Raw genomic sequence first — 42,839 nt, forward strand, 5'->3', positions numbered from 1 at the left:
GGCGAAGAGGTCGATACGGTTCCAGCCATAGAACGAAACGGCGAACCCGCCCCATTTCAGCACACGGTGCATCTGGTTGAAGGCCGGCCGGAGCCAGCGCGCATTGTCGTCGTTGCGAACTTTCCGCCCGTCCCTGCCCGTGTAGTTCACCAGATAAGGCGGGTCGGTCAGGATGAAATCCACCGCATTGCGAGGAAGCGCGCGCATAAGCTGCACGCTGTCACCGTTGCGGATGGTGTTGCGGAAATCGGTTGCCGTGGTGGTTTTGCCGGTCATGGTCTTTGCCCTTTGTTCCGCGAGGAACAGCCCCCGCTGTTCCTCTGCCTCGCGGCGAGCAGCGGGGTAGCAACGGCAAGGACGGCCGGGCCGGAGGGGGATCGCCCAATCTGCACGGAGCACAGCGCAGGAAGATTGGGGATACCGGCCCGGACGGCGCCTCAGGCGCATATCCTTGCCGGCGCGAGGGCGGAGCCATTAGCCTCTTGGGATCGACGGTTTGTTCATAATCGGGACTACCGAACAGCCGAAACTGCCTTACTCCGGAAAACCTCTACCTGCACCTCGTCCCGGCTGGATAGAAGTGTCAAAATATAGGCTGTTATACAGATCAAGTTTCGAAATAAAAAACTGGCTTTCTCCAACCCACCGATCTCACCGTTGCAGCCAAGGAACTTAGCGCGGAAGGGGCCTATTTCCGCATCCATCACTTCTCACAGCAGCTTACTTCGCCCTTCCCGCCGATGGCCGCAGCGGGTGCGAAGACCACCCGCATCAAGATCGGCACCACCGTCATCGGCACACACTATAGAGCCTGTCCTTCGTGGTCGAAAACGCGGTGACGAACAATTTCAGCTGGACGTAAGCCTAGAACCATCTGAGCAAATGATCAAAAATTAGCGGCATTTCGGCAAACAACCAACGACGAATAGATCTCATCATATACGTCACGTTTTACCGTTGATTGCAAAATTTGGTCAGTCCTCCTGGAATATCTACCCTCTATTAATTGCATACATGTTCGGCGGCCCATAAACGCTTTGACCCTGTTCGCACCCTCATCTCGGTTATTAGAATCCTGGCTTCAAACTCAATGGTTGGCATGTATTAATCTAGCGATATCTGAGACTTCGGACAAATGTCGCATGTGCCATGGAAAGACCTCGAGGCTGGCAGAATACTTCTAAAAAATCTTCAAATGGACTAATCGTGATGTCCAATAGGGCACATTAGATAAATCCCCCTATCTTGACCACTTTGTAAAGCCGAGGCAGCCTGCATGTGCTGCTCTTTTGGGGAGAACAGCAATCGGGGGAGCTATGACTGCTTTCAAAGCAATCTATGTGACCGGCGCGCCCGCGTCCGGGAAAAGCTCGACGATGGCGATGCTGAAGGAGCGGATTCCTGAGCTGAATGTATGGGAATATGGCGCTCGACTCACGAGTTTCCTTCAGGAGCGTGGTGCGGCACTTACTAACCAGGACGAACTTCGTTCTCTGTCAGCTGGGATGGCCACACCAGCTGACATCAACGCGCTGGACGATCAGTTGCTAGCGTGGATGAGACACAACCGCCAGACTGGTCATAGCGTCGTCGACAGTCATTCGGTAACGAAGGAAGAGTATGGATTCCGGGTCACAGCCTTCTCAGCCGAACGCTTCCGACAGCTGGCACCAGACGAAATCTGGCTATTCTACGTAGAACCCGAGATCACCAGCGAGCGGATAGCCAGGAACGCGGCGGGACGTCCAATGATTTCCCTGGAAGAGGCCCGGATTCACAACGCCTCACAGGCTTCGGTCGCCTGCACGTACGGGATTGTGTCCGGATGCCCAGTCTATATGTTCGATACTAACGTTGATCAAGAGAAACTCGTCGATCGGCTTGCCCGGCGCCTAAAAAATAGAAATCATGCTGAGCAAGAGGAGTTCCGTAATGCGGCAGGTTGACCTAAGAGAGGCGGTCAATGCCGTGTCCGATGTCGTGCAAAATCGGCCGCGTCCGCTCCGCGAATTTGATCAAATTCATATGAAAACAGGCGACATGGTCTTACAGAGTGAGATTGTGGCGGATTGGGCCAACGGGAAGCGCCTTGCGTTCATCGGTGATGGCGACGCAGTCAGCGTATGCGTCGCCTATCTGAAAGCACGTGGAGTACTTGATTTCGGCCCGACAAAGATCACGGTCTACGATTTTGACGAGCGGACGGTGCAGGCCGTCAAACGGTTTGCTGATCGCGAGCGACTCGAGAATCTTGATGCGGTACTCTACAACTGTCTGGATGTATTCCCCGACAGCACCAAATACGATTGCTTCTATACCAACCCCCCATGGGGTGCATCGAACAAAGGCGAGAGTGTCAACGTGTTCGTCCAGCGCGGTATCGAAGCTATACGATACGACGGCGATGGCATGATCGTCATTGCAGATGACGATGAGCTGCCTTGGCCCAAGGAAGTACTTGGTAATGTCCAGGCCTACGCATCCAGCAGAGGCTTCTATGTCTCGAAAATGCAGCGGAAGCTGCACGGCTATCATCTCGATGATGCTCCAGACCTGAAGTCCTGCAATCTCTATGTGAGCGCTCTTCCTGGTAATGTGACTAAAGCGGTGCCGAGCGAGGCGGTAATCGATCGGGAGCGGCTACAGCACTTCTATGGTCAGTCAAAAGGGCCTCGGGTGCGTTATGTACGTGAATGCAAGAAGCCTGACTATGGCATGGCGCCGCAGGAAGAATATAAATTTGATCTACTGGAGAAACCGGAGTGAACGAGATCATCCATCCCGGCGCCGGCCTTCTTTTCATGAAGGTGGGAACGCACGCGCAAGAGAGCTTGGCAGATATCATTGCCCGGAAACGCAAAGAAATCGACAAGGTCGGTCACACCATGTGGGGTTACGGCGGAAACACTTGCCACCCGACCTCCATGGTGCAGCCATTCGCGCGTACCTATGCAGCGCGGCGTGAGCCGATCCATCTCGTCATGGAAGAAATGGTTTCTAACCATTTTGCTGAACCGCTCTGTGCGGCGGAGTCTTCTTCCGACGGGATAAATTGGCAGACGATCCCCGAGGCAATCGAAGTGCGCGGTTCGCGCTATGCACTGGTGATTCGCGATCTCCGAGCGGTTTCATTGACGTTGCCGCTGCAGCAGACGATGGTGCCGGTCGGACCAAGTACCGGGCGCCTCGGCGCTCGCTATGTCAATGGTCGCGTCGACAAGGCCTGCCTAACCGTAATGGATAAAGCCGAGCTGCTGAACGACGTGACCAAATGCGAACGTCCGATTCATCTCGTGGCTACGATGGCCGATCCTTACGCGGTATTTCTACGGAATTTTCGCCCTAAGACCGGTGACTAACATCGCACCGCTTCGCCTGCGAAGATCGTTAGTATAGCTGTCCAATCCGGCGACAATATCTTTGGCTGTTACTATAGAGGTCGCACAGGCGAAGCATGCTGTAAGAGCTTTGTCTGCCGTAGCTTCCGCACAGATGCGTCTCCGAACATCCATATGCGGGATCGTGTCGAGGATGTAAGCGAACAACTGCTCCACGCAGGCAAGCTTTCCTTCGGCGTCGACAAGGCCAATCTCGGCCATGGCAATGATCGCTCGCTTGTCGCCAGTGATGAGAAGAGGACAGCCGCGCTTCAGCAAAATGGCCACCAATTGACTCTCACCCATGTCGAATTCGAGCGCCTTATTCGCAGCCAACTCCTCCAACTCAGCCGCCATTTCAATCTCGTCAGCCGTGGGCTCTAGCAGTTGTACATGCGCCAACAACTCTTCAAGCGCGTCGACAGCGGCTTCCGGATCTGTGAGGTGACAGTTTCTGCTTAACCGTGAGCGAAGCGTAAAGCGGGCGATGCTAAGTAGAGAGGGTGCAACATCGTCAATGGTGGTGAGTGCCACCAGTTCTCCGTGACACCTGTAAGCGCACGATTTGAGGATTACGTCGTTGTCAAGCAGGACGCGTTCAGACATCGGTACCCATTACTTTACGGAGGTATTCGGCGCTATCCTGCCCAATTTCTCCCCATTCCAGTTGGGTTATGGCTTGGGCGTTGATATCGCGCCAAATCGGCCCTCCCTGCCGCTGATATATGAACTTTAAGGCCGACATAGCTTGCGGCCAGGCCCCTGTCCGATGAGCGAGACATAGGGCGAGCATTGCAGGATCAATACCTTGTTGTGGCCCGACCCGCAGCACGGCAGCTGCAAGCGTAGGCGCGTTGAAGTCGGTGGTGCTAGCGGTAATATAGGGATCTGGTTGACCTGTCAGGAGTGAAAGCGCGAACGTATCAGCTTCCTTTTCCTGGTCATCCGGATGCGTGACGGTCGCAGGATCCTTGAGATCGACGAGTGCCGGAGCGCCGATGAGGTGGTTCAGGATGATGTGACCAAGCTCATGGGCGAGGGTGAAGGCGATCGGCGCGGGATAGCGAGCATCGCGTCCAAGAAGAATAGCGTAGCGTTCGTCTACCTTCACCACCATGGCATGCATGGATTTTGCTTCGAGCGGAAACACGCGCAGATGGATGACTGGAATGCCGACACCCCAGCAGAGCGCGAGTAGTCCCCCTAGATCGACATATTGCTGACCGGCAAGAATCGCTTCCCGAATAACGAAGGCGTCAAGTCCATCAAGACTGCCATTTCGCGGAGTGGCGCGTACGAGCAGTCGCCCGATGGTCATTCCGAAACTGGTTAGTGCTGCCTGATGCGCCTCGTCCTCGGCGGAGAGATTCTTGAACTTTGCTTCGTCATTCCAAACAAATTCTACGCGTTCTCCCAAAAGCCCTCTAGGAGAAACGCCTAATCGACGTGCCAAAGCAAACCGCAGTTCGGCTCGGCCAGAGGCGTCATTAGCTAATTCGTCGCTCCACCAAGACGGCCATGCCGCCTGGATAACCTGATCACTCAGACCAGCTGCGCGCAGGCCGCGTCTCAATTTGGCGGTGTCAGGATCCAAGCTATCTCCCAATACGTTGAATTATATCCCGCCTAGCACAGTGAACTGGCGTTGTCCAAGCACGTCAAAGAAGCAGCGCCTCGGCCTTTCTGCGAACGGTGCGCGTTGTTGAACCTCGCACGCGAGAGACTAGTTCCAGCCATTCATCCGTACTCCCGTTGAACGAGGCGATATTTGCAATTGCCTTAGAGTCGAGCTCACGGGGATCGGACAAGCGAACCCAGTAGCCACCAGTCAGCCACGCAACGACATTCGCCTCATAAGCGGGTGACTGGTTTGGTTCAGCAACTTGCCTGAGCAGCGCGGTCACCTGGGATGCGCCTATGGGCGCGCCTACTCCACTCACGTTTCGAAAGGCGCCAGGATCGAACGGAACGCCCCGGATAAGTCTCAACGGCGTATCCGAGTAGCACATCAGAGCATAATGCCTCTTTTTCGCCCCTTTCGCACTTTCGCCTCGGCTCGTGACAAGAGCCGATTTTGGCAATAGACGCTCAATCCCATTCTCATCGACATATCGGCGCCACACCACAGTACGGCTTGGAGCCATATCGACCGCCTTAGGCTTGGACTTCATGGTAGAGAAAACGATCGGGATCGGCATGCCCATGAGCGCCAGCTTGCGAATTGCGGTCGCGGGGGCATTACCTACCCCCCAGAGGAACAGTCCCTGTCCGGCCTGCCGCTCCCGCTCTTTACGGTCGATGATAGCGTCGAGAGACTGCCCTGCTTCGGATTGCATCCGCGACCAGCAGACATAAGCTTCCAAAGCAGAATTGGCGCTCTTCAGCGGCCGGGGCGAAATCGGTCTAATGAACGACATTGACTTCCTGAAAGTTCCATTGGAGGGCGAACAAAGTCCGCGTATGCCAAAAAATAAGCCTTGTCACGATGGATTATCGTGGAAATAATCTATCGCTGGATGTCGACAAATTGTCCCATTTTATCCCATGAGCCAACCCCCCGGCAGCGATCCGTTTACTGACTTAGTCGGTGATGGCGTCTGACGCGCACGGATCGACGGCGGCCCACACGGATAGCAAGACGCTGGCACCTTTGCGGTTAGCGGTCTTTGTGTGTAGGGTCACTACGACCGCAGCGCACTCCCTTCGTTGTTTCTAGTCGATGCGTCCAGCAGTACGATACAGCTTCACACGGCGTGTTCTGGCTACGCTTGTCTCATGAACTTTCTATGAGGCATATTCTCAGGTCATGAAGAAGCGTTATCCATTTGCCGACCTGACCTCCTGCGATCTCGTCATTGATGCCACTTACGAGAGCAATCGCACAGTAAAAAATGTCGCCGGCGAGCCATTAGCTCCGTTGACAGGGACTGGCAATCAGGGAGGTTTCCGGTATTGCGGCCCGAATAAAGCCCCGAAGCTAGTTGTGCTTTACAGCACCCTGGCCGAGCCGAATTGGCCGGACGCCTTGGATGAAGAGAATGGCGTGTTTGTTTACTACGGCGACAATCGGAAACCCGGTTACGAACTTCACGATCGGAAGGCAGGCCGCGGCGGCAATCAAATCCTTCGGCAGTCCTTCGAGCTGGCGCACGCTGGTCGCGAGGGTCGAATCAAGGTTCCGCCTTTTTTGGTATTCGCCAAAGGCGAGGGACGCGACGCGGTTTTCAAGGGCCTCGCCGTTCCTGGCGCAGCCCACCTTGACCCCTCCAATGATCTCGTCGCCGTTTGGAAGAGCGTCGATGGTCAACGCTTCCAAAACTACCGGGCCGTCTTTACCATCCTGAAATTAGACGTCGTCCCACGGGCCTGGATCACTGAACTTCAGAGGGGGGAAGCGCTCGGAGCGTCATGCCCGGCTGTATGGCGACAATGGATCGCGACGGGAAAAGCAACAGCGCTACGCGCCGAACGGGTGACACGCGTTCGATCAAAAGCGCAGCAACTCGGCGATCAGCGCCAACGCGAGATCGCTGAGGCAGTTCACGCTCACTTCAGCACTCGCCCACACGCGTTCGAGCATTTTGCGGCGGACATCACTCGCCTAATGGATCCAAACGTCGTCAGCATCGACGTGACTCGTGCCAGCCGAGACGGCGGACGTGACGCCGTAGGCAAATATCGTATCGGACAGTCGCAAAACTGCGTGACCGTAGACTTTGCTATGGAAGCGAAGTGCTACAGGCCGTCGTCTGGATTGGGAGTTGATGTGATGTCACGTTTGATTTCGCGACTACGCCACAGGCAATTCGGGATGTTAATAACGACGAGCTATCTTGGCGATCAGCCGTATAAAGAAATCGTCGAAGACGAGCATCCGATTGTTATATGTTCTGGTGGGGACTTAGCCGAACTCCTTATTTCTAAACGCGGCTTATCTTCGGCAGATGCAGTTAGAACTTGGTTAGACCAGACCTATCCAGCAACGTCATTGCCCACTGATCTACAGATATTATAGGCCTGCCACGTTCAGGGGGGATGATATGGTCGCTAATCCGCCCTTCTAGAAAGATGGCGCTGCCGCGTCTTTCACACTCCGCCTTCCCCACTCGAGCCAGCGTCATACGCAAGTAATTGTGCGACGCACCTGTATCCGGGACTCCCCATAACTACGATTCCGTACGCTGGCACACGCGCGGGCACGACGCTCCATATTACCGTTTTCCATTGAAATAACAGTCATCTGTCCGGATCGTGTGTCTGTTTTCCTTGCCATACGGTCGGAAGAGAGCAACGATGACGGACAGACCCAGCCAGTCCATTGCCCCAGCATATCGGCCGCCAGAGCCCGAGTTGCGGCTCATCCTGAGCCCCAATGCCCCCGACCCGCGCCTGTTGGCCCTGGTCCGCCTCATCGCCCGTCGTGCGGCACGGGACTGGTTCCGGTTGCAGCAACAGGAGCAGCGTCGCCGCTCCGGACCGTAAGGGATGTTCCGTCATGAAGGTCGCGCTCTACGCCCGCTATTCCTCCGACAACCAGCGCGACGCCTCGATCGCCGACCAGCTTCGCGTCTGCCGTACCCACGTGGAAAAACAGGGCTGGACCGTCGTAGAGGAATATACCGACCACGCCATCTCGGGCGCATCCTTGATGCGACCTGGCATCCAGGCGCTGATCGCCGATGCGCAGCGTGGACGGTTCCAGATCGTGCTGGCCGAGGCGATGGACCGCCTGTCCCGCGACCAGGAGGACATCGCCGGCGTCTTCAAGCGCATGAACTATGCCGGTGTGCGGATCGTCACTCTTTCCGAGGGCGAGGTGTCTCATCTGCATGTCGGCCTCAAGGGCACGATGAACGCCCTGTTTCTGAAAGACCTGGCCGAGAAGACGCATCGCGGCCTGCGAGGCCGGGTCGAACAGGGCAAGTCCGGCGGCGGCAATGCCTACGGCTATGATGTCGTGCGCAGGCTCGACGCCAATGGGGAGCCGATCCGGGGCGACCGCACCATCAATCCAGCGGAAGCCAACGTAGTCCGTCGCATCTTCCGCGACTTCGCGGCCGGACTGGGACCGCGCGCGATCGCCTTCCGCCTCAACGACGAGGGCATCCCGGCACCAGGCAGCGGGGCCTGGGGCTTCTCCACCATCAATGGCAACCGGCTACGCGGCACCGGCATCCTCAATAATGAGATGTACTTGGGCAGGCTGGTGTGGAACCGGCAGCGCTTCATCAAGGATCCCGATACCGGCAAACGCCAGGCCCGCCCCAATCCGGACTCCGAATGGGTCATCCAGGAGGTGCCGGAGCTACGGATCGTCGATCAGGAATTGTGGGACGCGGTCAAGGCACGGCAGGCCAGCGTCAGCGCCAGCCGCGATACGCGTGACACGTCATCGCCCGATCATTTCCGCGAGAAACGCCGCCCTCGCTACCTGTTCTCCGGCCTGAGCAAATGCGGCTGCTGTGGTGGCGGCTATTCCATGATCTCCGGCACTTTGCTCGGCTGCTCGACAGCCCGCAACAAAGGCACCTGCGACAACCGGACCAACATGCGCCGCGAGGAGCTGGAGCGGCGCGTGCTCGATGCCCTGCGCCACCATCTCATGAATCCCGACCTGTTCGCCGAGTTCTGCACGGCGTTCACCACCGAGATGAACCGGCTGCGCATAGAGGCGTCGGCCGACATCGGCGCAGCGGAATCCGAACTGAAGCGGGTCGAGCGCGACATCCAGCGGCTGATGGATCTCTATCTTTCCGAAGCGATCTCGATCGAGACGGTCAAGGAGCGCGGATCGAAGCTCGAAGCCCGCAAGACCGAACTCAAGGAGTTCCTCGCCACCGCCGAGGCGCCCCCTCCCCTACTCCATCCACAGATGGCGGAGTTCTATCACCAGCAGCTCGCGCGGCTGCACGATATGCTGCATTCCGAGCTGGACGAAAAGCGTCAGGAGGCGGCCGAGGTGATCCGCTCGCTGATCGAGGCGATCATCCTGACGCCATCCGACAAGGGGCTACAGATCGACGTCCGGGGCGATCTCGCCGGCATCCTGACGGTTGCGTCAGGCACCGGACAAACGAAAACCCCAGGCCGTTTCCGGGCTGGGGTTCGTGATGCGTTCGCATCGCAATTTCAGATGGTTGCGGGGAACCGCACACTACGATCCCGGCGAAATATGGCGAATGATCATTCGCAAGTTCAGATGGTTGCGGGGGCACGGTCTGGCCGATACCAACATGCATTAGAAGTGGCCATTTGAACCTCGACTTTAGATCAAACACACAATGCATATGTGTCGGTTCGCATACTGCCCAACCTACAAAATTGAGCGAATTATCGTGTGGGCAATGCACTTTATTCTTTTGCAATAGATAATACGGTTCTTTTCGGCATTGGCGGCAGTGTGTGTTCCATACGCACTGCCATTCAACATTTCCTGTGAGGATATCCAGCGACACCATGAACTGGGAAACACTCTCGGGTCGCCATTACCCATGCGTTTCGCAAGGCAGTTGATCGTCCTAATATTTATTGTTGCACGATAATATCTGATCGTGATACAGGAACATTTATTGGCATCACGGAGTGCGATTGATGACAGTTCTGCCGTTTGCGAGACCCGAAGATGATGAGCCGCTTCCTTCCCCGCCGGTGCAGGAAGCAGAGCGGCGGCTTGCGAGCTATGCACGGTCGCTCAGGGCCTTGTTCTTCGGCTCACTGGCTGTAAGCGGCACACTGGTCGCAGTTGGTTCTGCGGCGCTTGCGCTCCGGAGCGGGGCGTATGTCGTGGCTGGCATCGTCAATCACCGCCTGACATTTATGGGCATGATCGGCGCGCCCGCTGCTGGCATGACAAGTCAGGATTTCATTCCCGCGAGCCAGCTCTCGATGTGGGCGACCAGTCTTGGAGCATGCCTCCTGGTCTTGCGCTTTCTTCCGGGACTTCTTGTTCTGACGTTCCTGTACCGCCTGTTCAATCTCTATGCCAAGGGCGAGGTCTTCACCTTCGCCACGACGAGAGAAATACGCAATATTTCCTGCTCCGTTCTCGCATATTCGTGTATCAGCCTCGTCACACATCCTCTCATGTATCTTCTTGGCCTGTTCCCTGAAATTTTCTCATGGGACATGCAGCAGATAGACGCTCTTGTTCTTGGCATTATTCTCCTTGCGGTAACGTATGTGATGAAAATCGGAAATAGAATTCAAGAAGAGCAGAAGGATTATATCTGATGCCGATCATCCTTCACCTCGACCTTATGCTCGTAAAACGAAAGGTGAGGTCCAACGCACTCGCTCGGGCTGTCGGTATCACAGAAGCGAACCTTTCCTCCATCAAGTCCGGCAAGATCAAGGGGATCAAGTTCTCGACCCTTGAAGCGATCTGCAAGCACCTTCAATGCCAACCGGGCGATATTCTGGAATATGTGCCGGATGAGGAAACCGACTTCGAACTTCGCCACGCGAGTTAATCTACCTCCTCCCTGAACCTGCCTGGTCGGGTCGATATGACGCGCTGTCGCGCGAACGCCCGAGATACGAAGGTATAATTCCGATATGGAAACGAAATGCAGGAGCGCCAGCCGAGCGTCGCGCCTCCAGGCTTTCCGTGTGCTCTGGTCATGCCGTGTGCTGACTTGTGGCGCTATCGTCACGCTGAGCATGAGTGGTTGCGCCGTAGGACCGAATTACAAAGTTCCCACGCGCTCACTGCCGAACCGTTATACGGAATCGACCCTGCCCGAGAGGACAGTATCGGCTCCGGTCGCCCACGGAGCCTCCCAGCATCTCAATATAGGGCAGGATATCCCGGGTGACTGGTGGGCGCTCTATCGTTCCGAGCCTCTGACCCGTCTTGTCGCGCTGGCGATCCGAAATAACCCCAACCTTGAATCTGCCCGGCAGGCGCTTCGCAACGCGCAAGAACTGACACTCGCGCAATATAGCGGCCTGCTGCCGGCTGTCGGCGGCACCTTTGGCAGGACACGCGGAAACTTCCCGTTCGCGCCAAGTGGCCAGCCGAATACCAGCATGAGCTACGGCTATTATGATGCTCATCTGGGATTGAGCTATAATTTCGACGTCTGGGGCAAGACGAGACGACTGATTGAGCAACAGGAGGCCCAGTCCGATTACCAGCGTGCCTATTTCGAGGCCGTACTGCTGACGCTGACCGGGAACGTGGTCGCGACCGCGATCAACGAAGCGTCCCTGCGCAGTCAGATTGAGGTGCAGAAGCGGCTGATCGTCATTGAGCGCGATTACCTGACGATGTTGCGGCAGCAATTCACCCTTGGCGGCGCAAATGGCACGGAAGTTGCCCTTCAGGAAGCGCAGCTGGCGCAGCAGGAGGCGGAACTGCCGCAACTGGAAAACAGCCTGGCACAGGCGCGGAACGCTATGGCGGCCTATCTCGGGGCGCTCCCGGCGGATACCGCGCTGCCGCCTTTCGATCTCTCCAATCTTACCTTGCCCACTGAGGTTCCGATCGCGCTCCCATCTGATCTTCTCAAGAATCGTCCGGACATCCGGCAGGCAGACGGCAATCTTCACGCTGCAACGGCGGCGGTCGGCGTGGCAATCGCGAACCGGTTGCCACAGTTCACGCTGACGGGTGACCTCGGCTCCCAAGCGGCCCGTGCCGGGCAATTAATGACCCCCGGCAACGGACTGGCAACGCTGGCAACGCAGGTCACCATGCCGATCTTCGAGGGCGGCAATCTGCTTCACCAGCAGCGCGCGGCCGTCGCCACGATGCGGGACTATGCCGCCCAATGGCAGAGCACGGTGGTGGGCGCGTTCCAGGACGTCGCGAATGCGCTGATGCAAATCCAGAATGACAGCCGCCAGCTCTCCGCGAACCTGCTCACTGAGCAGGCTGCTGCACGGGCGCTTGATCTGGCACGGAAACAGTACCGGTTGGGCGGCGTGTCCTATCTCACCGTCCTTAGCAGCGAAATCATTTACCAGCAGGCGGCGATTACCCTCGTGCAGGCAAGGGCCGCACGGTTGAGCGACACCAGCGCCCTGCTCGTCGCCCTCGGTGGGGGATGGTGGAACCGTCAGGACGTTCCACCACCCCCTCCTGGAGTCTTCGAGTCCCTGATGCCCTGGAGCAAGTCATGATCCAAACCTCCCGCTTCCGCTCCATCGCGTTTGCGATGCTCGTCGCCGCCATCAACGGATGTTACGCCGCACGGGCGCAGGACGCGGCGCAATCGGTCTCGACAGCCACGGTCACGATCGGGCACTGGCAGCCGCAAATCGAGGCTGTCGGCAATCTGAGAGCGCGCTGGGGAACGGATTTGTCCTTCCAGACCGCCGGTATCGTCTCCGAGATCATGTTTCATTCGGGGGAGGATGTTCAGAAAGGCACCGTGCTGGCGCGGCTGCAACTGAACGACGAGCCCGGTCTATTAGACCAGTACCGCGCGCAGGCCGCGCTGGACGAGATCAATTTCAACCGTGACACGAAGCAGTTTCAGGTTAGCGCCGTTAGCAAGGCGATCGTTGACAGGGACCGACTGACGATGGAGGCGGACCGGGCGCATGTGCGTTCCGAAGAGGGCATCATCGCAACGAAGGAATTGCGTGCGCCTTTTGCGGGCCGTCTTGGTGTCCGCCGCATCGATCCCGGACGATATCTGGTGCCGGGGACGGCCGTTGTTACGTTGCAATCCCTGGACCCGATTTATGTCGATTTCTATGTGCCCCAGAATCTGTCGCCGCATATTGCGAACGGAAATACCGTGTCGGTACAGGTCGATGCGTGGCCCGGTCGGGCGTTCGCAGGTGTGGTGACGGCCATTACTCCGCAGGTGGATGCACAGAGCCGCACAGTTCTCGTGCGGGCCCAGCTCGCCAATCCTGACCACGCCCTGGTGCCAGGCGCGTTTGCACGGGTCACGACCAGCTATGACACAGCGAAGGCCACCGTCGTCGTCCCGCGCGTGGCCGTTCAGTACGCCACATCGGGGAACAGCATCTGGCTGGCCGTCCGCGACGCCAAAAGTAACGCCTTGCACGCGCATCAGCAGGGGATCAGGACCGGGCAGAGCCGGGGTGATCTGGTCGAAGTGGTCTCGGGGCTCAAGAGCGGCGAGAAGATCGTCACGTCTGGACAGATGAAGCTCTACGAGGGTGCGCTGATCCAAGAAAACAATGCGATCGAACCTGATTCGAGCGCCACACCCGCCCCGCCTGAGGAGTGAGCGCTCCATGTCTATGACCGATCTCTTCATTCGCCGGCCGGTCCTGTCGATCGTCCTCTGTATCATTATCCTCGTCGCAGGATTGAGGACCGTCTTCGGCTTGCCCGTCCAGAGCTTCCCGAGCACGGTGAGCGCCACTATTCAGGTCGTGACGATCTATTACGGAGCGGATGCGGGCACGGTCGCGGGATTCATCACGACACCGATCGAGAGCGCAGTGGCGGCGACGGACGGCGTGGATTACGTCTCCTCCACGAGCGAGACGAGCGTCAGCACCGTCACGCTGCATCTCAAGCTTAACGAGGATCCGAAACCCGCCATCGCGCAGGTACAGGCGTATGTCTCCGCCATCGCCAACAAGTTTCCGGCGGGAACGCAGCAGCCTGTCATCACGATGTCGAACAATGAAGGGTCCGCGATGTATATCGCGGTTTCCAGCAAGTCGCTGCGTCTTGAACAGGTGGCCGATTACACGGCGCGGGTGGTGCTGCCGCAACTCCAGTCCGTCCCTGGCGTGCTTCAGGCGACGGATATGACGCAGGCCAATATGGCACTGCGCGTCTGGTTCGATGCCAGGCGTCTTGCGGGATATGGCCTGACAGCGAACGACGTGGCGACCGCGTTGGCCCAGAATGACTATGTGACCGGTATCGGACAGACGCTCGGCGGCATGATGTCGGTTGATCTCGCCGTCACCAGCAGCCTGCATACCGAGGAACAGTTCAGGCAGCTTGTCGTTGCGCAGCGGGGTTCTGCGCTCATAAGGCTGGGTGATGTCGCGAAGGTCGAGTACGGCCCAGAGATGACGGAAGTGCGCATCACGAACCCACTCGGGAGCGGCGCGTTCATCCGCGTTACCCTCGCCCCCGGGGCAAACCTGATTGCAACCTGCGACCGGCTGCATGACGTGCTCTCCCACATCTCCGCGCGCCTTCCCCCGAACATCCGGACCAGGGTGATTTTCGACCTCTCGGATTTTGTGCGGGCATCCCTGCACGAGGTAATCCTGACGCTGCTGGAGGCAATCGCCATCGTGACCGGGGTGATCTTCCTTTTCCTCGGCTCGTTCCGGTCGGTTCTCATCCCGCTCGTCACCATCCCGCTCTCGCTCGTCGGAACCGTCGCGCTTATGGGGTTCATGGGCTTCTCGATCAATTCCCTGACCCTGCTCGCTCTTGTGCTGGCCACTGGACTGGTGGTGGATGACGCGATCATCGTCGTGGAGAACGTCAACCGACATCTGGCCATTGGCGAGAAACCCATGGAAGCCGCGTTGAAAGCGGCCCGGGAACTGGGGCGGCCTATTATCGCAATGACGATCGTCCTCGTCGCAGCCTATGTGCCGATCGGCTTGCAGAAGGGGCTGACCGGCGCGCTGTTCACCGAATTCGCCTTCACCCTGGCGGCGAGCGTGACGGTCTCGGCGGTTCTGGCGCTCGTGTTGTCGCCCATGATGTGCGCGACGCTGTTGCGTCCGCATGACGCGACCGCTCCGCGTTGGGTGAAGTTCAGCGATCTGGGACTTACCATTATGCACCGCGTCTACGCAAAGATGCTGCGGATCGTCCTCCGGTTCTGGCCCGCCGGAATCGTGTTGGCCTGCGTGGTTCTCGGAGCGTCCGTGATGTTCTACCGCGGTGCGACCCATGAGCTTGCCCCGGCCGAGGATCAGGGAATCGTCGTCGTCGCCGGACAGGGACCACCCGCGACGACCCTTGATTATGTCGCGAAATACGCGCCTCCGGTGCTCGATGCCCTCAAAGGCATCCCGGAGATGGAGGATTTTTGGCTTCTGGATGCACCGCGCATCGAGCAGGGCGGCGTCGTGCTTCGAGACTGGCGCAAGAGAAGCCGCTCTGACGTGGACATCCAGCAGGTTCTCCAGGGAAAGCTGAATGACGTCACGGGTCTGCAATATGGTGTCTTCCAACTCCCCTCCCTCCCGGGCGGCGCGGGAATGCCGATCCAGTTCGTCATCAAGGGGGCGGGTTCAGCTGACGAGCTCGCAGCCATCAGCAAAACGATCGTGACGGAGGCGAAGAAGAGCGGGCTGTTCGCCTATATCGACAACGACCTGCTCATTGACCAGCCCCAGACGACGCTCGTCCTGGATCGGTCGAAGCTCGCGGAACTCGGTCTGAACGTATCGGATGTCGGCAACAGCCTGAACTGGCTGCTCGGCGGAAGTTATGTGAATTATTTCAGCCGAGACCAGCGGTCGTATCGCGTCATGCCGCTCGTCACGCGCGGGCAGCGCCTGAACGCCGAGCAGATCCTCGACTATCCGATCGCCTATACACATCCGCAAAGCGGACCTGCCATTCCGATCCCGCTATCCTCGGTCGCGCATCTGACGCATCAGGTCGTGCCCGAACAGATCGCGCATTTCCAGCAGCTCAATGCCACGACGCTTCAGGCCGTGCCGGCTCCCGGCGTTTCCGTTGATCGGGCCTATTCATGGCTCGCGTCTCTTGCCAATTCGCGGCTACCGGGCGGCTACGCAACGGACACAACGGGATCGCTCCGCGACTACCTCACCGAGCGCGGCTCCTTCCTGCCGAGCTTCGGCTTCGGAATTCTGATTATCTTCCTCGCTCTCGCCGCCCAGTTCGGCAGTTTTCGCGATGCGCTCATCATTCTCGTTACTGTGCCCATGTCCGTGGCTGGGGCATTGCTTCTGCTCTGGCTGGGGATGAGAGGCGCATCCGTCAATCTCTACAGTGAAATCGGCCTCGTGACGCTTGCTGGCCTTATCAGCAAGCATGGCATCCTCATGGTCGAGGTCGCCAACGAACGGCGGGAGCAAGGGATGTCCAGACGCGCGGCGATTGAGCATGCGGCTCTTGTGCGCCTGCGGCCGATCCTGATGACGACTGCGGCCATGATCCTCGGCGTGGTGCCGCTGCTCGCAGCGTCCGGAGCTGGCGCCGCCTCACGCTTCGTTATGGGCCTCGTCCTAGCGGGCGGTCTTGCCATCGGAACCTTATTCACGCTGATCGTGCTGCCATGCTTCTACCTCCTGCTCGCACATCGCGGATCAGCACCTTCATGCTAGCGAACGCAACGATGGAGAGTTGCACGCAAAAGAGAAATTATACGCGTTTCATTAAATACATAGAGAGATAGAAGAGTCATTTATTAATACAATTACAAATTATCGTTAGAAAATTTGACTCGGTTGTTGATAGAGAGACCATAATTTTACCTCCACCCTCACAATTCAAATTATTTATTACCGTTACGCCCCGATTTAACTGCTTTCACCCACATCCTTCCGCCCTGCAATATCGCGCACCCGCTCATTAAGGAACCGCTGCCCCCTCGCCAGCCGCCGGACGAGCACCTCATTGAACCGGGCATACATATCCGCTGCCCGATCTTTTGCGGCTTCGTTCTCGTTCGCCGGAATGGGAAGCTGATGCCTCATCCAGGCACGGGTATAGAGCGCGAACGCCTCGCCCAGCACGGTGATGGCCTCGTCCACATCGTCGATCCGACGTCCAAGCCGGTCCAGACGCTTGGACAGGGCGGCGTCACGGCGTCCATCGTCATCGCCGGACACCAGCGACAGCACCGCCGCCTCGATCACCGCCGATTTCGACACTTTCCGGCGCTCGGCCAACGCCTCGACCTGCTTCAGCAGGCCCGGCTCGAAATACACGTTCATCCGCTGCCGTCTGGTCATCGCCGCGTTCCCGATCTGGAGGTCCGATGACAGAGTGCGCTGAAATTTTCCCGGCGCAAGTCATTGTTGGATCGTCATAGTACAAAGGCGTAGCCTGGCGTAAAATTGGCGGCTTTTGTCAGTCTTTGTCAGAGTTCCGGAACGACTCGTGGTGGTTTCCCGCTACAGGCCAAGCCCCCTGCCCCGACCCAGTTCCCACGAGATGCCGCCATGCTCGTCCATGGAGATCGCCATCTCCTTCTGGCGCTGTCTGCCGATCTCCGGACGCCAGGGCACCAGCGAGAATTCATGCCCGCTCTCCAGCACCGCGAAGCGCCCGCTGGCCAGATCGATCGGGCCTTTCATCGTGCCCTGGATCGTCTCGAAGCGATCAAGCGGACGCCACAGCTTCCCCCGCTTCCCGGCCATGGCCTGCCCGACCCGTTCCACCTGCCGCCCTTCCAGCGTCGCCAGCAGGTTCTTGCGGTAGCGCACCATGCCCTCCGGGGTGAGGCTGGCGTCCCCACGCTGGATCAGGGCCTTTTGCCGTCTGGCCAGGGCGTCGCCGACCTCGCTCCCGAACCCGGCTTCCACCCGGTCGCCCTCGCGGCTTACCCCGGCCACCAGACGCCGGTCGAGCCAGGTCGCGCCATCGGAGCCGATCTGCGCCTCCAGATCGAAGGCCGACAGCAGCCGCACCGTCGCCTTCGGCGCACGGGCGGCGTCATAGGCGATGACCTTCTGCTGGAAGTCCTCGGGGATGCGCCAGCGGTCTGCGTCCAGCCGTTCGACAACCCCGGCTCTCCGCAGCGCCTCCAGACGGCGGACATGGCCTTTGATCAGGTCTTCCGGCGTGCCTTTGACGCTCCAGCGATCGAGCTGCATCCGCTCCAGATGGGCGGAAGGGCGATAGATCCCGTCCTCGGTCTGGGCGAGGATCGCCCGGTCTGATGGGCGCGGCTTGTCGGGGACCGGGGCCGCCGCGATTTCCACGATCGCGCCACTAGGGATGTCCTCCATCTGGGCATGATCAAAGCCGCGCAGATGATGCATCCGCCCGTCGATCCCATCGACCACCAGCGACAGTTTCTCCCCGAGTTCGTCCGTCAGGTGCCGGTCGATCAGTTGCCCGGTCACGGGCTTCTCGGGGGTCTCGCCATGGAAGCGGAAATGCGCCGGGTCGCGCGTCGGCGCCGTTCCCTTGTCGCGCGCTTTCAGGGCGCGGTGCATCTGCTTCGTGATGTCGTCCCGCTCGCCCAGATTGCGCAGACGCTCTTCCAGCCGGTCGTCGAGCGTCCATCGGCCCGGCGCTGTCGGACTGGCCAGCCCCATGCGTTCCAGCTTGGCGAGGCGTGACAGGCGCAGCCGCCGATCCATCAGATCGGAGGTCGGCATGTCGCTGCCGGGGCGCATGTCGATTGTACCATCCCGCGCCTGATCCAGCAGGGCACGGTCGAGGCGGGTGAAGCGGTCGCGGTCGATCTCGGTTTCCAGCTTGCGGCGCTGCTCGATCTCCGACACGGGACCGAGGTCCAGCGTCACGAATTCGGAGGCGCGTTCGCGGAGGCCGTGGGTGATATAGCCGCCATCGATAACCAGGTCTTTGCCCTGGTCGTCGCGACCATTGACCACGACATGGACATGGGGATGCGCGGTGTTGAAATGATTCACCGCCACCCAGTCCAGCCGTGTGCCGAGATCGGCTTCTATCTGCGTCATCAGCTCGCGCGTGAAGTCCGTCAGATCGTCCATCCGGTCGGCGTCCTCCGGTGAGACGATGAAGCGGAACTGATGCCGGTCCTCCGCGCCGCGTTCGAGGAAAGCTTTCGCATCGGCACGGTCGGTCTCCGCACCATAGAGGACGCCACGCTCGCCGTCGCGGGAGGTGCCATCCCGCTGGATGTAGCGCAGATGGGCTGCGGCTCCGCCTCCCTTTCCGGCCTGACGCACCACACGCGCCTTCACGGTCACACGACGGGCACCGGACACCTGATGCCGCCAGCCGGTAATCCCGCGCGCCCGGACGAAGGAAGCGCCCCGCCCGCGACCCACCCCACGGGTGGAACCGGAACGCGACGCGCTCCCCGCACGCGAGGATGCGCCAGACTCAGAAGAAAAGCGGCGGCCACTGCCGCCCGCCCCGTTGCCACCCCTCTTTCCGGGGTTCAGCGATTGCCGCCGAACCTGGGTGCGAACGGCGGCCAGAAAGTCGGCGCGACCGCGTGCCGCGCGGCCCTCCGAGCGAAGGCGTCCGACTCTGGGACGGAACGCGGTGTCGTCATCCTGCGCCATGGCCAGACCTCGCGAAAACCGGGCTTTTCCGGGGACAGTGCCGTCAGAAACGGCGAAAAACCCTCACTCCTGAAAAATGACGGCTCAGACCCATGAAATCCAGAGTGCCACATGAACTTTCCCTAACCCCATGTGCAGACAGAAGAAAAACCCAGAGAACCGGACCTATGGTGCCGGTTCCTTTAATCTTGCCCTCATATTTTTTCTTCTTTTCGTCTTCTACATTCAGCTTTTTCAAATCTGATACCCGCCCACAGCCTGACCGGGGGGACTGGCAAAACCTGCCACAAATTGCCTCGCGCCACCACGCGAACTGGACGACGAAACGCTGCCGCGACCTATCTTCGGTGCGTCTTATGACGTGCCGAACACACGTCAAAATCATGCGTCGGACATGATCGGAATCGACATCCGAACATCATCGGGAACTATCAAAGTGATGACGCTCACGGTGACGATGACCAATCGGTCAACCTGCGCTCGTTATGCATTCAGGCGGGCCATCCACCTCCTGCGTATGGTGTTCCGGATGTAGGAAAACTCGTGTCACTGAACGCCGGGATCGTTCGTCGGAATGGCGTCTGAAACACGCCCAAAGATGACAAGAATGCACGCAGCTGCGCAGCCGGTGCCTTCCACTCACGGCGCCAAGCGCCGCGTTGTCCCGGCACAAAACGAACGCGACAGGAGGATGGAAAAGCTGACCGGAAAGAGAAGGGAAAGGCACGGGCAAACGTCGATAAGCCAGACGCGGGAGGCACACTCAATGCAACGCGCGACGACGCAGCCATGCCCGATGCCGTGCTTTGGTATAGGGATCGGGCTGTTGCCATGCCTCCAGGCGATGATGCACGTGACGCCAGTAATCAGGACTGACCTCTATCGGGTCGATGTCCTGCGCCTCGACGGCGTCGATCACTTCGAGCACATGCTGGACGCGCCGCCATGAACCCTGATGCAGCAACACCTCACCGCCAGGCCGTACGCAGGGGATGGTCTGGTAGTCTTCGCCAGAGCCGACCGTGCGCACGATGTCGATGTGCGATTCAACCGTTCCGTATTCGTTGGCGGCCCAGCGAACGAAGGCGAACACGCTGCCAGGCACGAAGCTGAGCACGCGCCGTTGACGGTCCAGAATCGTATCCGCGACCGGCCGACCGAAGCGCAGCCAGCGTTCCACCCGCTTCTCGACCCACGTCAGTTCGACCGTCGTGATCAGCGCGGACGGATCGTCGGTCATCGTGCCATTTCTCATCCATAATCCGCTCCTTGGACAGCACGAGTGTGGCCAGAAGAACGACGGCAACTAGCATCGTTCGTAACTACCAGTCTGTCCTTAATGCGCGGCGGCATGGCATCAGCAGGAGAGTTCCATAAGACGGCGATACAATACCTGCCACACCCCGATCTCCCACCCTGCAGAAGCGACCAATCCCACAGCAACGATCCCCGCCACCCAATTGGTCGTCGCTTCAACCCGGTTATAAATAGCTCTCGCCTGCGACAGAGGGGTTTCAGCCAGCACATCGAATTCGTCATCAGAAAGGTAAGCATAACCTTTCTGCCGCCAAAGAGTCCGAGAGTCTGACGCCACCTTAAGAAAAGCGCGATTGCTACGAACGGTCACCCACTGGCTGATAACGATGTGAGCGGCAGCCAGCACGAAGATCACCGCATAGACCGGCTTCGCCGTCACGACCTTGGTGGCATCCATTGAGTAGCGAAACGCGATAGTCACGATCGCAACCGCAACATCACGCCAAAGTCCGGAAGTCAGATCGCGGGTCTGCTGCGTGACCTTCCCCATCTCCTCGGCTAGCGTCTTGCGCAGATCTGAGAGGCTCTTGATCGTATCCTTGCTACCCTGCTGGACATAGGCGCGGTAGGCGAGCCCGGCGCTCTCTAAGGCGACCGGCAATCTACAACTCAGACCAAGAGCAAAGGGTTCGCCGTCGCGCCATTCCCGGGCCAGCTCATTAGTGAGCAATGTGTGACGAAGTTCAGCGTCAGGACCTTCGACGTACACCCATCGTGCCGCCTTCTGGAGAACAGCAAACGACGCCGCATCTACATCAGCTTCGCCCAGTTCTAGACGGCGGGTCGGCGTACCCGACAGAACGACCCGCACAATTCCATCAGCCTCGTAGATTTCATTCACGAGAGATCGTCGAACGGCATTGGTCGCAAAACCCCGCCAGACGACGAAAGCCCGATCAGCCCGATTAGCCTCCCCCTCAAGCAAATATGAGCCAATGTCACTTGGCGCCCTGGCACTCCCCACAATCGTCCGTGCGAACCGACGTGGACTCGGGCTCCGCCCCGCCGCCCTTGGTGGGGCCTCCCAGACACCGTCCTCCCATGGCTCAATAACGACGCCAAGTGTTCGAATTGCCTCAGTAAGACCGAGCATGCGCACTACGGAAACAGATGAAAGGTCATCCAACATAGCGAGGATACGCCGCAGTCCATTTGGTGTCGCTACATGAACCGCATTTTCTGGGCAGGCAATTTCGAGCGTAAGACGCAGGTCGGTGCCCTCAAGCTCGTCTAGATCCGCTGTGCTTAAATCGTGAACATCGTCGAGTTCATCTCGACAAGTAAGACGGCACCGGTCGCTTGCACAGGCCACCGCCACCTCACGCCAGGCAACCAGAACCGCATGGGTTGGTCGGCCGACCGCCGTTAGCGTGCCATTAATCTCATCGACCGTTAGTCCAGTGGAGGCATCAAGTGCTGCGGCTAAGATCGATAGCATCGTCGTCGTCCACTGTGACGTGCGTCGTAGTAATCAGGATTTCAGTATCACCGGTCTCCAGTTCACGCTTAACGATCCGGCCTCGATCTTCCTCATTGAACAGGATCTGTATGCCTTCTGCCGTTTCAATACGGCGACGCGGCGTACGCGGTATTGCGGTGGGATCGACCTGAAACGTTTCTTCATCAAGTTTGGCTGTCGCCAATTTCCGACGATAGGTCCTACGCACCGGCGAATCCTCGGAAAGCACGCCAAAGACAGCATCGAAGAGCTGCTCCTGTGTTTCGGGGCCGAATTCGCGAGTGGCGCGCAGTTGCTCATTGATGCGCCGCGCCCCGCCCTTCCTGATTTCAGGATCGAGATCATCACGGTGTTTCTTCATCACATCCTTGAGGATGCGTTCGACCCTCTTCGTGAACTCCGCTGGCGTCGCAGCCCGCTTGACGTGGAGAAACTTACCAAAATATTCCGAGATCCCGTCTGGCTTCGACCGGTCACGAACCATGAGTTCGCCATCCTCGGCACCAAGGCGTACGAGTGCGATCTTCTGCAGGGATTCCCGCTTAGTCGAAAATGTCTGCCGAAACTCTTCAAGAATCGCCATGCGTCTGCCTCCGGCATCAGCGATATCGTATTTTAGCACCTGATCGTTGTCGTACTTCACGAGAGCGAACAATCTTGCGCCCCCAAACGTGCTGAGAAGAAAAAGAAAAAAAACGCCATCAATCGAATTTTGTCGATGCTCATGCTGGAACGCAGCAGCAAGTGTTTCGGATGCTGCCACAAAACTCGCTTCATCCGCGCCTACTTCCCTCAGTGTCGCCATCGTCGGCGAATCCGCTCTGAAACAATAAGCGTTGCCGCCAAGCGCAGACTTGATCCGCTTCAGGAAGAACTCCGTAAATATGGGCGGGTCAAACTCAGTAAGCAGTATCGGATTCTCAAGATCGGGGCCAACCACATGGAAGATCATCCGGTCGATGCGCAGGTCGTCGCGCTCAGAGTCACTTAGAAACGGCAAATTTCACCTCCTCCAGCGACACTCGCGTAAATGCCTCAACGCTGGCGACCAAAATATACTTGTCTAAAGACAGAGTGTAATCCTCTTTCGCCCAAGTTTATCGGCCTGCGGAAAACTTCATTGGAACATATAGAGAACTCCGTCAATCGATAGGTGTCTTCGTTGATCGAGTGAAAGGTCCACACATGCTGTGTTTCTCACCTTGCTCAACTACCGGAGCGGGATTCGACGGGATATCTACGAGCTAATCCCACAGCCGACCCTGTACCAGCCCGGCGCTGCCTCCATTGCACGCTTAATCATATAGGAAAACAGCGACAGCCCTATGCTGATTCTCTCGGGAAATCGTCACTACCAACTCGGAGATTCCTGCTCACATTCAACCACTCACCAACTTGTGATTCCTCAATTTGTGAGCAAAACACCGCCACATGTACGCCTGACTACGCCCCAGTACGCAGCAACTGATACACGCCGACAATCCATTGGAATGGCTCGATTTTTCCGGTTGCGCGGCGATTTTCAGCGCGTGATCCTACTGTCCTCTCCAGACGGAAAGGGCAGGACGATGACGGACGAAAACCGCATATCGAACGCCGGACCGAATTTTCCGGCCAACGATAACAAACCTACGGACACTGTCCAGTCCGCTCCTCCAGATCCGGCCATGAAGGCGCGAACGGACGCATTGATCCTCGTTCTGGCGCGCCTGCTGGGGCGGCAGATTGCTCGTGAGGAATTTGAACGACGACTATACAATATTGCTAACGACAATTTTCCTCCCGATGCCCCAGTGCAGGACGGACCCAACAATCAAACGGATTAGATGACACAGCTTATTCCCCTGCTGACGGCCTTCGGTCTCGGCTCAATTATCACTGCCCTGATCCAGTCATGGCTGACCCAACGCTCGAAAGAGAAAGAACGCGCGTTTCAGGAGAAACAAACGGCATATGTCGGATTACTGGAGGCTTATCATCGGGCCGCCGTCGAAGGGACCGATGAAACATCGAAGCAATTCGCTTACTGGCAGATGCGATGTGAGTTAGTCGCGCCGCATCAGGTACGGGACGCGATCAGGCGCATTGTCGAAACGAACGATGACCGTGAAGGACGTCGGCAAGCCGACCACGACATGAAGACGGCCATGCGCGCCGATCTCGGAATTACACAATAAGAGCATATATCGCCCACTTGAAATGCGCATTTCTTATGCGCATAATGTACCCATCAACGGGAGCCATCCGATGCCGCCTTCAATCGATACTCGCCGTGCCACGAACGTCACATTGCCGGTTCATCTGCTCACCGAAGCACGAGCCCTGGGTCTCAATATTTCCCAGGCATGCGAGCAAGGTCTCGCTACAGCGCTTGCCGCGCGCAGGCGCGAAAACTGGCTTGCCGAGAACGGCGACGCGATCCAGTCATGGAACGAGCATGTTGAAACGCACGGTCTCCCGCTGGCCGAGTATCGGGCGTTCTGATGACGCGTCTCGATGTCTATCCGATGCCGGGCAAGCGTCGCGGGGGGTATGTGGTCGATGTTCAGGCGGAACTCCTGTCCAAACTGGCAACCCGGATGGTCATTCCGCTGATCCCGGTTTCTGATGCTCCGCCGCCGATCAGCGAGTTGAATCCGGTTATTGATATAAAAGGCGCGCCACATGTCCTGCTGACGCAGGCCCTGGCCAGTGTTCCGCTCTCCGAACTCCGTAAGCCCGTCTGCTCCATCGATCACCATCATGACGCCATCACGCGTGCGCTGGATGTTCTGTTCGTCGGTTTCTGAAACGCCGCCGTACGCTGATATGACTGATTGTCACCCTCGTGATCGTTACAAAATGATTTCTTCTTCGCTTTACCATCAGGAATAATCACCCGTTATTTCCCTTCTCCTGTCAGGAGGCCGTCATGACCAGTGTCGCGCTCTACGCCCGCTATTCTTCGGACAGCCAGCGGGCGGCTTCGATCGAGGACCAGTTCCGTCTCTGTGAAGAACGCGCCACGCGCGAGGGCTGGCAGGTGGTGGAGTATTACCGCGACGCGGCCATCTCCGGGGCCAGCATGATCCTGCGCCCCGGCATCCAGACCCTGCTGCGTGACGCCCAGGCCGGGCAGTTCGATATCGTGCTGGCCGAGGCGCTGGATCGCGTGTCCCGCGACCAGGCCGATGTCGCCACCCTGTTCAAACGCCTGCAATTTGCTGGGGTGCAGATCGTCACGCTGGCAGAAGGGGAAATCAGTGAGCTTCATGTCGGCCTCAAAGGCACGATGAATGCCCTGTTCCTCAAGGACCTCGCCATGAAGACCCATCGCGGCTTGCGTGGCCGGGTCGAGGCCGGCAAGTCCGGCGGCGGACTGTGCTACGGCTATCGCGTCGTGCATCAGATGGACGGACGGGGCGAACTGATCCGGGGCGACCGCGAGATCGACGACGCACAGGCGGAAATCGTCCGCCGCATCTTCCGGGAATTCGCGTCCGGGCGCAGTGCGCTTTCCATCGCCAGCCGTCTGAACGACGAAGGTATCCCCGGCCCCACGGGCGGCAAGTGGAACAACACCACGCTGCGCGGCAACGCCCTGCGTGGAACCGGTATTCTGAACAATGAGCTTTATATCGGACGCCTCGTCTGGAACCGGCTTCGCTATCTGAAAGACCCGCAGACCGGCAAGCGCGTCTCGCGGCTGAACCCGCAATCAGAGTGGATCATCACCGACGTTCCCGAACTGCGGATCATGGATGACGATCTCTGGCAGGCCGTCCGTGCTCGACAGGCGCTGATCGCGGAGAAGAGCGTGAACATCAGCGCGGGTATCCGCGCCTCCCTCAACAAGCTGAACGGGCAGCGCCGCCCGAGGTCGCTCCTGTCGGGGTTGGTGTTCTGTGGCGTGTGCGGCGGTCACTGCTCGATCCGGGGCGGCGACCGCTTCGCTTGTTCCACCCACATGGACAACCGGTCCTGCACCAACAGGACCACGATCTGTCGCCCGGAACTGGAAGACCGGGTGCTGTGTGGCCTCAAGGACCGGCTGATGACCCCGGAAGCGGCGGCGGAGGCGATGCGCGCCTATGTCGAGGAAACCAACCGCGCCAACCACGAACGCCGCGCCAGCACGGCGGGATGGCAGAAGGAACTGACCAGGCTGCGCAAGGGGCTGAAACAGATGCTCCAGGTGATCGAGGATGGCGGCTATACGCGCGGCATGGTCGAACGGATGCGCGAGATGGAAGCCCGCGAGGATGAACTGGTCTCCCTGCTCGCCGCCCAGCCGCAGGACGTACCGGACATTCATCCCAACGTCGCGGCGATCTTCAAGCACAAGGTCGAGCGGCTGGCGGAAACCCTGAACCACCCCGAGGAGCGGCAGGAAGCGTCCGAGGCCATCCGCGCGCTGATCGAGAAGATCGTGCTTCATCCCGGCAAGGGGCGAGGCGAAATGCACGCCATGCTGCATGGCGAACTGGGCACGCTATTGGATTTCGCCGCCTCGCGCGGTCAGGGAGCCAAAAACGCGAACACTCCCGGAGCCAAGGCTTCGGGAGTGTCGGTATCGGTGGTTGCGGGGGAAGACAACCAACGATACTTGCGATTGGTGGATCGAGAGATACCCTGTCTCGCCGCATGACAAAGTCACCATGCCAAAGCGCATGGGCATATCCAATTGAAATCCTTGCCATAGGCAATCCGCCTCATATATGATCCCATATCATGGTCAATATATGAGGCACCCGATCATGTCTGAGACCACATTCCTCTCCGACGCCTTCGATCAATCAGGACTGGTCGCCGCGGAACGGCTGAGCAATATCCTACACATCACAAGGGGTGAACTGGCCATAACACTGGGCCTGTCACGTGACGCCGTCTCCAAAAGCGCACGCCTCGGCCGCCCCGCCACCCAAGCGAGACTGCGCGACATGGTCGAGATCCTCAATCGCGTCCGGCCATGGGCGGGCTCGGCCCAACAGGCTTTCGCATGGTACCGGTCACAACCCCTACCCTCCTTCGGTGATCAGACTGCCGAAGCGCTTGTTCGGGAAGGACGCGCCGATGCCGTCCGGCGCTATCTGGATCGGATTGCAACCGGCGGTTACGCGTGAGGTTTACCGGACGGGTATTCAGGGCTCACAATCCCCGCTGGTCTTTCACCCCGTTATCAGGCGACGGTGCGGCTCTTCACGGAGGACGCTTCAACCCGATTGGCACACCTGCCCTTTACACGTCACTTCGGATGGAGACTGCATGGCTCGAAGCCCAGCAGGGTTTCCCATTCAAACCGCAACCTTTGACCATCTGCGCTTATGACGTCGATAGCGAACCAGTCCTCGATCTGACCGATCTCTCCAATTTTAACAACCTGGACTTCTCACCTGCCATCTTGGCCTGTCCTTGGGAAAACCTCGCTGACCAGGGCAAGACACCGCCGTCATGGGAACTAGCTAAGGCACTCATGGCGAATGGAACTGCTGGCGTCATCGTCCCGAGCTTTGCCCCTGGAGCGACAGAAAATGACAGAAACCTCGTCTTCTGGGCATGGTCGGACAGCCTGTCCTCCCGCGTAACCGTCATTGATGATGAGAGGCGACTGCCTGTAACGGCAGCGTCGTGGTCATAAGCTAACCGGAGAGTAAAACTGCCGAACGGAGCTCCCAGCACCGAGGAGTGACGACTTCTATGGGGGGCAGCAGAATGTCGGCTATTGGGAAGGGATGATTGAAAGCAGTCATTTGCAGCTTCCACGTTCATGACGACTATCGACCAGACCACGACATTAGTTACGTTTCGCGTGAACGTCCGCTCTTTGGAAATGGCGGCGGTTAACCTGTATAAACGGCCAGGCTTGGCGCTATGGGCTTCGAAAGGGATTCAAACCTGATGCCGCTGAATAAGAGCCATCACTTCGTGCCACAGTTCCTGCTGCGATTTTTCTCCGTCGATGGCTCATCGGTTGGCCTTTACAACTTACGCTCCGGCAGAATCGTCACAGGAGCGAGCCTCAAGCATCAAGCCTGCCGGGATTGGTTCTACGGCCGCGACGGAAAGAGCGAGCATGCTCTGGGGCAGATCGAAGGCGGTGCCAGCTCTGTCCTGCGGCGAATGATCGCGACCGGCCGGCCCCCGAAGCGATACAGCGCCGATCACCGCGTGCTAGCGACCTTCCTGCTCATCCAGTCGGCGCGGACGGCACAGGCCGCCGTCGCGGCTAATGAGATGGCCAACAAGGTCGGCAAATTGATGCTACGGAACACGCTGACCGATCCCGAACTTCTCGCCGCGCTCGACGACCTAACTATTGAACTCACCGAGCCCGCCGCAGAGGCGCTCCGGCCTGCGGCCCTGGAAACTCCTGTGATTCTCGATCTGAAGATCAAGCTGCTCCACAATGTGAGCTCGACGCCCTTTGTTTTGGGCGACCACCCAGCCGTCAAACACAACGGGCTCTACAGCGGTGCAGAAATCTCGGTGCTTGGTTTGGCTAACCTCGGCCTGCAGTTTGTCATGCCCATCTCACCCGATTACGCAGTCGTCTTCTACGACGAAAAAACCTATTCGCTGGGCAGTCCGGCCAGTAACGTCGTTAAGCTGCCCTCGGCGAGCATCGTGACGGCCCTGAACGAGTTCCAATGGGCCAACGCCCTGGACAACATCTACTTCAGGCCCAGTGACGATCCGCCGCGCTGGACGCCGGATCGCGATCGACTTGCAGAGCTTCGTCGGAACGAGCAGGTGTCGGTCTGCGAGGATGAGGTCCAGCTCGAAGGAACCAGGCGGGCGAAGGTCATCAGTGTGCAGGCGCAGCGGCCAAGCCGGGCCCTTAAGATGCCTCTGTTTCGGAATCGAATGTCCCCGCCGCCTCTCGTGAACGTGGGCACGCTGCCGTTGCGAGATCCTGACTGGGCCCTCCACGTTCACCGGATGACCGCCGCATTGAACGCCGGGTTAATCCCGCCAGAGGAATTTCACGTCCGCACCATGCCGCCTCAGTTTTTGCTACGAATCCTACGGGAACGAGCGAGCGCAAACGCGGCGAAAACAGGCTGAACGTGGGTGCCTGCACCCTTGGCGGCTCAAATTCTGCGGGAAGCTCCCGTCGTTCAGCCGTAAGCCACGAGCTATGTCCGCTTTGAGGAAACTTGAGGCGGCGCTCCGATGTCCGAGAAATAGGCGTTTGCAGCTTGTCTTCTTATACCGTATCCGTATCGGGTTGGGGCTGGTGAGCAAAAGGTTTTTTTCTCAGGGAGAATGATGATCCCGGACGCTGGCAATTGCCGCAAAGTCGGTCTTTTCCCGTTGCTCGCGTCCGAATGCCATACCGCGTATCACAGCGGGCCTTGCCATCACGGTATCGAACCACATTTTCAGGCGGGGAAAACTTCCAAGATGCTGACCCTGCTTCTCATGCGGCACGATCCAGCCGATACAAGCGATATCGGCCACTGAGTAATCCCCCGCGAGATACTCTCGATCCCTCAGGCGACGTTCAAGCACACCATACAGGCGCTCGACTTCCCGCGTATATCGTTCGATAGCATAATCGATCGGAATTGGAGCATGCTGCCGGAAATGGTGAGCCTGCCCTGCCATTGGCCCAAGCCCCCCCACCTGCCAGAACAGCCACTGCTCGACCTCAACACGCTTCCGTTCTTCACGCGGATAGAAACGCCGGAACTTGCGGCCGAGATATTGGAGAATAGCTCCCGACTCAAAAACCGAAATCGGTTCTCCGTCCGGCCCCTGTGGGTCAACCAGCGCCGGAATGCGGTTGTTTGGGGAAAGCTTCAGAAATGCAGGCTCGAATTGCCCGTCCTTGACGAGATTGACTAAATTCAACCTATAGGGGACACCGACTTCCTCCAGCATGATGGTGATTTTCCAGCCATTGGGTGTCGGCCAGTAATAGAGGTCGATTAAATCGCTCATATATCCGCTCAATGTGTCATGCGAAAGAAAACGCGGAAAAGCCCTCTGTCGCTTCCGCGCGCGCGGAAAGAGCATCAAGGGCTGGATAGGCTTTGGCCTCGATGATCTCCGGCAGCATGTGGAGAGAAAAACGGAAAGCGACCGCACTACTGACGTCCGCCTGAAGCGGTCGCTCGTCAAACAACCATGCGCTGGTCTGACTGACTTCCGCTTCAAGGAGCCGATACGCAGCGATCAACTGGGCATGAACGCGATCAACCCAGGGCTGGTACTGTTTTTCGGGAGGACGAAGATTGCGCTCGTAGACGATCTGTACTGTCTTCTCGCAGGCTGCGAGTGCAAAGCTGATAATCCGCTGTGACCGGAGATACGCTTCCATATCGCAGGGCATCAGTTTGAGGTGCGGGGGCGCCAGTCGCTCGCCCAGTTCAAGGATCAGCCCGGAGTCCATCAGCACAGTCCCATCGTCCGTGACCAGTGTGGGTGCCTTCACGACCGGATTGATCGTCGCGAAGGAGTCATACGCCGAGAATACGGATAATGGCTGGTGGTCGAAGCTTATGCCCTGAAGGTGAAAGGATATAGCGACACGGCGCACATAGGGAGAGTCGAGCATTCCGATCAGCTTCATGGGATCAATCCTAGGTGCGAGATGATTTACCTGCAGGATCGGTGATCCCGTTCACGACGACGCTAACGAGCAGACAGCGGTATTGTAAGTGGCCGGATTAGCCTTTACCGTAAGGATCATGCCAAATAGCGCCAGTCCCCTCGTCGTCATCATGGCGTATGACCAGCTTTGCACCTTTGAATTCGGTTGCGCCTTCGAGGTATTCGGCCTTTCACGCCCAGAAATGGGGCCAGACTGGTATCGCTGCCTTACGGCCGCTGCTGAACCGGAACCGATTCGGGCCGCAGGCGGTCTGCGACTGGAAGCAGCCGGCGGACTAGAGCTTCTCGATGGCGCTGACACGATCATCATTCCGGGCTGGCGCGGGCCAGATGCTGTGGCACCTCCTTTATTGCTCAACGCGCTCCGCCGGGCACATGCGACAGGAATCAGAATCGTCTCGATTTGCGGTGCAGCATTCGTTCTGGCGCAAGCCGGTCTGCTCGCAGGCAAACGAGCAACAACGCATTGGCGTCATGCTTCAATATTAGCGTCCCGATATCCTGACATCGTGGTTGAAGGAGATGCGCTTTATGTGGATGAAGGAGACATTCTGACATCTGCAGGAAGTGCTGCAGGTCTCGACCTGTGTCTGCATATTGTCCGGAAGGATTTTGGAGCGAAGGCTGCAAACAGCGTAGCGCGCAGACTGGTCATCGCAGCACATAGAGACGGCGGCCAGTCGCAGTTCATCGAACGATCTCTTCCTGCTCCATCGGGCGCGCGGCTTTCGGAACTCCTTGAAACGGTGCAGAAAAGGATCGGCGAAAAGTGGTCTCTTGAGCGCATGGCCGAGATAGCTCATGTCAGCGTCCGAACCGTCCATCGACATATTTACGAAGCGACAGGGCTGGCACCTGGTGAGTGGATCAAGCGGCAACGCATTGCCTACGCGCGCGACTTGCTGGAGGAGACGACCCTTTCTGTTGATGCTGTTGCACAGAACGCTGGCTTTGGCACGACGACGAATTTTCGTCAGCATTTCCGCACCTCAACCGGATTTTCTCCAGCCAATTACCGATCCCGCTTCCAAACGCACGATCCAGTGGCCACGTCCTCTATTCAGAATCCTGATACGTGCTTGGAGTTAATTTCCGAAATCTAAAGGCAGGATTAATCTCAGGTGCGCGACAATCGAAGCTTTCATCCGATGGGTTTGCTTCGAACTTCCTGTTCTGCGTGTAAACAATGCAAGCATTCTGGTCGCTATGGGGGGAAAGCGGATGGTCCGCAACACTTCTCGTTATTCGCCGATGGTCGAGAGGGATTGACAGATTATGCGATGTGCAACGCAGCCAGGAGCGTCAGGCTGATCGCTGGCAAGGCGAGCAGCGACAGGATCACCGCGGCCGTCACCCGATCAAAAGCCGAGCGCCGAGTGCCATGAAGAGCGCAACGGGCATGGCCACGGCGCCAACCCTGAGAAATTGTAGAAACCCGACCTCTTCGCCTTCTCGACGGATCACCTGCAACCAGAGGATTGTGGCCAGAGATCCCGTCACGGAAAGATTTGGGCCAAGATCCACGCCGATCAACAGGGTATCAATTACCTGTCGCGATACATGAGTATGCGCAACTGTCTCACTGGCAATCAATCCGGCAGGCAGGTTGTTCATGATGTTGGAGATGAACGCCAGAAGAGCGCCCGCCCCCCAGGCAGCAGTGACAGGATCGGTGTTGGCGGCTTGCTGAAGCAGGTTGGCAAGCACCCCGACCACTCCCGTACTCTCGACGGCGGCTACCAGAACGAACAGACCGCCGACCAGAGGGAGAACGCCCCATGAAATATCCCTCATGAGCGCAATCGGCGATCGTCGTGCCAGCGCTGAGACGCCTAATGCTGTCCCAATACCGGCGAGCGCTGTTGGTAAGCCGAGAGACAGATCACATGCAGACACTGTGACAAGCAGAAGCGCGGTCAGGACGATGCCGACAAAAGCCGCTTTGCCGCCCACGGTTAACGGAGTTGTTTCAACCTGGGAGGCGCAGTCCTGATGCAGGTGTGACCGTTCGATGAGGCGCAAAACCAGATAGGTCGTCATGATCGCCAGGAGCGACGGGAGCGCGAACGACCTCATCCATGATCCCAGCGCGGGGAGTGCGCCGTCATACAGAACCAGGTTCGCCGGATTGGAGACAGGCAGGACAAAGCTTGCCGCATTGGCGACGAGTGCGCAGGCAAACAACAGCGGAAGGGGATCAGCTTTTGCTTTTTTTGCCGCTGCGAACACGGCCGGTGTCAGCACAACAGCCGTCGCATCGTTGGACATGAACGTCGTCACCACGACACCGGCCAGATAGACCAGTGTGAACAGCTTTGCCGTTGAACCTGCGGCATGATTGACGGCCCAGGTCGCGATCCAGTCGAACAGTCCGTTTGCACGCGCCGTTTCACTGAGCAGCATCATGCCGATCAGAAACAGATAAACATCGCCGCCTTTCACGAGACCGGCCCCCGCCATGGTGAGGGGGATCAGCCCCGTCACCATGAGAAGCGTGGCTCCGATGACGGCCCACACCCACTCCGGGGTTCGGAACGGTCGAAGAATAACACCGGCCGTCGCCAGAACAGCGATCGTCCAGATTGCCTCCTGGTGAAAGGTCATGCCGACACCTGATCGGCAGATCGCAGGGTGGATGCCGAGCCTATCCAGAGCCCGAGCGATACGATTGCAAAGCAGCCCAGACTATAAAACGCCACGGGATATCCCAGATCTTCGGCAAGCCATCCTCCCAGCGCCGGAGAAAGGCTTGCTCCAATGCCCTGCGCCGTCATGACGACGCCCTGTCCGATATTGATCCGTCCGGTTCCGTTCAGCAGTCTGGCCACCAGACCCGGCACGGCGACACTCTGAAGCCCCGCACCGATCCCATCGAGGAACTGCACCGGCCATACCCCCCAATGCTGGATGAAGCTTCCCGCGATCAAACCACGCAGCGGCAGGGCGGCGAACGATATCAGCAGGACGAACCAGTAACCACGGTCCCTGACGAAACGTATGGCCAGCAGGCTCACGATGATCATCACAGCCTGTGCGACCATCACGGTCATCGCCGTGAACATGGCTGGATTGCCTTTGCCTGCACTGACGACCGCCATACCGTAAAGTGGGAGCATCGCGGCATTTCCGAGATGGAAGAAACACAGACAGCTCGCCAGAATGAGAAGAGGCTTGTGTCGCAGAAAGGATCGTAACCCCTCGGCCGTTCCCTCATCGTGAGCGGGTTTATCGTCCAGTCCGCGTGCAGCTTTATGATCTATGGATTTTTCCGGGATTAGGAGCACCGCAGAAATGGCGAACAGACCGAAGGCCACTTCAAGAAAGAAAATCGCTGAGAGGCCAAACTGCCATCCCAGCCAGCCGGACAGTCCGGCCCCGGCCATATTGCCGGCGTGGTTCCAGGCTTGGTTACGACCGATCTGTGTGTTGAAGCCTTTCTGGCGCACGATCCCGAGCGTTATGGCCGCCATCAGAGGGCCAATTCCAGCGCCGGCCAGAGCGGTTGCGAGTTGACTGACTGTCACAACGGCCACGGATTGTGAACTCAGGAGAAGAAGAGAGGCGGAAATCGTGCAGAGCGCTGCCACAATGACGAGCAACCGCTTTTTCGTCGTGTGATCAATCAGCGCGCCTGCGGGAATGGTGGCAAGCATGCCTGCAACTCCACCCGCGGTCATGACGGTTCCGATCGGTCCCGTCTGCCACCCGTGACGCTGAAGAAAAACGCCCAGAAATGGCCCTATCCCCGCCTGGACGTCCGCCATGAAGAAATTGAGAGCGCATAAGGCGAGCAAGGCCCGATTGAACCCCAGAATAGCAGGAGTTTCATCAGTAACGACTGTGGCGGTACGAGGCTGGGTCATCACGTTCTCTTCGTTCAGCAGCAAGCCTTAACTGCGTTCGAAAGAATAAGTTACAAAACTATTTTTCCTCTGCTTTTTGTTGAGTTTATTGGAATATTCATTGCCATTTGCCCCGTATAATAAAGTATTTTTAACACAAAAAGGATCAATCTATAAAAATATTTATCCGTTATTTAATATAATCGACAGGCATGCTAATATTTCCTTCATCCTGCATCCTAAATCAGAAGGGTCGTTCAGGTTGCTGAGCCTCTCGTGCCCAGCATTAACATGGGGCTCTCCGATATGCTTCTTCGGGGCGAACCGGCGTTAATGTCGTCACTTCGATAAAATAACCCCCTTTCGCTCGAAAATAGAAGCACCACGCCCCATGCGCGTTGCGTGGAGCCTGCACCTCCCAGCCATCGGCGCTTAGGCGCTCATAAAGAGCATCAACGTCCTTGCGAGACTTCTGGATGAAACCAATGTGCAGGATGTCGAATTGCCTGGGATAATCGAAGCCTTCGAGCTTGTTGTCGAAATGATTGACGATCAGCACCAGCCCATCATTGTCCTCCATGATGGCCATCTTGATCCCACGTACAACGAGAGTGCGCAGGCCGAAATACTGTTCGAACATCACGCGATCAGCCTCAGTATCTTGGCTGTAGAGATTGATATGGTTCAGCTTCATGACTGTGTCTTTCCGTCGGTGAGACGGACACGAGCCGGTCGCAATCTGGACAGCGACGACCGACCACGGACGAGGCCTATCCTCGTCGTGTCCGGCCATGGCCAAGAGCGGGTTTATTCGCTCAAGCGTGACTGTCTCCGGAGAGACCACAGGTTATCACCCTACCTGTATCGCTGTCTTTTTAGGCAAACACGACTTTGCTGATGCCAGCATCAGCGGTCAAGCGACATCTTCAGCTATGTCCGCTTACGAGACGTCCATTGGAAAACAAAAAATGACCGATATGAGGGCGGGAGCAGCTTGTCTGCTTGTCGCGCTAAGCGGACTTACCCCTATCGCCCTCATGACGGACACGCGAGCGGTTATGACAGTTGCCCGAACGCCGACATTTTTGGTGAAACGGCTTTGAAAGGCGACCCTCATAGTGAGGCGTAGCCAAAGATATTTCGCAGCAAACACGGTCGACGGCACTTCGTTATCATGGGTAGGACTTCCATTTTGGAAATTGGCCGCCAGACCGCTCACGCCACCGAATTCATCAGATCCTCAACGAATCCTGCGAACTGGCGTGCTTTCGCGGTCATCATGCGACCGGCCGGGAAAACGGCCCAGAGATCGATGGGGGGCAACGACCACCCTTCCAGCACCCGCACGACGGCGCCGCGTTCCAGTTCCGGTGCGAACATCCAGTCCGACGTGATGGTCAGGCCCATATCCGCCAGTATCGCGGCGCGCAATCCTTCGGCGGCGCTGACGCGCAGCCGTCCCGAGACGGAAACCGACACCGCCGCCCCATCCCGCGTGAACGACCAGACGCTCGGCAGTTGACTGTAGATGACGGTGTCGTGGTTCGCGAGATCCGCAGGGTGCCGGGGTATTCCCGCGCGTGCCAGATAGGCGGGCGTTGCGATGACCGATCGCCGGCCGGTCGCGATTTTTTTCGCAACGGCGGTGGAATCGGAAAGCGCGCCCATGCGCAGGGAGATATCGACGCCCTCCGCCACGAGATCGATCATCCGGTCGTCGAGGAGGAAATCGACATCGAGTTGCGGATGCGCCGCCAGAAACTCAGGCAATTTCGGAATCACATGCAGGCGCGAAAACGTCGTCGCCGCCGACACCCGCAATCGCCCGGACAGCCCGATGCCCGCCCCCTTGGCGGCGCGTTCCGCCTCGTCCGCCTCCTGGATGGCGTTGCGCGCGCGTTCATAGAAGTTCTGCCCGGCCTCGGTCGGCGTCAGGCCGTGTGTCGTGCGGATCAGCAGGCTGACCTGAAGCCGGGCCTCGAGCTGCGCCACGGTCTTGGAGACCGCCGGCTGCCCCACGCCAAGCTGACGCGCCGCGGCTGAGAACGAGCCTGTTTCCACCACGCGCACGAACGTGGTCATTGCCTGATATCGGTCCATGCCATTCCTCCGAGGAATGACCTTTATCGCCCCGAGACGACTGCCATGTCGAGCGGCATGGAAGATATCGTCTCTTTCGTCCGGACAGGCCGGGCCAGAGAGAAAGAAAATTCGATGTTCGGACCCTTCATGACCGCAGCGTCCGAACCGGCCATCGCACACGGCATGCTCGCCTTCCAGCTCACTGGCAGCCCGCTTCATGCCCTGATGGCATTGCTCGGGCATGCCCTCTCCAGCCCGCAGGTCAGCCATGGAGGAGAAAACGACGATGCTTGATGTCTATGCTTTCGCGACGCCCAACAGCGCCAAGGTGCCGATCGCGCTCGAGGAGATGGGGCTTCCCTATACGCTGCACAGCGTCAATGTCCGTAAGGGCGAGCAGAAGAGACCAGATTTCCTCAGGATGAATCCCAACGGCAAGGTGCCGGTCCTCGTCGATACGCCCGAAAGCGGCGATCCGTTCGTTCTGACGGAATCGGCGGCGATCCTCGTTTATCTCGCGGAGAAAACTGGGCGGCTTCTGCCGGCCAGCGGCGAAGAGCGCGCCCGCGTTTTCGAGCAGCTTTTCTTTCACGCTTCCGGTCTGAGTCCTGCTTTCGGCCAGTCCGGCTTCTTCCAGCGCTTCGCCGCCGAGTCTCAGCCCCTTGCCATTGAGCGTTTTGCCACCGAAGCGACACGCACCTTGGGCGTGCTCGACGGCGTGCTGGCGGACCGGCCCTTCGTCGCCGGGGAAGACTTCACCATCGCGGACATCGCCCATTTCGGCTGGCTGTGGCGTCGTGGTTTTCCCAACATCACATTCAGCGACGCACCGCATGTCGCCCGCTGGTACGAAACAGTCGAAGCGCGGCCGGCCGTGCAACGCGGCATCGCCCGCGTCGAAGCGCTCGTCCCGCAAGACTGACATCATCCCCACCGAGGAAAACATCATGTCCATGCTTTTCACGCCTTTCAGGGCAGGCGCGCTGTCGCTCGACCATCGGGTCGTCATGGCGCCGCTCACCCGCATGCGTTCGGAACCCGGCGACAAGGCCGGTGCGCTCATGCGCGAATATTACGCCCAACGCACATCGCATGGCGGGCTCATCGTGTCCGAAGCCACGCCTGTCGCGCGGGAAGGATACGGTTATGCCGGGGCACCGGGCATCTACGACGATGCGCAGATCGATGGCTGGCGCACGGTGACCGACGCCGTGCATGCCGGCGGCGGCAAGATCGTCATGCAGCTCTGGCACGTCGGACGGCAGTCCCACCGCGATCTTCAGCCGGACGGTGGCGCGCCCGTGGCACCCTCCGCCATCCAGGCGGAAGGAGATGCCTACACGCCGAACGGGCCGGCGCCGTTCTCGATGCCACGCGCGCTGGCGCTTCATGAAATTCCCAGCGTGATCGAGCAGTTCCGCCAGGGCGCGGCGCGTGCGAAAGCGGCCGGTTTCGATGGTGTGGAAATCCACGGTGCGAATGGTTACCTGCCCGACCAGTTTTTGCAGGACAGCACCAACCACCGCACCGATGAATATGGCGGCCCGATCGAAAACCGCGCGCGCTTCCTGCTGGAAGTGACGCAGGCGGCCATCGATGTGTGGGGGGCGGATCGTATCGGCGTGCGGCTGAGCCCAAACGGCACTTACGGTTCGATGTCCGACAGCAACCCGCAGGAGACCTTCGGCTATGTTGCGGAGAAGCTGGACGAAATGGGCATCGCCTATCTCCATGTCGTCGAGCCGCGCATCAAGGGCACGGAACTGATCGCCGAGAGCGATGCGGTCGCAGCCCGGCATTTGCGCGGTGCGTTCAGCGGCACGCTCATCGCCGCCGGCGGCTTCGATGGCGCCAGTGCCGAGGCGATCATCCGGGCGGGCGACGCCGATGCCGTCGCTTTCGGGCGGGCGTTCATCAGCAATCCCGATCTGCCGGAGCGTCTGCGGCGCAATCTGCCGCTGAACCCTTATGACCGTTCGACCTTCTACGGCGGCGATGCGCATGGCTACACCGATTATCCGGCGCTTGAATCCGTCGGTTGAAATCCCATTCCGGCCCGGAATGACCGATAGTCGTCCGAGCCGTCATCCCCCATGCAGCAGACCGCTCTATCTCAAGCATGTCGCAACGACTGACAAAGGAAACAACCATGTCACTTCAGGCGAAACTCGATGCCTTCAAGGCTGATTTCGAAGCCGGCAAGCCGCCCTATAACGTGCCGCATGCGGTCATCGAGGTGATGCACCGCGCCACCGCCGAACTGATCGCATCCGGCGCCGCCGGGAAGGCGCTCAAGGCCGGTGACAAGGCCCCGGCTTTCACGCTGAACGATCCGGAAGGCAACCCTGTCTCCTCCGCCGATCTTCTGGCGAACGGGCCGCTGGTCGTCAGCTTCTATCGCGGTGTCTGGTGCCCTTACTGCAACATGGAACTTCAGGCGCTCGAAGCCGCACTGCCGTCGTTCCGTGACCTCGGCGCGAGCCTGATCGCCATTTCGCCGCAGACAGCGGTCAACAGTCGCAAGTCGGTGCGTCAGAACGAGCTCGATTTCCCGATCCTTTCCGATACGCACAACGATGTTGCGGCGAAATTCGGTCTGCGTTTCGCGCTGCCGGATTATCTGGTCGATCTGTACAAGAACCTGAAGAACGACCTGCCGGGCTTCAACGGTGACGAAAGCTGGACCCTACCAATGCCGGGCCGCTTCGTGATCGGCCAGGACGGCGTGATTCTCTATGCCGAGGTCAACCCGGACTATACCCGCCGCCCTGAGCCTGAAGACATGCTGCCGGCCCTGCGCAAGGCGGCGAACGTCACGGCCTGATCAGCACGGTACACTGGGCCGGATCGGCTGCGTGCCGACCTGGCCCCACGATACCGGGCCCCATAATACAAGGCACACCCAGACCATGACACCAAGAGAAAAAGGCAACGCCGCAACGCTCGCCCTGATGGGCCCAGAGCAGTCGGAGCGCCTTGCGAACGCCGCCGCGTCCAACACGTTCGGCTCCGACATCGCCGGATACGCCGTCGATCATGTTTTTGGCGACATCTGGACCCGCGATGGCCTCGATCAGGCGCGCAGAAGCCTCATCACCATGACGGTCATGGTGGCGCTGCGCCAGCAGCACGAATTCGGTCTGCATATGAATTTCGCGCTCGATCACGGCATGCCGCTGCATGAAATCGAGGAGGCGCTGATCCAGATGCTCCCCTATGTCGGATTTCCAGCCATCTCGGGCGTCATGCCGATCGCGACGAAAATCGTCGCCGAGCGCGGCCTCGACAAGAAGAGCGACTACGCGGGCCATCGCGGCCTGCTTTGAACAGGAGGTTCCATGAGCAAGCTTGAGGGAAAAATCGCACTCGTCACGGGCGGTAACAGCGGTCTTGGCCTCGCCACGGCCCGCCGCTTCGTCGACGAAGGCGCTTTCGTCTATATCACCGGACGCCGACAGGCCGAACTCGACAGCGCGGTCGCCTCGCTTGGGGCCAATGCCGAAGGCATCCAGGGCGACGTCCGCGACAACGTCGATCTCGAGCGCCTGTTCGACAAGATCCGACAGGACAAGGGCCGGATCGACGTCCTCGTCGCCAATTCCGGCATCGTCCTGCCTCAGACGCTCGATCACGCGACGGAAGAGAATTTCGACCGAACGTTCGATGTGAACGTGCGCGGTCTCTATTTCACCGTCGAGCGGGCGTTGCCGCTTCTGACGGAAGGAAGTTCGGTCATCATCCTGTCGTCCATCGCGGCGAACAAGGGCGTGCCGGGTTACGGAACCTACAGCGCCAGCAAGGCCGCCGTCCGCAGCTTCGTCAGAACATGGACGGCCGAACTTCTGGGGCGTGGCATCCGGGTGAACGCCATCAGCCCCGGCCCGTTCGATACTCCGATCATGGACGGACAGGCCGATACGCCGGACGGCGCAGACGCCGTGCGCGCGAAATGGGCTTCCGCTGTGCCGATGCAGCGTCTGGGCCGGCCGGAAGAACTCGCCGCGGCAGCGCTGTTCCTCGCGTCCAGCGAAAGCAGCTATATCGCGGGCATTGACCTGATCGTCGACGGCGGCGCTACTGGAGTCTGAGCACTCCGCACCGCCAGTGGGGACGCCGCAGCAAGTGGCATCCCCTCTAAGATACGAGAATTCTCATGATCCGCTTCTATTTTCACCCGACGCCGAACCCCGCCAAGGTCGCCCTGTTTCTCGAAGAGGCCGGGCTGCCCTACGAGGCCATTCCGGTCGATACCCGCAAGGGCGAACAGCATGCGGCGTGGTTTCTGAAAATCAATCCGAACGGCAAGGTCCCCGCCATCGTCGATACGAATGGCCCGGGCGGTCCGGAGACGCGGGTCTTCGATTCCACAGCCATCCTGCTCTACCTGGGCGAAAAGACGGGACAGTTCCTCGGCACCGACGCCGACAGGCCCGAACTCCTCTCGTGGCTGATGCTCGTCGCGACCGGGATCGGTCCGTATTTCGGGCAGGCCGTGCATTTCCAGTATGCCGCCCCGGAAGGCTTAGATTACGCTATCAACCGCTATCGCCGCGAGGCGGAGCGCCATCTTCAAATTCTCGACGACCGCATGAAGGACCGGACGTTCTTCGTCGGCGAGTCCTACACCATCGTCGATATGTCCGCCTGGGGATGGCTCGATCGCGTGCCGCGCGTGCTGAAGGACGACCGCGCCCTCGCGCGCTGGCCGAACCTGACCGCGTTCATGACCCGTATGGCCGGGCGTCCCGCTGTCGGGCGCGTCGGGACGCTCATGACCACACACGACTTCAAAACCGAGATGGACGAACAGGCCCGTCGCGCCCTGTTTCCCTCGAATTTCCCGCTGTAATCGCGAAAGGATCGTCCAATGGCCCCGTCCAGTCCGTATGTGCCGCCGAAAGTCTGGTCCTGGGATGCGCCCAACGGCGGCAAATTTGCCGGAACCAACCGCCCGGTTGCAGGCCCCACGCATGAGAAGGCGCTTCCTGTCGGCCGCCATCCGCTCCAGCTCTATTCGCTGGGGACGCCGAACGGCGTGAAGGTCACGGTCATGCTGGAAGAGCTGCTGGCGGCGGGTCATGCGGGCGCCGAGTATGATGCGTGGCTGATCAAGATCGGGGAGGGCGATCAGTTCGGTTCCGGTTTTACCGACGTCAACCCGAACTCCAAGATCCCGGCACTCGTGGACCATAGTCTGGCCCAGCCGCTGAATATTTTCGAGTCCGGCTCCATCCTGTTGTATCTCGCCGAGAAATTCGATGCGTTCCTGCCGAAGGATATTGCGGGTCGAACGGCGTGTCTCAACTGGCTGTTCTGGCAGGTCGGAAGCGGCCCCTATATCGGTGGCGGCTTCGGGCACTTCTATGCCTATGCGCCGGAAAAAATCGAATACGCGATCAACCGCTTCACCATGGAGGCCAAGCGTCAACTCGACGTTCTCAATCGGCGACTTGCCGAAAGCCCGTTCATCGCGGGCGACGACTACACGATTGCCGACATGGCGATCTTCCCGTGGTATGGCGGCCTCGTGGAGGGCTGGATGTATAACGATGCCGCCACGTTCCTGAACGTACAGGACTATCCGCATGTCCGGGCCTGGGCGGACCGGCTGCTCGAACGCCCGGCCGTCCGGCGTGGTCGAATGGTCAACCGTATGGTCGGCGAGCCGTCAAGCCAGCTGCACGAACGCCATGATGCGTCCGACTTCGAGACGAAAACGCAGGATCGGCTCGCCCAGGGCTGATGTTTCGTGGACCGGTCCCGCTGAAAACCGGCCCTCGGCCGCCATCCGGACCAGGATGGCGGTGTTGTTCACCCTACCAGCGGGTCAGTGGCGGCAGGATCAGACGTGTCACGAGTGTCACGACGCTGCAGGCCGCCGAATACCAGACGGCGACATAAAGCGGGTCATCGAACGGACAGGCCAGCGCGAAGGCCAGCGCGCCAAAGGCCGCGGCGGCGATCCCCACTGCCCAGGCCGTGCCGCGCGCATCCACCGGGGCG

The 42,839-nt window shown here is 59.0% G+C and carries 45 protein-coding genes and 1 pseudogene; 29 read left to right on the forward strand and 17 right to left on the reverse strand.

The genetic code is table 11. The annotated features are described in order from the left end of the window. Positions 1 to 276: DNA methyltransferase (locus HUK82_RS03220; RefSeq protein WP_394367480.1), on the reverse strand; the 276-nt coding region annotated here is incomplete at its 3' end. A gap of 383 nt (positions 277 to 659) precedes the next feature. Here HUK82_RS03220 and HUK82_RS17665 point away from each other — a divergent pair. The 4 genes and pseudogenes from HUK82_RS17665 to HUK82_RS03235 form a co-directional block, all read left to right on the forward strand. Continuing rightward, a pseudogene (locus HUK82_RS17665) lies at positions 660 to 839 on the forward strand (hypothetical protein); the annotation flags it as partial. A 477-nt stretch (positions 840 to 1,316) separates the two neighbouring features. Beyond that, positions 1,317 to 1,946: an ATP-binding protein gene (locus tag HUK82_RS03225; protein WP_176612576.1), complete on the forward strand. Its 630-nt coding sequence runs from the start codon at positions 1,317 to 1,319 to the stop codon at positions 1,944 to 1,946. Next, positions 1,933 to 2,766, forward strand: a complete 834-nt coding sequence (locus HUK82_RS03230) for a bis-aminopropyl spermidine synthase family protein (RefSeq protein ID WP_176612577.1) — start codon at positions 1,933 to 1,935, stop codon at positions 2,764 to 2,766. The genes HUK82_RS03225 and HUK82_RS03230 overlap by 14 nt, the downstream gene beginning before the upstream one ends. Beyond that, complete coding sequence (locus HUK82_RS03235) at positions 2,763 to 3,359, forward strand: hypothetical protein (protein WP_176612578.1); 597 nt, start codon at positions 2,763 to 2,765, stop codon at positions 3,357 to 3,359. Before HUK82_RS03230 ends, HUK82_RS03235 begins: the two co-directional genes overlap by 4 nt. On the opposite strand, the gene HUK82_RS03240 is transcribed toward HUK82_RS03235, so the two are convergent. The 3 genes from HUK82_RS03240 to HUK82_RS03250 all read right to left on the reverse strand — a co-directional run bounded on the left by HUK82_RS03240 (position 3,327) and on the right by HUK82_RS03250 (position 5,794). Beyond that, on the reverse strand, positions 3,327 to 3,911 hold the full coding sequence (locus HUK82_RS03240; RefSeq protein ID WP_176612579.1) for a hypothetical protein: 585 nt from the start codon (positions 3,909 to 3,911) through the stop codon (positions 3,327 to 3,329). The two genes, HUK82_RS03235 and HUK82_RS03240, sit on opposite strands and share 33 nt — an antisense overlap. 64 nt (positions 3,912 to 3,975) lie before the next feature. After that, positions 3,976 to 4,971, reverse strand: a complete 996-nt coding sequence (locus HUK82_RS03245) for an ImmA/IrrE family metallo-endopeptidase (RefSeq protein ID WP_212648185.1) — start codon at positions 4,969 to 4,971, stop codon at positions 3,976 to 3,978. Between the two features lie 64 nt (positions 4,972 to 5,035). Next, entirely contained in the window at positions 5,036 to 5,794 is a 759-nt protein-coding gene (locus HUK82_RS03250) for a hypothetical protein (protein WP_099183003.1), read from the reverse strand. Between the two features lie 389 nt (positions 5,795 to 6,183). Between HUK82_RS03250 and HUK82_RS03255 the strand changes: the two genes are divergently transcribed. The 8 genes from HUK82_RS03255 to HUK82_RS03290 all read left to right on the forward strand — a co-directional run bounded on the left by HUK82_RS03255 (position 6,184) and on the right by HUK82_RS03290 (position 16,640). Next, on the forward strand, positions 6,184 to 7,392 hold the full coding sequence (locus HUK82_RS03255) for a restriction endonuclease (protein WP_176612580.1): 1,209 nt from the start codon (positions 6,184 to 6,186) through the stop codon (positions 7,390 to 7,392). 278 nt (positions 7,393 to 7,670) lie between these two features. Further along, on the forward strand, positions 7,671 to 7,859 hold the full coding sequence (locus HUK82_RS03260; RefSeq protein ID WP_176612581.1) for a hypothetical protein: 189 nt from the start codon (positions 7,671 to 7,673) through the stop codon (positions 7,857 to 7,859). Positions 7,860 to 7,872: 13 nt separating this feature from the next. Then, the gene (locus HUK82_RS03265) at positions 7,873 to 9,633 is read left to right on the forward strand and encodes a recombinase family protein (RefSeq protein WP_176612582.1); all 1,761 of its coding nucleotides are present in this window, start codon (positions 7,873 to 7,875) and stop codon (positions 9,631 to 9,633) included. A gap of 335 nt (positions 9,634 to 9,968) precedes the next feature. Continuing rightward, positions 9,969 to 10,607 (forward strand): DUF2975 domain-containing protein, encoded by a 639-nt coding sequence (locus HUK82_RS03270; RefSeq protein ID WP_061504742.1) that lies wholly within the window; start codon positions 9,969 to 9,971, stop codon positions 10,605 to 10,607. Further along, positions 10,607 to 10,846 (forward strand): helix-turn-helix domain-containing protein, encoded by a 240-nt coding sequence (locus HUK82_RS03275; protein ID WP_061504741.1) that lies wholly within the window; start codon positions 10,607 to 10,609, stop codon positions 10,844 to 10,846. Before HUK82_RS03270 ends, HUK82_RS03275 begins: the two co-directional genes overlap by 1 nt. Before the next feature lie 85 nt (positions 10,847 to 10,931). Then, entirely contained in the window at positions 10,932 to 12,500 is a 1,569-nt protein-coding gene (locus HUK82_RS03280; RefSeq protein WP_176612583.1) for an efflux transporter outer membrane subunit, read from the forward strand. Beyond that, the gene (locus HUK82_RS03285; RefSeq protein ID WP_176612584.1) at positions 12,497 to 13,585 is read left to right on the forward strand and encodes an efflux RND transporter periplasmic adaptor subunit; all 1,089 of its coding nucleotides are present in this window, start codon (positions 12,497 to 12,499) and stop codon (positions 13,583 to 13,585) included. The genes HUK82_RS03280 and HUK82_RS03285 overlap by 4 nt, the downstream gene beginning before the upstream one ends. Positions 13,586 to 13,592: 7 nt before the next feature. Then, positions 13,593 to 16,640 (forward strand): efflux RND transporter permease subunit, encoded by a 3,048-nt coding sequence (locus HUK82_RS03290; protein ID WP_176612585.1) that lies wholly within the window; start codon positions 13,593 to 13,595, stop codon positions 16,638 to 16,640. 195 nt (positions 16,641 to 16,835) lie between these two features. Here HUK82_RS03290 and HUK82_RS03295 read toward each other — a convergent pair whose 3' ends face one another. The 6 genes from HUK82_RS03295 to HUK82_RS03320 all read right to left on the reverse strand — a co-directional run bounded on the left by HUK82_RS03295 (position 16,836) and on the right by HUK82_RS03320 (position 23,317). Then, the gene (locus HUK82_RS03295; protein WP_176612586.1) at positions 16,836 to 17,270 is read right to left on the reverse strand and encodes a ribbon-helix-helix domain-containing protein; all 435 of its coding nucleotides are present in this window, start codon (positions 17,268 to 17,270) and stop codon (positions 16,836 to 16,838) included. Positions 17,271 to 17,432: 162 nt separating this feature from the next. Then, a complete protein-coding gene (locus HUK82_RS03300; protein WP_176612587.1) occupies positions 17,433 to 19,541 on the reverse strand; it encodes a relaxase/mobilization nuclease domain-containing protein in 2,109 nt (702 codons plus the stop codon). A 43-nt stretch (positions 19,542 to 19,584) separates the two neighbouring features. Beyond that, positions 19,585 to 19,779, reverse strand: a complete 195-nt coding sequence (locus tag HUK82_RS03305; RefSeq protein WP_218061503.1) for a hypothetical protein — start codon at positions 19,777 to 19,779, stop codon at positions 19,585 to 19,587. Positions 19,780 to 20,304: 525 nt separating this feature from the next. Further along, on the reverse strand, positions 20,305 to 20,781 hold the full coding sequence (locus tag HUK82_RS03310) for a DUF2840 domain-containing protein (RefSeq protein ID WP_176612605.1): 477 nt from the start codon (positions 20,779 to 20,781) through the stop codon (positions 20,305 to 20,307). Positions 20,782 to 20,898: 117 nt separating this feature from the next. Further along, the gene (locus HUK82_RS03315) at positions 20,899 to 21,699 is read right to left on the reverse strand and encodes a hypothetical protein (protein ID WP_176612588.1); all 801 of its coding nucleotides are present in this window, start codon (positions 21,697 to 21,699) and stop codon (positions 20,899 to 20,901) included. A gap of 568 nt (positions 21,700 to 22,267) precedes the next feature. Beyond that, positions 22,268 to 23,317 carry a nucleoid-associated protein gene (locus tag HUK82_RS03320; RefSeq protein ID WP_176612589.1) on the reverse strand — a complete coding sequence of 350 codons (1,050 nt, stop codon included), beginning with the start codon at positions 23,315 to 23,317 and terminating at the stop codon, positions 22,268 to 22,270. A gap of 568 nt (positions 23,318 to 23,885) precedes the next feature. Between HUK82_RS03320 and HUK82_RS03325 the strand changes: the two genes are divergently transcribed. The 8 genes from HUK82_RS03325 to HUK82_RS03360 all read left to right on the forward strand — a co-directional run bounded on the left by HUK82_RS03325 (position 23,886) and on the right by HUK82_RS03360 (position 29,361). Next, positions 23,886 to 24,143: a hypothetical protein gene (locus HUK82_RS03325; RefSeq protein WP_176612575.1), complete on the forward strand. Its 258-nt coding sequence runs from the start codon at positions 23,886 to 23,888 to the stop codon at positions 24,141 to 24,143. Next, complete coding sequence (locus HUK82_RS03330; protein ID WP_173578156.1) at positions 24,144 to 24,494, forward strand: hypothetical protein; 351 nt, start codon at positions 24,144 to 24,146, stop codon at positions 24,492 to 24,494. A 70-nt stretch (positions 24,495 to 24,564) separates the two neighbouring features. After that, entirely contained in the window at positions 24,565 to 24,801 is a 237-nt protein-coding gene (locus HUK82_RS03335; RefSeq protein WP_173578155.1) for a type II toxin-antitoxin system CcdA family antitoxin, read from the forward strand. Continuing rightward, positions 24,801 to 25,106, forward strand: coding sequence for a CcdB family protein (locus HUK82_RS03340; RefSeq protein ID WP_176612590.1), 306 nt, complete (start codon positions 24,801 to 24,803; stop codon positions 25,104 to 25,106). Before HUK82_RS03335 ends, HUK82_RS03340 begins: the two co-directional genes overlap by 1 nt. Positions 25,107 to 25,228: 122 nt before the next feature. Then, on the forward strand, positions 25,229 to 26,944 hold the full coding sequence (locus HUK82_RS03345; protein ID WP_176612591.1) for a recombinase family protein: 1,716 nt from the start codon (positions 25,229 to 25,231) through the stop codon (positions 26,942 to 26,944). A 109-nt stretch (positions 26,945 to 27,053) separates the two neighbouring features. Continuing rightward, complete coding sequence (locus HUK82_RS03350) at positions 27,054 to 27,419, forward strand: antitoxin Xre/MbcA/ParS toxin-binding domain-containing protein (RefSeq protein ID WP_012553916.1); 366 nt, start codon at positions 27,054 to 27,056, stop codon at positions 27,417 to 27,419. Next, positions 27,416 to 27,934 (forward strand): RES family NAD+ phosphorylase, encoded by a 519-nt coding sequence (locus tag HUK82_RS03355; protein ID WP_012553917.1) that lies wholly within the window; start codon positions 27,416 to 27,418, stop codon positions 27,932 to 27,934. Before HUK82_RS03350 ends, HUK82_RS03355 begins: the two co-directional genes overlap by 4 nt. 233 nt (positions 27,935 to 28,167) lie before the next feature. Further along, on the forward strand, positions 28,168 to 29,361 hold the full coding sequence (locus HUK82_RS03360) for a DUF4238 domain-containing protein (RefSeq protein WP_176612592.1): 1,194 nt from the start codon (positions 28,168 to 28,170) through the stop codon (positions 29,359 to 29,361). A gap of 192 nt (positions 29,362 to 29,553) precedes the next feature. Here HUK82_RS03360 and HUK82_RS03365 read toward each other — a convergent pair whose 3' ends face one another. Then, entirely contained in the window at positions 29,554 to 30,240 is a 687-nt protein-coding gene (locus HUK82_RS03365) for a glutathione S-transferase N-terminal domain-containing protein (RefSeq protein ID WP_176612593.1), read from the reverse strand. Between the two features lie 16 nt (positions 30,241 to 30,256). Continuing rightward, a complete protein-coding gene (locus HUK82_RS03370; protein ID WP_176612594.1) occupies positions 30,257 to 30,871 on the reverse strand; it encodes a glutathione S-transferase in 615 nt (204 codons plus the stop codon). A gap of 88 nt (positions 30,872 to 30,959) precedes the next feature. Here HUK82_RS03370 and ftrA point away from each other — a divergent pair, with 88 nt between their 5' ends. After that, positions 30,960 to 32,015 carry a transcriptional regulator FtrA gene (ftrA, locus tag HUK82_RS03375; protein WP_207882538.1) on the forward strand — a complete coding sequence of 352 codons (1,056 nt, stop codon included), beginning with the start codon at positions 30,960 to 30,962 and terminating at the stop codon, positions 32,013 to 32,015. A gap of 247 nt (positions 32,016 to 32,262) precedes the next feature. On the opposite strand, the gene HUK82_RS03380 is transcribed toward ftrA, so the two are convergent. From HUK82_RS03380 to HUK82_RS03395, 4 genes are all read right to left on the reverse strand, one after another. Then, positions 32,263 to 33,516: an arsenic transporter gene (locus HUK82_RS03380; RefSeq protein ID WP_176612595.1), complete on the reverse strand. Its 1,254-nt coding sequence runs from the start codon at positions 33,514 to 33,516 to the stop codon at positions 32,263 to 32,265. After that, positions 33,513 to 34,799 (reverse strand): MFS transporter, encoded by a 1,287-nt coding sequence (locus tag HUK82_RS03385; protein ID WP_246495814.1) that lies wholly within the window; start codon positions 34,797 to 34,799, stop codon positions 33,513 to 33,515. Before HUK82_RS03385 ends, HUK82_RS03380 begins: the two co-directional genes overlap by 4 nt. Before the next feature lie 241 nt (positions 34,800 to 35,040). Further along, positions 35,041 to 35,448: a VOC family protein gene (locus HUK82_RS03390; protein ID WP_012553554.1), complete on the reverse strand. Its 408-nt coding sequence runs from the start codon at positions 35,446 to 35,448 to the stop codon at positions 35,041 to 35,043. Between the two features lie 521 nt (positions 35,449 to 35,969). Beyond that, positions 35,970 to 36,854, reverse strand: a complete 885-nt coding sequence (locus HUK82_RS03395; RefSeq protein WP_176612596.1) for a LysR family transcriptional regulator — start codon at positions 36,852 to 36,854, stop codon at positions 35,970 to 35,972. Between the two features lie 45 nt (positions 36,855 to 36,899). On the opposite strand from HUK82_RS03395, the gene HUK82_RS03400 reads away from it, so the two are divergent. The 8 genes from HUK82_RS03400 to yghU all read left to right on the forward strand — a co-directional run bounded on the left by HUK82_RS03400 (position 36,900) and on the right by yghU (position 42,579). Next, positions 36,900 to 37,130, forward strand: a complete 231-nt coding sequence (locus HUK82_RS03400; protein WP_176612597.1) for a hypothetical protein — start codon at positions 36,900 to 36,902, stop codon at positions 37,128 to 37,130. Continuing rightward, positions 37,123 to 37,758, forward strand: a complete 636-nt coding sequence (locus HUK82_RS03405) for a glutathione S-transferase family protein (RefSeq protein ID WP_176612598.1) — start codon at positions 37,123 to 37,125, stop codon at positions 37,756 to 37,758. The genes HUK82_RS03400 and HUK82_RS03405 overlap by 8 nt, the downstream gene beginning before the upstream one ends. Before the next feature lie 25 nt (positions 37,759 to 37,783). Beyond that, entirely contained in the window at positions 37,784 to 38,878 is a 1,095-nt protein-coding gene (locus tag HUK82_RS03410; protein ID WP_176612599.1) for an alkene reductase, read from the forward strand. A 107-nt stretch (positions 38,879 to 38,985) separates the two neighbouring features. Beyond that, positions 38,986 to 39,660 carry a peroxiredoxin-like family protein gene (locus HUK82_RS03415; RefSeq protein ID WP_176612600.1) on the forward strand — a complete coding sequence of 225 codons (675 nt, stop codon included), beginning with the start codon at positions 38,986 to 38,988 and terminating at the stop codon, positions 39,658 to 39,660. An 85-nt stretch (positions 39,661 to 39,745) separates the two neighbouring features. Next, positions 39,746 to 40,162 carry a carboxymuconolactone decarboxylase family protein gene (locus HUK82_RS03420; RefSeq protein ID WP_176612601.1) on the forward strand — a complete coding sequence of 139 codons (417 nt, stop codon included), beginning with the start codon at positions 39,746 to 39,748 and terminating at the stop codon, positions 40,160 to 40,162. A 12-nt stretch (positions 40,163 to 40,174) separates the two neighbouring features. After that, entirely contained in the window at positions 40,175 to 40,924 is a 750-nt protein-coding gene (locus tag HUK82_RS03425; protein WP_176612602.1) for an SDR family NAD(P)-dependent oxidoreductase, read from the forward strand. A gap of 65 nt (positions 40,925 to 40,989) precedes the next feature. Beyond that, on the forward strand, positions 40,990 to 41,685 hold the full coding sequence (locus HUK82_RS03430) for a glutathione S-transferase family protein (protein ID WP_012553920.1): 696 nt from the start codon (positions 40,990 to 40,992) through the stop codon (positions 41,683 to 41,685). 18 nt (positions 41,686 to 41,703) lie between these two features. Further along, the gene (gene yghU / locus HUK82_RS03435; RefSeq protein WP_012553921.1) at positions 41,704 to 42,579 is read left to right on the forward strand and encodes a glutathione-dependent disulfide-bond oxidoreductase; all 876 of its coding nucleotides are present in this window, start codon (positions 41,704 to 41,706) and stop codon (positions 42,577 to 42,579) included. Positions 42,580 to 42,652: 73 nt separating this feature from the next. Here the strand turns inward: yghU and HUK82_RS03440 are convergent. Continuing rightward, positions 42,653 to 42,839: NrsF family protein (locus HUK82_RS03440; RefSeq protein WP_176612603.1), on the reverse strand; the 187-nt coding region annotated here is incomplete at its 5' end.

Source organism: Ameyamaea chiangmaiensis (genome assembly GCF_013376175.1).
Lineage (GTDB): Bacteria > Pseudomonadota > Alphaproteobacteria > Acetobacterales > Acetobacteraceae > Ameyamaea > Ameyamaea chiangmaiensis.

Excerpts from the sequence above, each read along its gene's own strand:
- HUK82_RS03390 (WP_012553554.1), bottom strand. The coding sequence starts at position 35,448 with ATGAAGCTGAACCATATCAATCTCTACAGCCAAGATACTGAGGCTGAT.
- HUK82_RS03275 (WP_061504741.1), top strand. The coding sequence starts at position 10,607 with ATGCCGATCATCCTTCACCTCGACCTTATGCTCGTAAAACGAAAGGTG.
- HUK82_RS03260 (WP_176612581.1), top strand. The coding sequence starts at position 7,671 with ATGACGGACAGACCCAGCCAGTCCATTGCCCCAGCATATCGGCCGCCA.
- HUK82_RS03325 (WP_176612575.1), top strand. The coding sequence starts at position 23,886 with ATGACGGACGAAAACCGCATATCGAACGCCGGACCGAATTTTCCGGCC.
- HUK82_RS03405 (WP_176612598.1), top strand. The coding sequence starts at position 37,123 with ATGCTTGATGTCTATGCTTTCGCGACGCCCAACAGCGCCAAGGTGCCG.
- HUK82_RS03225 (WP_176612576.1), top strand. The coding sequence starts at position 1,317 with ATGACTGCTTTCAAAGCAATCTATGTGACCGGCGCGCCCGCGTCCGGG.
- HUK82_RS03395 (WP_176612596.1), bottom strand. The coding sequence starts at position 36,854 with ATGGACCGATATCAGGCAATGACCACGTTCGTGCGCGTGGTGGAAACA.
- HUK82_RS03420 (WP_176612601.1), top strand. The coding sequence starts at position 39,746 with ATGACACCAAGAGAAAAAGGCAACGCCGCAACGCTCGCCCTGATGGGC.
- HUK82_RS03250 (WP_099183003.1), bottom strand. The coding sequence starts at position 5,794 with ATGTCGTTCATTAGACCGATTTCGCCCCGGCCGCTGAAGAGCGCCAAT.
- HUK82_RS03300 (WP_176612587.1), bottom strand. The coding sequence starts at position 19,541 with ATGGCGCAGGATGACGACACCGCGTTCCGTCCCAGAGTCGGACGCCTT.
- HUK82_RS03265 (WP_176612582.1), top strand. The coding sequence starts at position 7,873 with ATGAAGGTCGCGCTCTACGCCCGCTATTCCTCCGACAACCAGCGCGAC.
- HUK82_RS03295 (WP_176612586.1), bottom strand. The coding sequence starts at position 17,270 with ATGACCAGACGGCAGCGGATGAACGTGTATTTCGAGCCGGGCCTGCTG.
- yghU (WP_012553921.1), top strand. The coding sequence starts at position 41,704 with ATGGCCCCGTCCAGTCCGTATGTGCCGCCGAAAGTCTGGTCCTGGGAT.
- HUK82_RS03290 (WP_176612585.1), top strand. The coding sequence starts at position 13,593 with ATGTCTATGACCGATCTCTTCATTCGCCGGCCGGTCCTGTCGATCGTC.
- HUK82_RS03365 (WP_176612593.1), bottom strand. The coding sequence starts at position 30,240 with ATGAGCGATTTAATCGACCTCTATTACTGGCCGACACCCAATGGCTGG.
- HUK82_RS03330 (WP_173578156.1), top strand. The coding sequence starts at position 24,144 with ATGACACAGCTTATTCCCCTGCTGACGGCCTTCGGTCTCGGCTCAATT.
- HUK82_RS03380 (WP_176612595.1), bottom strand. The coding sequence starts at position 33,516 with ATGACCTTTCACCAGGAGGCAATCTGGACGATCGCTGTTCTGGCGACG.
- HUK82_RS03340 (WP_176612590.1), top strand. The coding sequence starts at position 24,801 with ATGACGCGTCTCGATGTCTATCCGATGCCGGGCAAGCGTCGCGGGGGG.
- HUK82_RS03430 (WP_012553920.1), top strand. The coding sequence starts at position 40,990 with ATGATCCGCTTCTATTTTCACCCGACGCCGAACCCCGCCAAGGTCGCC.
- HUK82_RS03285 (WP_176612584.1), top strand. The coding sequence starts at position 12,497 with ATGATCCAAACCTCCCGCTTCCGCTCCATCGCGTTTGCGATGCTCGTC.
- HUK82_RS03360 (WP_176612592.1), top strand. The coding sequence starts at position 28,168 with ATGGGCTTCGAAAGGGATTCAAACCTGATGCCGCTGAATAAGAGCCAT.
- HUK82_RS03230 (WP_176612577.1), top strand. The coding sequence starts at position 1,933 with ATGCGGCAGGTTGACCTAAGAGAGGCGGTCAATGCCGTGTCCGATGTC.
- HUK82_RS03410 (WP_176612599.1), top strand. The coding sequence starts at position 37,784 with ATGTCCATGCTTTTCACGCCTTTCAGGGCAGGCGCGCTGTCGCTCGAC.
- HUK82_RS03370 (WP_176612594.1), bottom strand. The coding sequence starts at position 30,871 with ATGAAGCTGATCGGAATGCTCGACTCTCCCTATGTGCGCCGTGTCGCT.
- HUK82_RS03310 (WP_176612605.1), bottom strand. The coding sequence starts at position 20,781 with ATGACCGACGATCCGTCCGCGCTGATCACGACGGTCGAACTGACGTGG.
- HUK82_RS03270 (WP_061504742.1), top strand. The coding sequence starts at position 9,969 with ATGACAGTTCTGCCGTTTGCGAGACCCGAAGATGATGAGCCGCTTCCT.
- HUK82_RS03280 (WP_176612583.1), top strand. The coding sequence starts at position 10,932 with ATGGAAACGAAATGCAGGAGCGCCAGCCGAGCGTCGCGCCTCCAGGCT.
- HUK82_RS03350 (WP_012553916.1), top strand. The coding sequence starts at position 27,054 with ATGTCTGAGACCACATTCCTCTCCGACGCCTTCGATCAATCAGGACTG.
- HUK82_RS03255 (WP_176612580.1), top strand. The coding sequence starts at position 6,184 with ATGAAGAAGCGTTATCCATTTGCCGACCTGACCTCCTGCGATCTCGTC.
- HUK82_RS03425 (WP_176612602.1), top strand. The coding sequence starts at position 40,175 with ATGAGCAAGCTTGAGGGAAAAATCGCACTCGTCACGGGCGGTAACAGC.
- HUK82_RS03415 (WP_176612600.1), top strand. The coding sequence starts at position 38,986 with ATGTCACTTCAGGCGAAACTCGATGCCTTCAAGGCTGATTTCGAAGCC.
- HUK82_RS03400 (WP_176612597.1), top strand. The coding sequence starts at position 36,900 with ATGTCGAGCGGCATGGAAGATATCGTCTCTTTCGTCCGGACAGGCCGG.
- HUK82_RS03345 (WP_176612591.1), top strand. The coding sequence starts at position 25,229 with ATGACCAGTGTCGCGCTCTACGCCCGCTATTCTTCGGACAGCCAGCGG.
- HUK82_RS03335 (WP_173578155.1), top strand. The coding sequence starts at position 24,565 with ATGCCGCCTTCAATCGATACTCGCCGTGCCACGAACGTCACATTGCCG.